Raw genomic sequence first — 49,400 nt, 5'->3', positions numbered from 1 at the left:
TCCAATGGGCGAAGGAACAGGATATTCCGGTGGGGCCGGGGCGCGGATCGGGCGCGGGCTCGGTGGTCGCCTGGGCGTTGACCATCACCGATCTCGATCCCATCAAGCTCGGCCTGCTGTTCGAGCGCTTCCTCAACCCCGAGCGCGTGTCGATGCCCGACTTCGACATCGATTTCTGCGAAACCCGGCGCGAAGAGGTGATCCGCTATGTCCAGCGCAAGTACGGCGCGGATCACGTCGCGCAGATCATCACCTTTGGGCGGCTGAAGGCGCGCGCGGTGCTGAAGGATACCGGCCGCGTCCTGCAGATGAGCTATGGCCAGGTCGATCGGCTGGCGAAGCTCGTCCCCAATCACCCGACCGATCCCTGGACGCTCGACCGGGCGCTCAACGGCGTCAGCGAACTGGCGGGCGAGTATAAGAGCGACGCCGGGGTGCGGCAGCTGCTCGATCTGGCGATGAAGCTGGAAGGGCTGCCGCGCCACTCGTCCACCCATGCCGCTGGCGTGGTGATTGGCGATCGCCCGCTCGCGCAGTTGATCCCGCTCTACCGCGATCCGCGCTCCGACATGCCGGTCACCCAGTTCGACATGAAATATGTCGAGGGCGCGGGGCTGGTGAAGTTCGACTTTCTCGGCCTGAAAACGCTGTCGGTGCTGAAGAAAGCGGTCGAGATGCTCGCCGCCCGTGGCATTGCGGTCGACCTCGACGCGCTCGCTTGGGATGACCCTGAAGTCTACAAGCTGCTCCAGCGCGGCGATACGGTCGGGGTGTTCCAGCTCGAATCCGAAGGAATGCGGCGCACGCTGTCGGCCGTGCGCCCCTCGAACTTCGGCGACATCATCGCACTCGTCTCGCTCTACCGGCCGGGGCCGATGGACAATATTCCCAGCTTCGGCCGGCGCAAGAACGGGCAGGAGGTGATCGAATATCCCCACCCCCTGCTCGAAGGCATTCTTGCCGAGACCTATGGCATCTTCGTCTACCAGGAACAGGTGATGCAGGCGGCGCAGATCCTCGCCGGCTATAGCCTGGGCGGCGCCGACATGCTGCGCCGCGCGATGGGCAAGAAGATCAAGGCGGAGATGGACGCGCAGCGCGCGATCTTCGTGAAGGGCTGCGCCGAGGTGAACGGCATTGCCGAGGCCAAGGCGAACGAGCTGTTCGATTTGATCGACAAGTTCGCCGGCTATGGCTTCAACAAGTCGCACGCCGCGGCCTATGCGCTGCTTGCTTATCAGACCGCGTGGCTGAAGGCGCACCACCCGCACGAATTCTTTGCCGCCTCGATGTGTTTCGATATCGCGCTGACCGACAAGCTCGCGGTGTTCATCGACGATATGCGCCGGCTGGGGGTGAAGGTGCTGCCGCCGTGCGTGAACCGATCGGGGGCGGAGTTTTCGGTGGAAAGCATAAGCCCCTCCCCCTTGGGAGTTTCGGGTCGGTCATGCCCCCGGCATGACCTAAGCAGTCCGGGGGACTGCTTACCCGAAACTGGGTTGGGGTGGGGGCTTCAGGGGCCGAACGCTGATCCCGGCTCGCCCCCACCCCCAGCCCCTCCCCCAAGGGGGAGGGGAGAACAGCTCGCCGTCCGCTACGCGCTCGCCGCGCTGAAATCGGTCGGCGAGGGGGCGATGGAACGGCTGGTCGCCGAGCGCGAGGAGCGCGGGGCCTTCAAGTCGCTCGACGATCTGGCGAACCGCGTCGATCCGCGGCTGCTCAACAAGCGGCAAGTGGAAACGCTTGCCGCCGCCGGGGCGTTCGAGGCGCTCGATCCCAACCGCGCCGGGGTGTTCGCCGCTGCCGAGACGATCCTGGCGGTCGCCGCGCGCCAGCACGAGGCGCGGACCAGCGGGCAGGGCGGGCTGTTCGGCGACGCCGAGGTCGGCGGCGAGGCGATTCAGCTGCCGCAATCCGCGCGCTGGAGCCTTGCCGAGCGGATGGAGCAGGAGAAGGAAGCGTTCGGCTTCTATTTCTCCGCCCACCCGGTCGATCGCTACCGCGTGCTGGCGCGCAGCGCGACCCCGTTCGCGCGACTCGGCGAAGTCGCGATCCCGCCGGGGGGGCGTGCGACCGCGCAAATGGCGGTGCTGGTCGAGGAGGCGCGCTGGCGCACCTCCGCCAAGGGCCGGCGCTATCTGATGGCGACGCTGTCCGACCCCTCAGGTCAGTTCGTCGCGACCTGCTTCGACGATGCCGCCGCGAATGATCTGGAGGAGGCCGCGCGCGCCGGCGGCTGTGGCCTGGCGAGCGTGGAGCTCGATCGCCGCGATGGCGACGAGACGCCGCGCGTCACGGTCAAGAAGCTGGTACCGTTCGAAAGTCTGGCGGTCGGGATGCCGATGGTGCTCGATCTGGTGGTAGCCGATGCGGGCGCGGTCGCGGCGCTCGCCGGGCTGCTCGGCGAAGCGCGGGGCGGGCGCGGGCAGGTGCGGGTACGCGCGCCGATCGAGGGGGGCGAAGCGACGCTGATCCTCGGCCGCGACTTCCTGCTCGACGCCGAGCTTGCGGCGCGGATTGAGACTCTGCAAGGTGTGCGCGACGTAGCGCTGGGACCGGCCGAGACGGGCCGGCTCGCGCTGGCGGGCTGAACCTGACGCCCGCCGGATCGAAAGGGAGCCGGATATGCTGGGCGAAATGCAGGATTATGAGCTGCGCGTGACGCGGCTGATCGATCACGCCGCGCGCGAACATGGCGGCCGCGAGATCGTGACGCGCTGGGCCGATGGCCGCGAGACGCGCACCGATTGGGCGGGGATCGCGCGCGACGCGAAGAAGCTCGCCCAGGCGCTCGAACGGCTCGGGGTGAAGCCCGGCGATCGGGTCGCGACGCTCGCGATGAACCACGCGCATCACCTGATCGCCTGGTACGCGGCGATCGGCATGGGCGGGGTGATCCACACCATCAACCCCCGCCTGTTCGACGATCAGCTGGAATACATCGCCAACCATGCCGAGGACCGGGTGCTGTTCTACGACAAGGCCTTCGCGCCGATCGTCGAGCGGATGCGCCCGCGCTGGACGACGATCGAGCATTATGTCTGCTTCGACGACGGGGCCTTCGACGCGCTGATCGCCTCCGAAAGCGGCGATTACACCTGGGTCGAGGGCGGCGAGCGCGAGCCGTGCATGCTGTGCTACACCAGCGGCACGACGGGCAATCCCAAGGGCGTACTCTATACCCATCGCTCGACCGTGATCCACGCGCTCGCCGAGATGCAGCCGGCGGTGTTCGCGCTCGATACGCGCGCGGTCGCGCTGCCGGTGGTGCCGATGTTCCACGCGGCCGCCTGGGGCCTGCCCTTCGCGGGCGCGGCGGCGGGGATCAAGTTCGTCTATTCGGCGGTCAACGAGCCGGCGGTGCTCTGCGAGCTGATGAACCGTGAGCGGGTGACGCATTCGGCCGGGGTGCCGACGGTGTGGCTCGGCATGTTCCAATATATGGACGCGACCGGGGTGCGACCCGAACACCTCCAGATCGTCACCATCGGCGGCTCGGCGGCACCGCGCGCGATGATCGAGCGAATCATGGGGATGGGCGTGCGGGTGAACCACGCCTGGGGGATGACCGAAACCTCCCCGATCGGCACGATGGGCGCGCCGAGCCATGATTGGGCCGACCTGGGCTTCGAGGAACAGGTCGAGCAGACGTGCAAGCAGGGCCGCGTTCCTTTCGGCGTCGAACTGCGCGTGGTGGACGAGGAAGGCCGCGAACAGCCGCGCGACGGGGTCAGCTCGGGCCGGCTCCAGATCAAGGGGCCGTGGATCATCAAGCGCTATTTCAAGGCGGACGCGCCCGCGCTGACCGAGGATGGCTGGTTCGATACCGGCGACGTGGCGGTGCTCCACCCCTGCGGCACGATGCAGATCACCGATCGCGCCAAGGACGTGATCAAATCGGGCGGCGAGTGGATCAGCTCGGTCGAGCTGGAAAATGCGGCGGTTGGCTGCGCCGGCGTGGCGGAAGCGGCGGCGATCGGCGTGCCGCACCCCAAATGGGACGAGCGCCCGCTGCTGCTGGTGGTGAAAAAGCCGGGCGCCGAGGTGAGCGCCGAGGATGTGCGCGCGCATCTCGCGGCGCAGGTCGCGAAATGGTGGCTGCCGGACGAGATTTTGTTCGTCGACGCGCTGCCGCACTCGGCGACGGGGAAATTGCTGAAGACCGCGCTTCGGGAGCAGTATCGGGAGTATCGGCTAGCGACGGCGGCTTGAGGGGGAATGAAGCCTGGCCTACGAGCGCCACTGCTTATCGGGCTTGCGCTGCTCGGTGGGTGCTGGCTGCCATCGATCAATGACGCCACGGCCGACGCGATGGTCCGCGAGGCGCGGCAGTTGCGCGCGACATATCCGCCGAGCGGCCGAGGCTCTTCGGCTGTTCCCATCGAACGATTGCCGCCAGCGATCGCCAGTATCGATCCGAAGGAAGTCATCGTTTTTGGCTGGGGCGTCGAGATCATCGTCCGGCATGATTTTGACGGCGGCTGGGGATATTCGCTTCCGAGCAAGGCCCGTGACCTGCCGATGCCCGCCAAATGCTATACCAAGCGACGGGAAGGGCTTTTCTCGCATGGTCCGTGCTGACGAGGGGGCAAAGCCTTGATGCTGGTACCCAGCCATCGCGCGTGCGCGATTTGCCAGCGACGGGCGCCATCGTCACACCCCGCCCATGACCGCCGCCCCGGTGCCCCAATTTTCGGCTGCGCGCTGTGATGATCTGTGTTGTCTATGCAATACAGCGGTGATATCCAGCAATGGTGCGGAACAGACGGGAAAAACGATTATGGGTTAGGGCACGGGTGGCCTTGGCGGGGGCGCTGTGCTCTTGCCTATCGCTCCCGGCGCCGGCTGTCGCGCAGGCTTACCAACCCAGCTTCCGACCCGAGCAGCTCAAGGGGCCACCGGTCGGCAAGCCGAATGAAGTGCTTGTGCTCGGCACACCGCACCTGTCGCAGCTCAAGCAGCGGCCAACACCGGCTATGCTCGCGCCGCTGCTCGACCGGCTGGCCGGGTGGCAGCCGACCGCGATCGCGACCGAAAATCTCTCCGGTCTGCAATGTGATAGCCTGCGCCGCTATCTGTTCCGCTATGCCGAGACCGTTAAGGAATACTGCCCCGATCCTACCGTCGCCGGTCGCGCGACCGGCTTGGATGTGCCCGCCGCCAATGCCGAGGTGGAACGGCTGCTAGCCGCATGGCCGATCCAACCGAGCCATGACCAGCGGCGGCACCTTGCGCTGCTCTTCCTTGCGGCTGGTGAACCGGGGTCGGCGCTGGTCCAATGGCTGCGGCTGCCGCCAAGCGAGCGTCGCGCCGCCGACGGCTTGACCGATGAGCTCGTCAAGACACTCGATCAAGCGGTTGACCGCGCGAACGAGACCAACAGCGTGGCCGCGGCGCTCGCGGCCAGGCTTGGGCTGGAGCGTTTGTGGAGCGTCGACGATCACTCGGCGGACACCCCCGATGCAGTCAGTCCCGCCGAGCGCGAAGCCGCGGGAAAGGCGATCAGCCAAGCGTGGGACAACCCAGCGACCAAGGCACGGATCGCCGAAAGCACCTGGTTGGAACAGAACCTCGCCGCGCCGGACGGGGTGCTCCAGATGTACCGCGCCTACAACGCGCCGGGCGCGCCGGCTGTGGCCTATCGATCGGACTTCGGCGCGGCGCTGGTTGAGCCATCGGCAAAGGGCTATGGGCGGCAATATGTCGGCTATTGGGAGACGCGCAACTTGCGGATGGTCAGCAACATCCGCGACGTGTTGGGGCGTCAACCGGGTACCCGCCTGCTCGCGATTGTGGGGGCCTCGCACAAGGGTTATTATGAAGCCTACCTCAATCAGATGCACGATGTGCGGCTGGTAAACCCGCTTGCTGTGCTGCGCTAGAAGCGCCAGGCGTCGCACGAGTGCTTGCCACTCGCCCCGCGCCACGCCATCACCCCGCCCATGACCGCGCTCCCCGGCCAGCTGATCGCGCTTTCCCCGCTCGTCGCGCGGGTGCTTGCGCCGAACCCGTCGCCCTTCACCAACACCGGCACGCAAACCCATCTCGTCGGCACCGGCGACCTTGCCGTGATCGATCCCGGCCCCGACTCCCCCGAGCATCTCGCCGCGCTGCTCGCCGCGATTGGCGGGCGCCCGGTGCGGGCGATCCTCGTCACCCACACCCACCGCGACCACAGCCCGCTGGCGCGTGCGCTCGCCGCCGAAACGGGCGCGCCGATCATCGGCTGTGCGCCGCTGGTGCTCGATATGGGCGGGCGCGCCGATGCGGCGTTCGATACCGATTACGCCCCCGATCACATTCTCGCCGAGGGGGATGAGGTGCAGGGCGCGGGCTGGACGCTCGCCGCCATCGCCACCCCCGGCCATACCAGCAACCACCTCGCCTTCGCGCTGCCCGAGGAAAAGGCGCTGTTTTCGGGCGACCATGTGATGGGCTGGTCGACCACCGTGGTCGCCCCGCCCGATGGCGACATGGGGGCGTATATGGCGAGCCTCGACAAGCTGCTCGGGCGCGACGACGCCATTTATTACCCCGCGCATGGCGACCCGGTCGCGAACCCGCAGCGTTATGTCCGCCATCTGCTCGGCCACCGCCAGCTGCGCGAGGGGCAGATCGCGCGGCGGCTCGATGAAGGGGCGCACGCGGTGCCGGCGCTGGTGGCGGCGATGTATGTCGGGCTCGATCCCCGGCTTGAGCGCGCGGCGCAAGGATCGGTGCTGGCGCATCTGCTTGATATGGAAAAGCGCGGACTGGTGGTGCGCGAGGGCGAGACGTGGCGCCGGGCGTGAAGCGCGCGCTCCCTTGGGTGGGCGGCATCGGGATCGGCCTCGCGGCGGGCCTCGGCGCCTTCGCGCTCGCCCCCGCGCCGCCGCCGCGCTTCGTCGAGCGCGCGCCCGATGCCGCCAAGATCGTCGAGCAGGTGCGCGAGGGGTTGCGCGCGCAGGGCGTGCTGCCGGTGCTCGCCGCGCGCGATGTCGCGGTGGTCGAAGCCAGGAGCGGCGAGTTCGTGTTCGAGACGCGGCGCACGCTCGTGATGCCGGGACAGGTGCGCTATCTGCTCGATCTGCGCGCGATCGGCCCGCGCGACGTGCGCTGGGACGCGGCGACGCGCACCCTGCACGTGGTGTTGCCGCCGATCGCGCTCGCGGGGCCGCAGGTCGATCTGGCGGCGGCGCGCGAGTTTGGCGAGGGCGGGCTGCTGTCGGGGCTGAGCGATGCGGGCGAGCAGCTCGACGCCGCCAACCGGCTCGCCGCGCAGAACCAGCTGATCCGCAGCGCTCACGCGCCCGGCGCCCAGGCAGCGGCGCGCGATGCGGCGCGGCGGCTGGTCGGCGCGCTGTTCGCTGCCCCCTTGCGCGCGGCGGGCGTCACGCCCCGGCTCGACATTCGTTTCGCCGACGAGCCGCGCTGAGCTTGCCCGCCGCTGGCGTGCCCGGCATAGCACCCGCCATGGACCGGCAGGATGTGGTGATCGTGGGGGCGGGGCATGGCGGCGCGCAGGCCGCGATCGCCCTGCGCCAGGGCGGCTTCGCGGGCACGATCACCCTGATCGGCGACGAGCCCGAGCTGCCATATGAGCGCCCGCCGCTCTCCAAGGACTATCTGGCGGGCGACAAGCCGTTCGAGCGGCTGCTGATCCGCCCGCCCACTTTTTGGGCCGATCGCGACATTGCTTTCCGCCTTGGGAGCCGCGTGGTGCGGCTCGATCCGGCGGCGCGCTGGGTCGAGACCTCTGACGGGGGCCGGCTGGGTTATGGCAGCCTGATCTGGGCGACTGGGGGCAGCCCGCGCCGGCTGGGCTGCGCGGGCGCCGAGGCGGTGCATTATATCCGCACCCGCGCCGATGTGGACCGGCTGAGCGCGGCGCTGCCGGGCGTGCGGCGGGTCGCGGTGGTCGGCGGCGGCTATATCGGGCTTGAGGCGGCGGCGGTGCTCGCCAAGCGCGGACTGGCGGTGACGGTGATCGAGGCGCAGCCCCGGCTGCTCGCCCGCGTCGCCGGCGCGGCCCTGAGCGATTTCTTCGCCGCGGAGCACCGCGCGCATGGCGTCGAGCTGCTACTCGGCGCGCAAGTGGATGCGGTGGAGACCGAGGCCGGGCGCGCTACCGGGGTCGTGCTCGCCGACGGGCGCCACGTGCCCGCCGATCTGGTGATCGCGGGCATCGGCATCGAACCGGCGGTCGCGCCGCTGCTTGAAGCGGGCGCGGCCGGTGGCAATGGCGTGCGTGTCGACGAATTCTGCCGCACCAGCCTACCGGACGTTTATGCGATCGGCGACGCGGCGGCGCACGCCAACGCCTTTGCCGGCGGGGCGGTGATCCGGCTCGAATCGGTGCAGAACGCCAACGACATGGCGACCACCGCCGCCAAGGCGATCCTCGGCCAGCCGACGCCGTATCGGGCGGTGCCCTGGTTCTGGTCCAACCAATATGATCTGAAGCTGCAGACGGTGGGCCTGAGCGCCGGGCACGACGCGGCGGTGACTCGGGGCGATCCGGCGGCGCGCGGGTTTTCGGTAATCTATCTGCGCGACGGCGCGGTGATCGCGCTCGACTGTGTGAACGCGGTGAAGGACTATGTCGCCGGCCGCGCGCTGGTGGCGGGCGCGGTGCGCGCCGACCCGACGGCGCTGGCCGACCCGGAAGTGCCGCTGAAGACACTGGCGGCGTAGCGCGACTTGACGAGGGCGCGCCGTCACTCTGGATCGGGTCCGGGGCGACGAAGCGATTGATTTGATCACCAACCGCTCTAACACCCCTGCCCATGACGAGCCCGCGCGCCTGGACAGCCGAACTGGTCGCGACCTGCCGGCTCGCCGGGCCGCTGGTGCTGACGAACCTCACCCAGCAGCTGATCACCTCAACCGACGTGCTGCTGCTCGGCTGGCGCGGATCGGCGAGCCTGGCGGCGGGCGCGTTGGGGGCGAACCTCTATGTCGCTTTCCTGATCTTCGGCGTGGGCGTCGTGACGGCGGTGTCGCCCATGCTCGCGCGTGAGCTCGGCGCGCGGCGGCATAGTGTGCGCGAGGTGCGGCGCACCGTGCGCCAGGGCTGCTGGGTCGCGTTCACCTTCTGCCTGCCCGCTTGGGTGATCCTGTGGCACGCCGACACGCTGCTGATGGCGCTTGGCCAGGCGCCCGATCTCGCGCGCGAGGCAACGGGCTTCGTCCGCGCGGTGATGTGGGGGCTGCTGCCGGCGTGCCTCTATCTTGTCCTGCGCGGCTTTCTGGCGGCGCTGGAGCGGCCCTTCTGGTCGCTGGCGGTGTCGGTGGTGGCGGTGATCGTCAATGCGCTGCTCAACTATGGGCTGATTTTTGGCAAGTTCGGGCTGCCCGCGCTGGGTGTGGTTGGCGCGGGGCTGGGGAGCAGTATCACCCAGAGCTTGCTGTTCCTGGGGTTGGCGCTGGTCGTCACCCTGCATCCGCGCTTCCGGCGCTATCATCTGTTCGGATGTTGGTGGCACGCCGATTGGCCACGCTATGCCGCGCTTTGGCGCCTCGGGGGGCCGATCGCGGTGACGCTGGGGCTGGAAGTGACGGTGTTCAACGCCGCGGTGTTCCTGATGGGGCTGTTCGGCACCGCAGCGCTCGCCGCCCATGCCATCGCCATCCAGGTAGCGAGCACCAGCTTCATGGTGCCCTTGGGCATCGCGCAGGCGGCGACGGTACGTGTCGGGCTCGCGCTCGGCCGGGCGGACCGGGCGGGGATCGGCCGTGCCGGGTGGACCGCGATCGCGCTCGGCATCGGCTTCATGGCACTATGCGGCGCGGCCTTGCTGGCCGTGCCCGAGCGGTTCGTCGGCGCGTTCCTGGCGCGCGACGCCGCCAATGCGGAGGTGTTCCGCCTCGCGGTGCTGTATCTGGGCGTGGCGGCGGTGTTCCAGATCGTCGATGGCGCGCAGGCGGTGGGCGCGGGGGCGTTACGCGGTCTTCAGGATACCACCGTGCCGATGCTGTTCGCGCTGGTCGGTTATTGGGTGATCGGCCTTGGGACGTCGCTGTGGCTCGGCTTTCACCTCGGCTGGCAGGGGCTTGGCATCTGGTGGGGGCTGGCGCTGGGCCTCGCCGTCGTGGCGGTGATGATGCTGACGCGGTGGAGCCGGCGCGACCGGCTCGACCTGAAGCTGGGCGCCGCGCCGGTCGTGGGGCACTGAGGGGCTACTTCCCTCCGGCTGGGACCGGCCCCTGCGGCGTCACGTCGATCAGCGTGTCGCCGCCCAGCGTTCGGTAGAGCGCGACCAGGTTGGTCGCCGCGATCAGCCGCGTGTTCACCAGCCCCTGCTGCGCCTGATAGAGCTGGCGCTGGGCATCGAGATTGCCGAGATAAGTGTCCACCCCGCCGCGATAGCGCGCGCCGGCCAGGCGGAAAGTCTCCTCGGCGGCGCGGGTCAGCTGTTCCTGCGCGCGGAGCTGCTCGGCGATCGTGCCGCGCCGGGCGAGCGCATCGGCCACCTCGCGGAACGCGGTCTGGATCGCCTGCTCATAGTTCGCGACCGCCGTGTCGAACTGGGCCCGCGCCACGCGCACATTCGCGCGTGCCGCGCCGCCGGCGAACAGGGGATAGCTGATCCCCGGCGTTGCCGTGTAGTTGAACGCGTTGGTGGTGAAGAGGTTGACGAGATTGTTCGAGGCGAGTCCCGCGAACCCGGTCAGCGTCAGGCGCGGAAACAGCGCCGCGCGCGCCGCGCCGATCTGGGCGTTGGCGGCGATCAGCTGATATTCTGCCTGCACCACGTCCGGCCGGCGCAGCAACACGCTTGAATCGAGCCCGGCCGGCAGTTCGGCGAGCTGGGGCAAGGTCTCCTCGATCGAGCCCGGCAAATCGGCCGCGTCGACCCCCGCGCCGACGAGCAACGTCAGCGCATTGACATCCTGCGCGACGAGCGTCGTCTGGTTGGCGACATTGGCGCGCGCGAGTTCCAGCGTTTGCTCGGCCTGGGTGAGATCGGTGCGCGGCGCGACCCCGCCTTCCACTCGGGCGCGGGTGAGGCGCACGCTCTCCTCGGCGATCCGCGCCGTCTCGCGCGAGAGTTTCAGCAACGACTGGTCGGCGCCATATTGCAGCCAGGCGTTGGCGACGTCGCCCACCAGTACCAGCCGGGTCGCGCGCGCGCCGGCCTCACTTGCGAAATACTGTGCCTTCGCGGCTTGGGTGAGCGCGGCGACACGGCCGAACAGATCGATCTCGAACTGGGTGACGCCCAGGTTGAGCGCGAAGTTGGTCCGCTGCCCGCCGACCACCGGCGCGCCGTTATTGTTCGAGCGGCCGGTACCGGGATCGACGAAGCTGACGGTGTTGTTCGAATTGACTGTCGGCAAGTTCTGCGCGCGCTGGATTCGCAGCTGCGCGCGCGCCGCCTCGATATTGGCGAAGGCGGCGCGCAGGTCGCGGCTGTTGGCGAGCGCGCGGTCGATCACCCGCTGCAGGCGCGGGTCGCGGAAGATGTCGCGGTAATCGACGCGGGCGAGTCCGGCGCTGTTGGCGCGATAGGCGTCGCCGCTCGGCCAGGCGATCGGCACCGGCGCTGCCGGGCGCTGATAGCGCGGCACGAATGAGCAGCCGGCGAGCAGCGTCGCCAGGATCAGCGTGGCGCGCTTCATGCCGGCTCGCCTTCTTGCGCCGCCGGTCCGGGCTGATGATGCAGCCGCTTCAGCGCATCGCGCGACGTCCGGCGCACCAGCACGAAGAACAGCGGGATGTAGAACACCGCGAGCAGCGTCGCCGTCAGCATCCCGCCGATCACCGCGGTGCCAATCGCGATGCGCGCATTGGCGCCGGCGCCGGTTGAAATGGCGAGCGGCAGCACGCCGAAGATCAGCGCCAGGCTGGTCATCAGGATGGGTCGCAAGCGGATGCGCGCGGCCTCGACCGCCGCGTCGATCACGCGCTTGCCCTGTTTCTCGGCGGCTTCGGCGAATTCGATCATCAGGATCGCGTTCTTGGCGGCGAGGCCCATCGTCGTCAGCAGCCCGATCTGGAGGTACACGTCATTCACCAGGCCACGCAGCGTCACCGCGAACACCGCGCCCACCAGGCCGAGCGGAATGATCAGCAGCACCGCGATCGGGATCGTCCAGCTCTCATAAAGCGCCGCCAGGCACAGGAACACGACGAGCAGCGCGAGCGCGTAGAGATAGGGCGCTTGGCCCGAGGAAATGCGCTCCTGATAGGACAGCTCCGCCCAGGCGATGGTGGTGCCGGCGAAGCGGCTGGCGAGCGCCTCGATCCGGTCCATCGCCTCGCCCGAACTGCGCCCCGGCGCCGCCTGGCCCTGGAATTCGTAGGAGGATACGCCGTTGAACCGTGAGAGCGAGGGCGGTGCGCTCGACCAGCTCGCCCGCGCGAAGGAACTGAACGGCGCCATCGCCCCGCCCGCCGAGCGCACGAACCATTGGTCGAGATTTTCGGGCGCCGAGCGATAGGGGGCATCACCCTGCACATAGACGCGCTTCACCCGCCCGCGATCGTTAAAATCATTGACATAGCGCCCACCCCAGGCGGTGGAGAGGGTGGCGTTCACGTCAGCCTGGGTGATGCCCATCACCTGCATTTTCTGCTGATCGAGATCGATCTTCAGCGTCGGCTGGTTCTCCAGCTCGGTGATGCGCACCTGCGCCAGCACCGGATCGGCGTTGGCGGCCGCGAACAGCCGGTCGCGCACCGATTCGAACTGGGCGCGCGGCAGGCCGCCGGAATTGAGCAGCTCCATGGTGAAGCCGTTCGATTGGCCCAGGCCCCGGATGGCTCCCGGCACCAGCACGTTGACGCGCGCGTCGCGGATATTGGCGAAGGCCTGCGTCGCGCGGAGCGCGATCGCGTCGGCCGAATTGGCGCGGCCAGGGCGCTGGCTCCAATCGGCGAGCGCGATGAATCCGCGCCCCTGGTTCTGCCCGCCCGCGCCGCCGCCCCCGCCCGCGCCGCTGATCGTCAGTAGCGCGCGCGTGTTGGCCTTCTCGTCGGTCAGGAAATAGCGCTCGACCGCTTCCTGCACGGCGGCGGTGCGGCTGACGGTGGCGCCTGGTGGCAGCGAAAACTGCACCCGCACGCCGCCCTGATCCTCGTTCGGCAGAAATCCGGTCGGCAGCCGCAGGAACATCAGCGCGAGCAGGGCGGCGACGGCGGCATAGATCAACAGGAAAAGCAATTTGCGATCGACGATCCGGGGGATCGCGCCGGCATAGGCGTTGCTCATCGCCTCGAAACGGCGGTTGAAGCCCCGCTGGAAGCGGGCGAAGACGCCCTTCTGCTCGCCATGCGCCGCCGGGCGCAGCAGCGTGGCGGTGAGCGCGGGGGAGAGCACGAGCGCCACCACCACCGACAGGATCATCGCGGCGACGATGGTGATCGAGAATTGACGGTAGATCACCCCGGTCGATCCGCCGAAGAACGCCATCGGCAGGAACACCGCCGACAGCACCAGCGCGATCGCGATGAGGGCGATGTTGATCTCCTCCATCGATTTGATCGTCGCGTCGCGCGGGCTCATGCCCGGGTTCTCCGCCATCAGCCGCTCGACATTCTCGACGACGACGATCGCGTCATCGACCAGCAGGCCGATCGCCAGCACCAGCCCGAACAAGGTGAGCGTGTTGATTGTGAACCCCGCCACCGCGAACACCGCGAAGGTGCCGAGCAGCACCACCGGCACCGCGATTGTCGGGATCAGCGTCGCGCGCCAGCTTTGCAGGAACACGAACATGACGACGATGACGAGGATGATCGCCTCGACCAGCGTCCAAACCACTTCCTCGATCGACAGCTTGATGAACTCGGTCGAATCGGAGGGGTAATCGACGGCGAAGCCCGCCGGCATCGACGCGGTCAGTTCGCGGACGCGCGCCTTCACCAGCTCGGCGGTGGTCAGCGCGTCGGCGCCGGGCGACAGCGACACCGCGAAGCCCGCGCCCGGATGGCCGTTGATCCGGCTGCGGATGGTGTAATTCTCCGCGCCGAGCTCGACCCGCGCGACGTCCTTCAGTTTCACGATCGCGCCGGCTTGGGTGGTCTTCAGGATGATATTGGCGAACTGATCCGGCGTTTGCAGCCGCGATTGCGCGGTGACGGTCGCGTTCAGCATCTGCTGCGGCGGCGCTGGCTGGCCGCCGATCTCGCCGGCGGCGATCTCGGTATTCTGCGCCTGCAGCGCGGTGATCACGTCGCTCGGGATCAGTTGATAGGCGGCGAGCCGATCGGGGCGCAGCCAGATGCGCATGGCATATTGCGCGCCGAACACGTTGGTGTCGCCCACCCCCTTCACCCGCCCGATCGGGTCTTGCAGGTTGCTCACCAGATAGTCGGACACGTCCTGGTTGGTGCGCTTGTCGGTGGTGTCATACACCGCGAAGATCAGCAGGAAGTCCGGGTTCGACTTGGTGACCGTGACGCCTTGTTGCTGCACCGGCTGGGGCAGGCGGGGCAGCGCCTGCTGCACCTTATTCTGTACCTGTACCTGGGCGATATCGGGGTTGGTGCCCTTCTCGAACGTCGCCGAGATCGACACCGATCCGCGCGAGCTGGACGAGGCGCTGAAATAGAGGAGCCCGTCGATCCCGGTCAGCTGCTGTTCGATGATCTGGGTGACGCTGTTCTCGAGCGTCTCCGCCGAGGCGCCGGGGTAGGACGCGCGGATATTCACCTGGGGCGGCGCGACATCGGGATATTGCTCGATCGGCAGCGTCGTCGCTGCGCCGATGCCGAGCAGCATGATCAGGATCGCGATCACCCAGGCGAAGATCGGCCGATCGATGAAGATGCGCGAGATCAAGCGCTCAGCCCCGCCCGCCGCCGCCGGGCGTGCCCTGGCCCTTGGCGGGCGCCTTGATCCGTTGCGGGCTGCCGGCGGGCACCGCCTTCACCGCCATGCCGGGCTTGGCGGCGAGCAGCCCTTCGGTGATTACCCGGTCGCCCGCCTTCAACCCTTGCGTCACGACCCAATCGGTGCCGTGGGTGCGCGGCGCGACCACCGTGCGCGCGACCGGCTTGTTGCCGGGGCCGAGCAGCAGCACGCTCGCATTGCCCTTGGCGTCGCGGCTCACGCCCTGTTGCGGCACCAGGAACGCGCCGGTCGTTAGCCCCTGCGCGAACTGCGCCCGCACGAACATGCCAGGCAGCAGGATGCCGCGCGGATTGTTGAACCGTGCGCGCAGCGTGACGGTGCCGGTCGCGGGATCGACGGTTACCTCGGTGAACTCGACCTCGCCGGTTTCGCCATAATCGGTGCCGTCCTCCAGCTTCAGCGTCACCCGCGCCTTGGCCGGCAGCACGCCCCCGCTCGACAGCGCACGGCGCAGCGCGAGCAGCTCGCCGCTCGATTGCTGGATGTCGACGAAGATCGGATCGAGCCGCTGGATCAAAGCGAGCGGATTGGCCTGGTTCGCGGTGACGAGCGCGCCCTGGGTGAACAGGGATCGCCCGATCCGCCCGCTGATCGGCGCCGGCACGCGGGTGAAGCGCAAGTTCACCTGCGCGGTCTGCAACGCCGCGCGCGCCTGCGCCACCTGCGCCGCGCTTTGGCGGGCGCTGGCGACCGCGTTGGTATAATCCTGCGCGCTCACCGCCTGGATTTCGGCGAGCGGCTTGAAGCGTTCGGCCTGCACCCGTGCCGCCTCGGCCTGGGCTTGGGCCGCCTGCACATTGGCACGCGCCTGGTTCACCGCGGCGACGAACAGGCTGGGGTCGATTTCGTAGAGCGTCTGCCCCTGGCGCACCAGGCTGCCCTCGGCGAACAGGCGGCGGCGGATCAGCCCCGAAACCTGTGGGCGGACTTCGCTCGTCTGATAAGCGGTGACGCGGCCGGTCAGTTCGGTCGTATCCGCGACATTGGTCGGTTTCACCACCACATAGCCGACCGTGGGCGTGCGTTTGGCCTTGCGCGCGTCGTTCGCTTGCCCCCCGCCGCAGCCGGCGAGGAGGATCAGGGGAACCATCAGGGCGATGCCCGGCACGGTCCGCCGGGCCGGGAGGATCGGACTCAGCACGGCGGGTTCCTTAACGGAAAAGGCGGGGGATGCGCCCCCTAATGTGCGGCTGCGACAATGTTGCGACAATTTTTCCGTTGCAGAACAAGGTACGGCAACGTTCACGGCCGGCACCCGGCGGACATAGTTTTGCGACAAGCCATGATTAACCGGCGGCGACTTTTGAAAGGTTGGGCATGAGCGTTTCGGCATGGTTGGCACTCGCGCTTGCCGCACAGGCGACCGCGCAACAAGCCCCGGCGCCCGCGCGCCCGCGCCAGCCGGCCCCCGCCGCGGACGCGGGGGATGACGAGGATGTCGTCGTCACCGCCGGGCGCAAGCCGCCGGGCTCGGCGATCGGCGACATTCCGCCCGATCAATCGCTGTCGCCCGCCGATATTCGTTCCTACGGCGTCAGCTCGGTCAATGATCTGCTGACCGAGCTGGGGCCGCAATTGCGCTCGGGCGTGTCGAGCGGGCCGCCGGTGGTGCTGCTCAACGGCCGGCGTATCTCGGGCTTCCAGGAGATACGCGATCTGCCGGCGGAGGCGATCCTGCGGGTGGACATTCTGCCCGAGGAAGTGGCGCTAAACTACGGATTTCGCCCCGATCAACGGGTGATCAACTTCGTCCTGCGCCCGCGTTTCCGCGCGGTGACGACCGAGCTCGACAGCCGCGTCGCGACCGATGGCGGCACCGCGACACCTTCGGGCGAGCTCGATCTGCTCAAGATCACGCGCACCGGCCGCTTCACCGTGCATCTGGAATATAGCGAAACCTCGGCCCTGACCGAGGCCGAGCGCGGCGTCGCCTTCACCCCCGGGCTTGCTTCGGCGGGTGGCAATATCAGCGCCGGCGGCGGGGTGATCGACGCGCGGCTGTCGGCGCTCGCCGGGCAACCGGTCACGGTGGCGGCGGTGCCGGGGTCGGCGGCGACCAGCGCGCCCCCGCTCGCCGATTTCGTCGCGGGCGCCAACCAGCCGAGCGTCACCGATCCGCGCCCGTTCCGCACCTTGGTGCCCGCCAGCCGCCAGCTTCAGATCAACAGCGTCTATGCGACGACGATTTTCGGCGACGTGGGCGCGACGATCAACACCCAGCTCCAGGCCAATGACAGTCGCGGCCTGTTCGGCCTGCCGACCGTCAATTTCAACCTGCCTGCGGGCGGGCCTTATTCACCGTTCGGCCAGCCGGTCACGCTCACCCGCTCCCCCGCGGGGTTCCTGCCGCTGCGGCAAGGGACTGATGGCATCACCGGCCATCTGGGCACCACGCTCAACGGCCGGGTCGGGCGCTGGCAATGGACCTTCACCGGCACCTTCGATCGCACCGATACCACGACGCTGACCGATGCCGGGCTGGACACCGCCGCGTTCCAGGCGCGGCTTACGGCGCTCGATCCGCGCGCCAATCCATACGGTCCGCTCACCGCCGCCGATGTCGCCGCGCTGCCGGTCAATCAGGCGTTTTCGAGCGTGACGACGGGCGGGGTGGACCTGCTGGCGAACGGCACGCTGTTCCGCCTGCCGGCGGGCAACGTCGCCGCCACCTTCCGCGCGGGCGGGCAGAGCCTCAATATCGACAGTGATTCGCGGCGCTTCGGCGCCACGCAGACGGCGGCGCTCGGGCGATCGATCGCCAACGGCAATTTCAGCTTCGAACTGCCGATCACCAGCCGCCGCCAGCACTTCCTCGACGCGGTCGGCAACCTCTCGGCCAATGTGAACCTCGGCTATGATGGCCTGTCCGACTTCGGCACCCTGCGCACGGTCGGCTATGGCTTCAATTGGTCGCCGATCGAACCGGTGCGGCTGATCGGCCAGGTGACCGAGCAGGATCAGGCGCCGAGCGTCCAGCAGCTCGGCAATCCGGTGATCACCACCCCCAATGTGCGCATCTTCGATTATGTGCGCGGCGAGAACGCGACCGTGACGCTCGTCACCGGCGGCAATCCGGGGCTGGTGGCGAGCAACCGCCGCACCCAGCGGCTGGGGCTGACGGTCGAACCGTGGAAGGGCAAGGATCTGACGATCTTCGCCAGCTACACCGACACGCGCGTGCGCGGCGCGACCGCCAATTTCCCGAGCGTCACCGCGGCGATCCAGGCGGCCTTCCCCGATCGCTTCACGCGTGACCCACAAGGCACGCTGCTGCGCGTCGACACGCGGCCGGTGAACTTCGCGGAGACCGAAAGCCGGCAGTTCCGCTATGGCTTCAACTTCTCGGTGCCGATCAAATCGAAGATCCAGAAGCAGATCGAGGCGTTTCGCGCCGGCAAGGGGCCGAACCCGTTCCAGGGACTGCGTCCGCCAGGGAGCATCTTCGGCGGTTCCGCCTTCGGTCCCGGTGGACCCGGCGCGGGCGGACCGGGCGGCGCGCCCCGGTTCGGCGGGGGCCAGGGGCAGCCGCCGGGGCAGGGCCAGCCCGGCGGTGGTCAGGGCCAGCCGCCCGCACCGGGGCAAGCCGGCGGCCCGCCACCGGGACAAGGCGGCTCTGGCGGCGGTGGCTTCCGGGGCGGTGGCTTTGGCGGCGGGGGCGGCTTTGGCGGGCGCGGCCAGGCCGGCGGGCGCCTGCAATTTGCGCTCTACCACACCATCCGCCTCGCCGAGACGGTGCAGGTGGCCGGGCAGGGGCCGCGCCTTGATCTCCTCAACGGCGACACGGTCTCCACCGGCGGCGGCCAGCCGCGCCACGAGGTCGAGGCGCAGGCGGGCTATAACAACAACGGGCTCGGCGCGCGGCTTTCGGCGAATTGGCAAAGCGCGACGCGGGTGAACGGCGGCGTCGGCGGCGGGCAATCGCTGCGGTTCGGCGCGCTCGCCACGGTTAATCTGCGGCTGTTCGCCGATCTCGGCCAGCGGCTGGAGCTGGTGAAGCGCCAGCCCTGGGTGCGCGGGATGCGGGTGAGCGTGGCGCTCGACAATGTGTTCAACAGCCGCCAGCTGGTGACCGACCCCAGCGGCGCGACCCCGATCGCTTTCCAGGGGGGCTATCTCGACCCCACCGGACGGACGGTGCGGCTGGTGGTGCGCAAGCTGTTCTTCTGAGGCTTCGCGCGGAGGCGCTGCGACGTCCTAGCCCTCTCCCGTTCACGGGAGAGGGTTGGGTGAGGGCCTTTCTGCTCAGAGCGCCGTATCGCCCCACAGCCCTCTTCCCCAACCCCCGCCTCTGAAGGTGGGCTCAGCCGTTCTCACGGCTTCTCGTCCCGAACGAAACCCTACCGTCCCGCCGGCCCGGCGAGCACCGGCACGCTCTCTGCTCCGCTTGCCGACAGCGACGAAACCGCGAAAAGATAATCGTCGATCGACACATTTTTCAGCACCGCGCCCGGCGCGGCCACGTCCTTGAAATCGCTCCAATCGAGCCGGTCGGTCCGCCGCCAGCGGATGCGATAGCCCGTCGCGCCGGGCACCGCTTGCCAGTTGACCTTGGTGTCGAAACTCAGCGCCCCATCGATGGTGACGCCTTCCGGCGACGCTGGGGCGGCGGCGATGCGGCGCGCGGCCGCCACGTTGATCGCGGTGACCTTCGCCAGGTACGCGAAGTCCATCCGGTCGATCGTGTCGCCATACACCCGCCCGCCCTCGGTGCGCGGGTCCTGGTGCTGCGCGTCCCAATTCTCGGCGCCGACCGAGAAACGCACCGCCGGATAGCCCAGTCGCAGGAACGGCTCGTGATCGCCGCCGCGCCCGAACCGATCGGGCCGGCGATCGACGAATACGTCGAGCCCACCCTTCAGTCGTGCCGCTTCGCCGTCGATCAGCTTGGCGAGCGCACGGCTGGGGCCGTCATCCTCGCCGCCATTGCCGCGCCGCGCGCGCTGCTGCGGCAAGTCTTCCGACACGCGAATGCCTTCCGAAAATACCCGCACCCGGTCGGCGACCGTCACCCCGCCCTGGCCGATCGTGTTGCCGACGATATCGTTGTTGAGCACCGCGCTCACCCGCCAGCCCCGCTCCTTGGCGGTTTCGGCGAGGAGTTGCCCGCCCCACAGCCCCTGCTCCTCGCCGGAAAAGACGGCATAGACGATCGTCGCGTCGAATTTCTCGCCAGCGAGAAGCCGCGCCGCCTCCAGCACCAGGGCGACGCCCGAGGCATTGTCGTTCGCGCCCGGCGCGTCGCCGGTCGCGTTCATCACGTCGCTCGCGCGGCTGTCGATATGCGCGCCGATGATCACGACGCGGTTCGGATCGCGCCCCGGCTGGATGCCGAGCACATTCTCGACGATCACCCCGTTCGGCGCGCGCGGTCCCTCGAACCGGCGGGCGATGCGTTCGACCCTGATGCAGCCACCGCACGCCTTGCCGATCGTCTCGAACCGCGCCTGCGCCCAGTTCCGCGCGGCGCCGATGCCGCGCTTGGGATCGCTGGTGGTGGAGAGCGTGTGCCGCGTGCCGAAGCCGACCATCGCGGTGACATCGGCCTTGAGGCGGGCGGGATCGGGCGCGGGTGCGGCGGCGATCAGGGCAGGGGCGGCGAGGGCGAGGATGAGGCGCATGGCGGCCAAGCTGCCGCGCGGAGGCGACGGGCGCAAGTCACGATTGGCGGTGCGGCCGCCCCCTCAACTCAACCGATCAATCTCCTCCGGCGTCAGTCCGCCCGGCACGATCATGATCGGCACGCTGAGCGTCCCCGCTTCGCTGCCCGCGAAATAGGCGATCAGCGGTCCCGGCGTCCCGCTCGCGGCGGCGGCGAGCACCAGGGCGGCGATGTTCGGATTGGCGGCGACCTGATCGCGGATCACCTTGCGCGCGTCGCCCCGGGCGACGGCGATGTGCGGCTTCAGCCCCGATTCGGCGATCAGCGTGCCGGCGGCGGCTTGCACCAGCCCCTCGGCATGAACGCGCGCTTCCTCCTCGATCGTCGCCTGTACGCCGCCCCACGGCATCAGATCGGCGGCGGGGAGCAGTGCCACGATCTCCGCGCCGCCCCCGGTTTTCACCGCGCGGTGGGCGGCGAAGCGGAGCGCGACGCTGGCTTCGGGCGTGTCGTCGATCACCACCAGATAAGTTCGCATTGCAGGCCCCTGTTTGCGGCCCGGGAAAGGTGGCCCGCGCCGCGCCCTGGCGCAAGGTGCCGGCTTGACGCGCTGGCGCGTTTGGCGAAGGGAAGGGCTCCCCAGGACCGAAGGACGCGTTCATGCCCATCGAACTGAAGATGCCCGCCCTCTCGCCGACGATGGAGGAAGGCACGCTCGCCAAGTGGTTGGTGAAGGAAGGCGATAGCGTGAAGTCCGGCGATCTGCTCGCCGAGATCGAGACCGACAAGGCGACGATGGAGTTCGAGGCGGTCGACGAGGGCGTGGTCGCGAAGATCCTGGTCGCGGAAGGGGCCGACAATGTGAAGGTCGGCACGGTGATCGCGCTGATCGAAGGCGAAGGCGCCCCCGCCGCGAAGGCGCCCGAGGAAACCCCGGCGCCCGCGCCGACCCCCAAGGCCGAAGTTGCTCCCACGCCGCCGTCTGCCCCGGCGCCCGCGCCCGCCCCGGTGGCGCCCGCGTCGCATGAGGGCGATCGGATCAAGGCGAGCCCGCTCGCGCGCCGGATCGCGGCGCAGAAGGGCGTCGATCTCGCCCAGCTCAGCGGCTCTGGCCCCAATGGCCGGATCGTGAAGGCCGATGTCGAGGGCGCGACCCCGGGCGCGTCCGCCGCGCAACCGACCGCCGTCGCCCCCGCCGCTCAGCCCACCGCAGTGGCGGCCGCGCCGGCGCCCACCGCCGCGCCCGCCCCTGCCAAGCCCGCCGTCATCCCCGACATCCCGCACGAGGCGACCAAGCTTTCCAACGTGCGCAAGACGATCGCGCGCCGCCTGACCGAATCGAAGCAGCAGGTGCCGCACATCTACCTGACGGTGGACATCCGCCTCGACGCGCTGCTGAAATTGCGCGCCGATCTCAACGCCGCGCTCGGCGCGACCGGCGTGAAGCTGTCGGTCAACGATCTGCTGATCAAGGCGCTCGCGGTGTCGCTGGTGCGCGTGCCCAAGTGCAACGTGATGTTCACGCCCGATCAGCTCATCACGTTCAAGCGCGCGGACATTTCGGTCGCGGTGTCGGCGCCCTCCGGGCTCATCACGCCGGTGATCACCAGCGCCGATACCAAGGCCGTCTCGGCGATCTCGACCGAGATGAAGGACTTGGCCGCCCGCGCGCGTGATCAAAAATTGAAGCCCGAGGAATATCAGGGCGGCACCGCCTCGCTCAGCAACATGGGCATGTTCGGCATCAAGCAGTTCGAAGCGGTCATCAACCCGCCCCAGGGCATGATCATGGCGATCGGCGCCGGCGAGAAGCGGCCCTATGTGATCGACGACGCGCTCGGCATCGCGACCGTCATGTCGGCGACCGGCAGCTTCGATCACCGCGCGATCGACGGGGCCGACGGCGCCGAGCTGATGCAGGCGTTCAAGGCGCTGGTCGAGGCACCGCTCGGCATGATCGCCTGACGGGGCCATCATGGGCCGCTTCGTCGCGATCGAGCTGTTCCACATCGCGCTCGGCATCGGCCTGGCCGTGCTGATGGCCTATGGCGCCGCCTGGGCGGTGCCGCTCGCCCGCGCCGACATCTGGACGATCGCGGCGCTGGCGGTGATCGCGATCATCATTCTGGGCGTGCGGCCGCTCGCCCGCGCGCATCGGCGTGATCGGGGCCATGGCTGAACCTGCCGGCGAACTGATGATCCGCGCGACGGTGATGCCCGCCGACGCCAATCCCTATGGCACCGCCTTTGTCGGCTGGCTGATGGGGCAGATGGCGCTCGCGGCCGGCGCGCTCGTTTCGCGCGAGGCGGGGGCGCGAGCGCCGGTGGTGGCGGCGGAGGGGTTCAGCTTCACGGCCCCGCTCGAGGTGGGCGATGAACTCAGTTGCTATGCGATGATCGCCGGGCAGGGGCGAACCTCTTATCAGGTGCAAGTCGAGGCCTGGGGGCGGGGCCGCCACGGCACGGCGGTGGCGCGCGCCGCCGCCGGGCGTTTCATTCTGGTCGCAATCGGCGCAAAGGGCGCCCCGGAAAGTACAGGAGCGTAAGCGATGGCCGAGCAATATGATCTGATCGTGCTGGGTTCGGGTCCGGGCGGCTATGTCGCGGCGATCCGGGCGAGCCAGCTGGGGCTGAAGACCGCGATCGTCGAGCGCGAGCGGCTGGGCGGCATCTGCCTCAACTGGGGCTGCATCCCCACCAAGGCGCTGCTGCGCACCAGCGAAATCTATCATTACATGACCCATGCCGACGCCTATGGCCTGACCGTCGAGCGGCCGGGGTTCGATCTGGCGAAGATCGTCGAGCGCAGCCGCAAGGTGGCCGGGCAGCTCAACGCCGGCGTCAAGACGCTGATGAAGAAGAACAAGGTCGCGGTGCACGAAGGCACCGGCGCGATCACCGCGCCCGGCAAGCTGAATGTGACGCAGGGCGACAAGGTGACCGAGCTGGAGGCGCCGCACATCATCGTCGCGACCGGCGCGCGGGCGCGCGACCTGCCCTTCGCCCCCGCCGACGGCAAGCGCATCTGGACCTATCGCCACGCGATGACCCCGCCCGAAATGCCGAGCAAGCTGCTGGTGATCGGATCGGGCGCGATCGGGGTGGAGTTCGCCAGCTTCTACCGCGACATGGGCGCCGAGGTGACGATCGTCGAGCTGTTGCCGCGGCTGCTGCCGGTGGAGGATGAGGAAGTGAGCGCCTTCATGGAAAAGGCGCTCACCAAACAGGGCATCCGCATCCTCACCCAGGCGGGGATCGAGGGGCTGAAGGCCGGCGCGAGCGGCGTCAGCGCGGCGATCAAGGCCAAGGACGGCACGGTCAGCGAGGAGCAATTCAGCCACGCGATCGTCGCGATCGGCATCGTTCCCAATACCGATGGCATCGGCGTCGAGGCGTTGGGGGTGGAATTGGCGCGGGGGCACATCGTCGTCGATGGCTATGGCCGCACCAACGTGCCCGGCATCTACGCGATCGGCGACATCACCGGCGCGCCCTGGCTGGCGCACAAGGCCAGCCACGAAGGCGTGGTGTGCGTCGAGGCGATCGCCGGCCTCAACCCGCATCCGTTCAAGACGTGGAACATCCCGGGCTGCACCTATTCGCGCCCGCAAGTGGCGAGCGTCGGCCTGACCGAGGCCAAGGCCAAGGAGGCCGGGCACAAGGTGAAGGTGGGCAAATTCCCCTTCATCGGCAACGGCAAGGCGATCGCGCTCGGCGAGGCCGAAGGTTTCGTGAAGACAGTGTTCGATGCCGAGACCGGGGCGCTGCTGGGCGCGCACATGGTCGGCGCGGAGGTGACCGAGCTGATCCAGGGCTATGTGATCGCCCGCCAGCTCGAGACGACCGAGGCCGAGCTGATGGAAACGGTGTTCGCTCATCCGACGCTTTCGGAAATGATGCACGAAAGCGTGCTGGGCGCTTACGGGCGCGCGCTGCACATCTGATGCTCGGCCGGGCGGTGTTGCCGGCGCGCGAGCTACATTGCTGCGCAACTCGCGATAGATTTTTGCGGAAAATTGGGGAACAGGTGCGCCGAGGATCGTTGAGGGAACGAAAATGAGTTTGCCGGTAATTGCCATTTTCGCCGTGCTACCGGCGCCGGCGCTCCCTCCCCAGGCCGCCCCCGCGGTCGAATCGACCGCGGCACCTGCCGGGTTGATCCCGCCGCCGGCGGTTCCCGCGCCGCCGGTGCCGGTAGTGATCGCCGGCACGCCGCAAGCCGCCGAGAGCGGCCAGCAGGACATCGTCGTCGAAGGCAGCGCCGCGCCGCCCAAGAGCGACCCGATGCAGCAGGTGAACCAGGTATCGTTCGCCGCCACCCAGGCGGTGGACAAGGCGTTTTTCGGCCCCGTCGCGCTCGGTTATCAAAAGGCGGTGCCCCGGCCGGTGCGGACTGGCATCCGTAATTTCCTGCGCAATGTCGGCGAGCCGGTGGTGTTCGTGAACTATCTGCTCCAGTTCAAGCCCGGCAAGGCGGCGGAGACGGTGGGGCGGTTCCTGATCAACTCGACCGCCGGCGTGGCCGGATTTCTCGATGTCGCGGTCGCCAAGCCGTTTCGCTTGCCCTATCGCCCCAATGGCTTCGCCAACACGCTCGCCATTTATGGGGTAGGGCCGGGGCCGTATCTGTTCCTGCCGCTGATCGGGCCGACGACGGTGCGCGATCTGTTCGGGCGCGGGGTGGATGCCGCGGTGCTACCACTGTCGATCGGTTTTCCGTTCGACGATCTGCGCTACAACATCCCCGCCAACGCGCTGCGCTCGATCGATTACCGCGCCGAGTTCGATGGCGATTACGTCGCGGTCCGCGCCGATCCCAACCCTTATAAGGCGCGGCGCGAGCTGTATCTCGCCTACCGCCAGGCGCAGATCGACCGAATTCGCGGCAAGGTGAAGATGCCCGACGATCAATTGCTGCGCTCGACCGCGCCGGTGCCCCCCGCCCAGCCCGCCCCGCGCTGACTTGCCCCCGGCCCAGCGCCGCGCCATGCTGCGCGCCGTTGTGGCAAAAGGGGGGATTATGAAGACCTTGGCACGCGCGCTCGCGCTGATGTTCACCGTGGCGTCGGCGCCACTCAGCGCCGAAACCGTGGTCGTCACCGCCGATCGGCTGGTCGACGTGGCGAGCGGCAAGCTGGTCGAGCGGCCGGCGGTGGTCATCACCGATGGCAGGATCACGGCGGTTGGCGCGCAAGGCCAGGTCGCGCTGCCCCGCGACGCGAAGCGGATCGACCTGCCGGGGCAGACCCTGCTCCCCGGCCTGATCGACATGCACGTCCATCTCGACGGCGACCCCCGGATCAGCGGCTATCGCCAGCTCGAATATACCGACAGCTTCTGGCAGGCGGTGGGCGTCGCCAATGCGCGCGCGATGATCGAGGCGGGGTTCACCACGGTGCGCAATGTCGGGTCCGACAATTATAACGATGTCGGGCTGAAGCAGGCGATCGAGGGCGGCTACGTCGCCGGCCCGCGCATCGTGCCCGCGACCTATGCGATCGGCGCGACCGGCGGGCATTGTGACGGCACCGGCTCCCTGCCGCCGCGCTTCGGCGAGCTGCCCAATCCCAGCGTCGCCGACAGCCCCGAGGCGTACCGCAAGCTGGTGCGCACCTTGCGCAAATATGGCGCCGAGGTGATCAAGATCTGCGCGACCGGCGGCGTCCTTTCCAAGACCGACGCGGCCGGCGCCCAGCAGATGACCTTTGACGAGATCAAGGCGGTGGTGGACGAGGCGCACATGCTCGGCCTGCGCGTCGCCGCGCACGCGCACGGCACGGAAGGGATCAACGACTGCCTGCGCGCGGGCGTCGACACGATCGAACATGCAAGCCTCGCCACGCCCGAAAGCTTCGCGCTGGCCAAGGCCAAGGGCGCGTGGTTCTCGATGGACATCTACGACGACGACTACATCCTGGCCGAAGGCGCGAAGAACGGCGTCTTCCCCGAAAGCCTGGAGAAGGAACGCCAGATCGGCCGCAAGCAGCGCGAAACCTTCCGCGACGCGCACCGCGCCGGGGTGAAGATGGTGTTCGGCACCGATAATGGCGGGGTGTTCCCGGCCGGCCAGAACGCGCTGCAATTCGCCAAGATGGTCGAATGGGGGATGACCCCGATCGAGGCGATCCGCGCGGCGACGCTCAACGCCGCCGAGGCCCTCGGGCGCGGCGACGTGGGGCAAGTGGCGGTGGGGCGCTATGGCGATCTGATCGCGGTGGCGGGCGATCCGCTGAAGGACGTGCGCCTGCTCGAACATCCCAGCGCGGTGATCAAGGGCGGGGTACGGGTGAAATAGGCCCGAAGCCGATGGCTTAGCGTGGCATGGCCGGTGGCGGAGACGGAGGGATTCGAACCCTCGGTACCCCTAATCGGAGTACGGCGGTTTAGCAAACCGCTGGTTTCAGCCACTCACCCACGTCTCCGGCTCAAGCGGCGAGGGGCGGCTATAGCCACAGCCCCGGGGCATTTCAACCTCCCGCCGCGTCACCCTGCCGCAAAAGGCGCGCTCGGGTCGGCGCGAAAGCGACTCGCCCTGTCGCCGTTTACTTGGCGTTAACCATCGTCAAGCGATAGTAACCATATGCATAGGGCAAAGGGGTAACCATCGTGGCACGCTCGACTTTCCGCCGCGTCGCGGCGTCACTGGCCGGCTTGGCGCTTGCAGGCGCGGCGCCGGCGCAGATGCGCACCGTCGATCCCAACTCGGCGATCGATCGCGATCTGGCACCCGCGCCCGCGCGGGCACCCCAGAGCCCGGCGCCCGCTTATGGCGATCCGGTCCCCGCCGAGCCGGTGGCGCCGGCGCCCATCAACAGCGCGCCGCCGGCCACGCCCGCCGCTCCGGCGCCCAATGGGATCGTCGCCGATCGGGCGACCGCCGCCGGCGATACCTATAAGCGCAAGGACCTGATCGCCGCCGGCGAGGATGTGTTCGGCCGCGGCGCGCAGGGCTTTGCCGGGCTGATCGAGAAAATCCTGAAGGAGCAGGGCGAGCCCAACGCCTATATCGCCGGGCGCGAAGCATCGGGCGCGTTCGTCGTCGGGCTGCGCTATGGCTCGGGCGTGATGTCGCACCGGGTGGAGGGCGACCGGCCGGTTTACTGGACGGGGCCGTCGATCGGCTTCGACGCGGGCGGCAATGCCTCGAAAGTGTTCGTGCTGGTCTATAACCTTTACGACAGCCAGGAAATCTATCGCCGCTACCCGGAGGGCGAGGGGCACCTCTATTTCGTCGGCGGCTTTTCGGCGACCTATTTGCGGCGCGGCAACATCGTCCTGATCCCGATCCGCCTGGGCGTCGGCGCGCGCGCGGGGGTGAATGTGGGCTATATGAAGTTCAGCGAAAAGGCGAAGTGGCTGCCGTTCTAGGATAAGGGCTGCAAGGCGGCCGCTTTGCGGGGGATGTCGGAGCGGGCGGGATTGGAGTGAAAGACTGCAGATTTCGGGTAACGATCCGATTTAATCGCATATAGCCGCGCCATTCTCTAAAAAGCTATTGCGCCTTGAACGCCTTCTGGGCTTTGGCAATGGCGTCCGCTTGCCGGGCAGGCCCGTTGTAAAGCTTCTCGAGCAGTAGGGACACGATTGTCATTCCCGCGATCATTTCATTTCTTGTCATTGCTATACCTTTGTGTGCGCCGGCGTTACCCTTTTTTCTGATCGTATGAAGAAGTTCTTTCTGAACATCATCGATATTGTTATTTATGCAAAGATTGTCGATCTTTTTTTCTAGAGTTCGGCCACCGCAATGCGCGTCATTCACGATAAATTCGATGATGAGCCGCAGGCCAATGGTAGCGAGATTTAGCTTGCCGCCTACCAAGCAGTACATCATCTCATCAATTAACTCACTAAGGCGCCGCGAAACATGGGAAGTGTCAAAAGAGAAGTCAGCCGAGGAGGGCGGAGGAAAGTGAGCGAACTCGTGGATTGCATACATTTGTCCGTACTCGTCGTGCGCGAAACACTGGCTGTCCCAGCTGTCCTTTTCAAAGCATACCGCATCACAGGCGCCGCAGCGAAACAGTGAAAAGATTGTTGCACCACTAATCATACCTTCCACGTTATGTTCAGTTTCCCAACTTCCATGGCATCGAGCCTCTAGCACGTGGATCGTCTCGCGACGGCAATCATTACACTGAAGCCGCTTGCGCTCATCGAGTATAGTAATACGCTCAAATTTATCGAACATCTGAGATCCTTATTGCTGTCAAGGGAAAACCCGATCGTTATTTTCTTATGTCAATCAATATATCGATAAATAGCAGAATCAGCGAACGAATTCTATCTTTATGTTTAAAGCGAGATGCTTAAATTGCCATCCCCTCGAATTGGCAGTTTGCGTGGTTATTTGTAAGGTATTTCATGTGTTTAAATTCCGTATCCAGTCTATGTCGGTAACTTAGTCATTTGCTTACTGGCTGCTCTTGTAAATCCACCGCCAAACCTGTCCTTAAAACCGCGCTTTCTCTCGCAAATCGGTTACGCCTTCAACGGATTTTTTTGAGTAGCAGATTCATCGGATGCCTTATTGCGCCAGCGGCGCTGAGAAAAAAAGTACCACCCTAAACGCTCGGCTCCCACGCTCCCCGCGATGCAGGCACCGCTTCATCCTCCCCCGGCCAGGCCGGCATGGTGACGCAGATGAATTTGAGATCGGCGTCGGGCGACACGTTGCGGAACTGAAAGGCGGTGCCGGGTTCCAGATCGATCGACGTGCCGGGCGTCAGCGCGGTGATCTTCTCTTGTGCGCCGTTGGAGCGCCAAATCTCGCCGGCACCTTCCAGCACGTACCAGATTTCATAGACAGTTCGGTGGGCGATTGGCCGGCTCGTGCGGCCGACGGGAACCGTGCTTTGGATCATCCCGCCCCTGGCGCCGCGCAGCAGCAGGCGCACCAGGGAGCCGGGCGCGGAGATCGTATCGGGTTCTTTCGGCAGTACGATTTCTTGCATGGCGGGTCGGCCCCTTGGTTCGCACGGCGTAGTCGCGATTCTGCGCCGCCCGCGCCATCGCCGCAACCGCCGTCGCAGGCTCCCGCGTGGGAACCGGCGATCGCCTCAGCGGACGAACCGCCAGGGCAAGGTCTCGCCGGCGTGGAAGGGGACGATGCTGGTGTCGGCCGCTGACAGCGCGGCGGGCACCTCGACGGGCGCGCGTTCGAGCGTCACCCGCGTCTCGTTGAGCGGCAGGCCGTAGAAGCGCGGGCCATATTCGCTCGCGAACCCCTCCAATTTGTCGAGCGCGCCCTCGGCCTCGAACAGGGTCGCATAGCTTTCCAGCGCGAAGGGGGCGTTGAAGATGCCGGCGCAGCCGCACGCGGCTTCCTTCGCCTCGCGGGCATGGGGGGCGCTGTCGGTGCCAAGGAAGAATTTGGGGTCGCCCGAGGTCGCCGCCGCCACGATCGCGCGGCGGTGCGTCTCGCGCTTGGCGACCGGCAGGCAATAGGCGTGCGGGCGCAGCCCTCCAGCGAACATCGCGTTGCGGTTGATGTGAAGGTGCTGCGGGGTGATCGTCGCCGCGACATGGGGGCCGGCGGCGCGCACGAAGGCGGCGGCATCGGCGGTGGTGATATGCTCGAACACGATCTTCAGTTCGGGGAAATCGCGCACCAGGCCGGTCAGGGTACGCTCGATGAACACCGCCTCGCGATCGAAGATGTCCACCTCATGGTCGGTCACCTCGCCGTGGATCAGCAGCGGCATCCCGATCGCCTGCATCGCCTCCAGCACCGGCCATAGCCGGCGAATGTCGGTGACGCCGTGGGCGGCATTGGTGGTGGCGTGGGCAGGGTAGAGCTTGCACGCGGTGAACACCCCCTCGGCATGGCCGCGCGCGATCTCGGCCGGGTCGGCGTCATCGGTCAGGTAACAGGTCATCAGCGGGGTGAAGTCGGCGCCTGCGGGCAGCGCCGCCAGGATGCGCGCGCGATAGGCTTCGGCGGCGGCGACGGTGGTGACGGGCGGCACCAGATTGGGCATCACGATCGCGCGGGCGAACTGGCGCGCGGTGTAGGGCAGCACGGCGGCGAGCATCGCGCCATCGCGCAGATGCAGGTGCCAATCATCGGGGCGGCGCAGCGTCAGCACTTCTTTTTCCATCGCGCCTCCCTTAGCTAAGCGGCATGAGCGAAACCAGTATGCTTGGGCCAACGATGCTCGCCGACCGCGCCGTGCTGCGGGTGAGCGGCGCCGAGGCGCGGGCCTTCCTGCAGGGGTTGGTGACGCAGGACGTGCGCAGCCTGTCGCCGCAAGCGCCGCGTTGGGGCGGGCTGCTGACCCCGCAGGGCAAGGCGCTGTTCGACTTCATCCTCTGGGCCGATCCCGACGATCCGCAAGCGGTGCTGATCGATTGCGAGGCGGCGCGCGCCGAGGCGCTCGCGCAGCGGTTGCGGCTCTATCGGCTGCGGCGCCCGGTCGAGATCACGCTGACCGAATTCAAGGTGCATTGGGCGCGCACGGGCGCGCACGGCGTTGCCGATCCGCGGCTTTTAGGGCTCGGGAGACGGTGGTTGGGCGGCGCGGGCGTGCCCGGGAGCGGCTGGCACGGGCACCGATTGAGCCTGGGCGTCACCGAGGGCGTGGCCGAACTGGGCGACGGTGAGACGCTCTGGCTCGAATGCAACGCCCGCGAACTGAACGGGGTGAGCTTCGCCAAGGGCTGCTATGTCGGGCAGGAAAACACCGCGCGGATGCACCACCGCGCCAAGGTCAACCGCCGGCTGATCGTGGCCCCGCTCGCCGAGGGCGGGGAACGGACGCGGGCGCGCTATCCCGAGCTGGGGCTGATGGTCGAGCGCCGCGCGGTCGACGCGCTGGGCGACGCGCTGGTGCCCGATTGGCTCGCCGCCGCCCTGGCCGAGCCCGCGCCGGCCTGACTTCCGCGCAACCCACGCGCCCTCCCGACGGTTATGCCTGCGACAATTGGGAGAAATCATAATGGCGCCGCCGCCGCTTGAACTCTGGGGCGGGCTCGAATGCACGCTCAACCGCGTCGGCGACCGCTTCGGCGATCAGCTGGCGCTGAGCGGCCACCGCGACCGCCCCGACGATATCGATCGCATCGCCAGCCTCGGGCTGAGCGCGGTGCGCTATCCGGTGCTGTGGGAGCAGGTGTCGCCGGACCATCCCGAGCAGGCCGATTGGGCGTTCCCCGACGCGCGCCTCGACGCCCTGCGCGCGCATGGTATCCGCGTGATCGCTGGCCTGGTCCACCATGGTAGCGGACCGGCCTATACCGATCTGCTCGACGATCAGGGCTTCGCGACCGGCCTTGCCCGCCATGCCGCGCGCGTCGCCGAGCGCTATCCGTGGATCGAGGATTGGACGCCGGTCAACGAACCACTAACCACCGCGCGGTTCGCCGCCCTCTACGGCCATTGGTATCCGCACCGCCGTGATGAGCGCGCTTTCTGGCGGGCGTTGCTCAATCAGATCGACGGCACAAGGCTGGCGATGGCGGCGATCCGGCGCGTGATCCCGCACGCGCGCCTGATCCAGACCGATGATCTGGGGCGCAGCTTCGCTACCCCCACGCTCGCCGACCAGGCGGCGTTCGACAATCTCCGCCGCTGGGCGAGCTGGGATCTGCTGTGCGGCATGGTCACGCGGTCGCACCCGCTTTGGGCGCGGCTCGCCAATTTCGGTTTCGCCGACCGGCTGAGCGCGATCGCGGACGCGCCGTGCCCGCCCGACATCATCGGCATCAACCATTACCTGACGAGCGACCGTTTCCTCGACGAGCGGCTGCACCGCTATCCGCGCGAAAGCCACGGCGGCAATGGGCGCCAGAGCTATGCCGATGTCGCCGCGATCCGCGTGCTCGATCCGCCACCGCCGGGGATCGCGGGTGCGGTGCGCGAGGCCTGGGCGCGCTACCGCCGGCCGATCGCGATCACCGAGGTGCATAATGGCTGCACCCGCGACGAGCAGTTGCGCTGGCTCGCGGAAGGCTGGGATACGGCACGGGCGCTGCGCGGCGAGGGGGTCGATCTGCGCGCCGTCACCGCCTGGTCGCTGTTCGGCAGCTGTGGCTGGAACACATTGCTCACCGCGCCCGGCCGCTATGAGTCCGGGGTGTTCGACGTGAGCAGCGGCGACGTGCGTGAGACCGCGGCGGCCGATCTGCTACGCGGCCTGCTCATCGACGCGCCGCGCCCGCCCGTCGCGCGCACGCCCGGCTGGTGGCGGCGGCCGATCCGGCTGGAGCATCGGGTCGTTCATCTCGGTCAACCGCGACCGCTCGCCGCGCCCGGCACGCCCGACGACGTGCCGCCGCTGCTGATCTGCGGCGCGACCGGCACGCTCGGCCAAGCCTTCGCGCGTGCCTGCGCCGCCCGCAACATTCCCTATGTGCTGACCGACCGCCGGCAACTTGATCTGCGCGACCCGGCGAGCATCGTCCGCGCGCTCGAGGGGCATCGCCCCTGGGCGGTGGTGAACGCCGCTGGCTATGTCCGTGTCGACGCCGCCGAGCAGGAGCGCGCCCGCTGTTTCGAGGCCAATAGCGACGGGCCGACCCGGCTCGCCCGCGCTGCCGCCGCGCGCGGAATCGCGACGCTCAACTTCTCGAGCGACCTGGTGTTCGATGGTGCGAAGGGCGATGCTTATGTCGAGAGCGACGCCCCCGCGCCGCTCAACGCCTATGGCGAGAGCAAGGCGCGGATGGAGGCGGAGCTCGCGGGGCTCGCCGGGCGGCACCTGATCGTGCGGACCGCGGCGTTCTTCTCGCCGTTCGATGCGCATAATTTCGCGGTTCATGCCGCCCATGCGCTGCGATCGGGCCAACGCTTCGCCGCCGCCGAGGATCAGGTGGTGACGCCGACCTTCGTGCCCCATCTGGTCGACGCCGCGCTCGATCTGCTCATCGATCCGGCTGAAGGAGTGTGGCACCTGACGAACGGCGCCGCCATGAGCTGGGCCGAGTTCGCCCGCGCGGTCGCGCGAGCGCTGGGGCTGGACACCGGCCTGATCGACGCGGTGCCGGCGGCGACGCTAGGCTTCGCCGCGCCGCGCCCACCCGCCGTGCCGCTGGCGAGCACGCGCGGCGCCTTGATGCCCAGCTTCGACGCGGCGCTCAGCGGGTTCGTCGCCGGCCTCGCGGTGCAGAGCGAGGCGCCGCGTGTGGCAGCATAACGATGCGGGTGAGAAGTGGCTCCCCGAGTTGGATTCGAACCAACGGCCGCTCGATTAACAGTCGAGTGCTCTACCGCTGAGCTATCGGGGAACGCGGAAGCCGGCTCTATAGCGGCGGCTTGCGGCTTTGCAAGACGCTAATTGCACGCCCCGCCGGCGCGGTTCAGGCGATGAATTGCTCCATCGTGATGCGATCGTCGAGCGCGTGTTCGGGGTCGAACAACAGCGTCAATTCGCGCGCGCGGTCGATCACCACTTCCACCACCGCCACGTCGCGCACCTCGCGCTGGTCGGCGACGGCGCTCACCGGGCGCTTCATCGGTTCGAGCACGCGCAGGCGGATACGCGCCTTGTCGGGCAGCACCGCGCCGCGCCAGCGGCGGGGGCGGAACGGACTGATCGGCGTGAGCGCGATCAGCGACGAACCAAGCGGCAGGATCGGGCCGTTGGCGGACAGATTATAAGCGGTCGATCCCGCCGGGGTGGCCGCCAAGATGCCGTCGCACACCAGCTCGGGAATCACGACGCGGTCGTTGAGCGTCACCTCGATCTTCGCCGTCTCGCGGGTTTCGCGCAGCAGCGACACCTCGTTGATCGCCGGCAATTCGTGGCGCGCGCCCGCCATCGTCTCGGCGTGCATCTTCAAGGGGAACACGTTGAACGCCTTGGTCTCCGCGAGCCGATCGTCGAGCCCGGTCGCGCGCCATTCGTTCATCAGGAAGCCGAAAGTGCCCAGGTTCATCCCGAACACCGGCACGGGATCGCCCGGGCGTTCGAGCAGCCCGTGGAGCGTCTGGAGCATGAAGCCATCGCCGCCGAGCGCGACGATCAGCTCGGCTTCCTTTTCGGGCACCCAATCGGCGATCTCGCGCAGCTGCGCCGCCGCCGCCTGAGCCTGCGCGGTGGGCGAGGCGACCAGCGCCCGGCGCGCGAAACGGCTCATCCGCCGGTGACGCTCATATGGCGGCGCGTCGCGGGCGCGGCACCTGGCGTGATGCGGAAGGCGTGCGCGGCGGGCTTGAGCGCGAGCGCTTCGTCAATCGCGGCATCGAGCGCGGCGATCCCGCCGTCGCGCAGGGCGGCCTTCAGATCGACCTGATCCTCATGCCCCAGGCACATGAACAGCCGCCCTTCGGTCGTCAGCCGGACGCGATTGCAGCCGTCGCAGAAATTGTTGGTGAGCGGCGAAATCAGCCCGAGCCTGGTGCCCCAGGGCGCGACCCGCCAGTAGCGCGCGGGGCCGCCAGTGCGGTGATCGCTGGCGGTAAGGGTGAAGCGGCGCTCGAGATCGGCGAACACTTGGGTGAGCGGCAGGAAGCGGTCCGCCCGGTCCTCGTCGATCGCGCCCAGAGGCATCGTCTCGATCAGCGACAGATCAAAGCCATTCGCGCCGCACCAGGCGAGCATCGGTGCGATCTCGTCCTCGTTCAGCCCTTTGAGCGCGACCATGTTGATCTTGATCGCGAGCCCCGCGTCACGCGCGGCGAAGATGCCGCGCAGCACCGATTCGACATCGCCGACCCGGGTGATGAAGCGGAAGCGTTCGGGGTCGCGGCTGTCCAGGCTCACATTGAGCCGCCGCAGCCCGGCGCAGTACAGCGCCTCGGCATGGTCCGCGAGGCGGGTGGCGTTCGTTGTCATCGTCAACTCGTCGAGCCCGGTGCCGACGTGCCGCCCCAGCCGATGCGCCAGTTCCACGACATCGCGCCGCACCAGCGGCTCGCCGCCCGACAGGCGAATCTTGCGCACACCGCGCGCGATGAAGCGTTCGGCGATGATCGCGATCTCCTCCAGGCTCAGCAGCGCCGAGCGTGGCAGGAAGCGCATCTCCTCCGCCATGCAATAGCGGCAGCGCAGGTCGCAGCGGTCCGTCACCGAAATCCGCAGATAGCGGATCGCGCGGCCATGCGCGTCGGTGAGCGGCGCGGCGGGGGGAGGGGTGGCGGCCATCGCGCCAGAGCTAAGCCCTGTTATCGGACGCTGCAAGTCGCGGCCATGCCGTTGGCGAAAGGATGAACTCCCGCTAGGTTGGCGTACGATGAGCCAGCCGGCGCCCGACACCAGCCAAACCGAGCCGCAACCCGCGCCGCTGTTCGTGCTGTCGTTCCGCCAGCGCGACGAGATCGCCGCGCTCGCCGCGCGGGGGGGCTGGCAGGTGATCGCCGCGCGCCGGGCGGAGGGCGCGGCGGATCGCTTCGCGGCGAGCGGCGCGCGGGTAGCCGTCGTGGACGCACGTGGCGCGCTGGGCGAGGGGCTGCGCGCGGCGGCGGCGCTCGGCGCGGCGGTGCAGCAGCGCGCGGCGGCGCTGCTCGTGCTGGTCTCGCGCGGCGATGTCGGCGCGATCACGACCTTTTTCGAGGCGGGCGCCACGCATTTCCTGTCGAGCCCGCACAGCGAGGCCGAATTCGTCCAGGCGCTGCGCTTCGCCGCGCGCCATGCCGAGCGCGTCGTCCATCCCGGGCGGGCCGCCGGCGAAGTGCTCGGGTGGCGATTGCAGGGCGGCGCGGTGCGGATGAGCACGGCCCTGGCCGGGTTGCTCGGCGTGCCTGCCGCGGTGTCGGCGCGCGCGCTACTCCGCCTGCTGGTGCCCGACGATCGCGCGGTCGCGCTCGCGGCGCTGCGCCGCCTGCGCGCCAAGGGGCGGCCGACCGCCTTCGCGCACGATCTGCCGGGGCTGGGGCGGGTGGTGCAGCATCTTCAGGCCGATCCCGCGAGCGGCGCGCCCGAGGCGCTGATCGAGCGGCTGTCCGGCGCCACCGATGCGGGCGCGCTGGTGCGCGACGCCTTGTCGGGCGCGCGCGACGCCGCCTCGGCCCGGCGCTGGCTCGATCGCGCGCTGGGGCAGGGCGCGCGGGTGCAGGTGGCGCTGATCGCGCTCAGCCGCTTCGATCTGGTCAACGCCGCATATGGCCGCGAGGCGGGCGACGCGGTGCTGCGCGCGGCGCAGCGCAGGATCGAGGAGGCCGCCGCCGAAGCAGTCGGGCGCGACGCGGTGGTCGCGCGGCTGAGCGGTTCGGACTTTCTGCTCGCCGCCGAAGACGGCATGGCGCGGATCGAGGCCGCCGCCGGGCGCGTGGCCGAGGCGTTGGCACGACCGTTCGTCGCGGGGAACGCCATGGTCGTGCTCGGCTGCCGTATCGGCCTTGCCGATAGCGAGGGCGGCGATGATGGCAGCACGTTGATCGCGCGGGCGGGCGAAGCGCTTGAGGTCGCGCGCGGCTCTAACAGCCTGACGGTGCATGTCGCGCAGCGGGGGGCGCCGGCGGCGCTCGATACGCTGGCGCTCGATCTGCGGCGCGCGCTGGAACGATGCGAGATCGAGATTCGCTTCCAGCCTCAGGTGGCGGTGGCGAGCGGGGCGATCACCGGGGTCGAGGCGCTCGCGCGCTGGGATCATCCCGTGCTTGGCGCGCTCGGGGCCGAGCCGTTGTTCGCGGCCGCGCAACGCGCCGAGCTCGGCATCGCGCTTTCCGATCATATCCAGCGCGCCGCACTTGCCGCCGCCGCTCGCTGGCAGGGGCGTTGCGCGCAGTTGCGCCTCGCCATCAACCTGACCGCCGCCGATATCGGCCGGCCGAACTTCGCCGACATCTTCCTCGACCGCGTCGACGAAAGCCGGTTTCCGCGCAGTCGCTTGACCGTGGAGATCACCGAAACCGGCTTGATCGAGGATCTGGGCGCCGCCGCCGCCTTGCTCGCCACGCTGCGACAAGCGGGCTGCCGCGTCGCGATCGACGATTTCGGCACGGGCTATTCGAGCCTTGCCTATCTGAAGGCGCTGCCGCTCGATTATCTCAAGATCGACAAGAAGCTGGCGCAAGACATCGCCGGCAGCCCGCGCGACCGGATCGTGGTGCGCGGGGTGATCGACATGGCGCGCTCGCTTGGCCTCGCGGTGATCGCCGAAGGCGTGGAGACGCCCGAGCAGCTCGATCTGCTCGCGCGTGAGGGCTGCCAATATTATCAGGGCTTTCTCTGCGCGGGGCCGCTTCAGGGCGGGGCGCTGAGCAGGCTGGTGGAGGCGCAGTGATGTGGATGGTGTTGGCAGCGGCCGTAGCGATGGCACCCGATCAGGTGGCGATCGAAGCGGCGATGGCGGACAGCGCCGCCGGCTGGAACGCGGGCGACGTTGATCGCTTCATGGCCGTCTATTCGGATGCGCCCGAGGCCAGTTTCGTCACCGCCGACGGCCTGGTGCGCGGCAAGCCGGCGATGATCGCGCGCTACCGCGCCAGATATGATTTCGCCGATGCCGCCAAGCGCGGCGTGCTGAGCTTCAAGACGCTCGATTACCGCCCGCTGGGGCCAGCCCATGCGCTGTTCATCGCGCGCTATACGCTGACCTATGCCGATGGCCGGACGGTAAGCGGCCCGACCAGCCTCGTCTTCCGCCGCGAGAAGCGCGGATGGAAGATCGTCGCCGACCATAGCGGGTAAGGGAAGGGCGCCCGCGTCGCGACCTTCCCCTGCCGCGCGCCCTATCCCTTGTACAGCGCGTCCAGCCGCGCGCCGTAAACCTGTTTCAGCACGTGCCGCCTGATCTTCAGCGACGGCGTCAACTGCTGATTCTCGATCGTGAACGGCTCATCGGCGATGATGAAGCGGCGGACGCGCTCGATCACCGACAAATCCTTGTTTACGCGCTCAACGGCGGCGGAAAGCGCGGCGCGATAGTCGGCGTTCTCCGTCAGCTTAGCGAAGTTGCAGTTGACGCCGGTCTTCGCGCAGAATTCCTGTGTCCATTCGGGATCGGGCACTAGCACCGCGACCATATAGGGCTTGCGGTCCCCGGCGATCATCGCCTGCAGGATTTCGCTCTGAAGGGTGAGCATCCCCTCCACCTTCTGCGGGGCGACATTGTCGCCCTTGTCGTTGATGATCAGATCCTTCTTGCGATCGGTGATCTTGATCCGCCCCTTCGCGTCGATCACGCCGATGTCGCCGGTGTGGAGCCAGCCATCCTTCAGGACGCGCGCGGTTTCTTCCTCATTGTTCCAATAGCCGTGCATCACCAGCTCGCCGCGCACCAGGATTTCGCCGTCCTCGGCGATGCGGACTTCGGTGTTGGCGAGCGGCGGGCCGACCGTGTCGTGCTTCAGCCCCACTTTCGGGCGGTTGCACGAGATGACGGGCGCCGCCTCGGTCTGGCCATAGCCCTGCAGGAAAGTGATGCCGAGCGCATCGAAGAAGATGCCGATTTCCGGGTTCAGCGGCGCGCCACCCGAGACCATCGCCTTGATCCGTCCGCCAAAGCGCTGGGCGATGCGCGGGCGCAGCGTCCGGCTGAGCAGCAGGTCGAGCGGCATGTCGAGGATGCCCCGCTTGTCCGCTGCCTTGCGCGTGCCCACCGCCATCGCCTGCCCCAGCAGCCAGTTGGGCAGCTTGCCCTGCTTTTCGATCTGCTTGACGATGCGCTGGCGCAGCACCTCGAACAGGCGCGGCACGACGACCATGATCGTCGGCCGCGTCTCCTCAATATTCGAGGCGAGCTTGTCGAGGCCTTCGGCGTAATAGATCTGCCCACCCAGCGCGATGGGGAAATGCTGTCCCGCGCTATGCTCATAGGCGTGGCTGAGCGGCAGGAAGGAGAGAAAGACTTCATCCTCCCAGCCGAAATCTTCCGAAATCACCTCGGTGCAGCCATAGCAATTGTGCAGGATCGCGCCGTGGTGCTGGCGCACCCCGCGCGGCGCGCCGCCGGTGCTGCTGGTGTAGATGATGCACGCCAGATCATCGCGCGTGAGCAGCTGCGCTTGGGCTTCGGCGGCCGCCGGATCGGTCGGGTGGTCGGTGATCAGCTTGCCGAAGCTGTGGAACGAGACATCGCCCGATTGGCCGATCCGCAGATCCTCGATCCCGATCACGGTGCGCAAAGCCGAGGAGCGCAGCACCGCCGGCAGCAGCGTCTTGGCGAGCTTCGCGTTCGACACGATAACCGCGCGCGCGCCCGAATTCTCGATGATGTGGCTGTGATCGCGTTCGGTATTGGTGGTGTAGGTGGGCACCGTCACCGCCCCCGCCGCCATGATCGCGAGATCGGCGATGCACCACTCGGGCCGGTTCTCGGCGACCAGCATCACTCGGTCGCCGGGTGCGATGCCGACATTCTTCAGCCCTTGCGCGAGGCTCGCCACCTGTCGCGCCACCTCTGCCCAGCTCTGCGACTGCCAGCGCCCCCCGGCCTTGTGCCACAGAAACGGCCGGTCCCCGCCTTCGCGTGCCCGGGTGAAGAACATGCTGACGAGATTGGGAAAATGTTCCAGCGTTCGCATCGTCTCTCCAAAAAAGAAACGTCGCCCCCCAGCGACTTTGCCTTGTTGTTTTGGACGCCGCGATCGTTGCCGCGGCGCCGGGATTATTCGCCGAGCGCCTCGCCCACGCTGCGCGGATCGGCGGCGCCGACCCAGCCGGTCGTGGTCAGCTCGGCGGCATTGGCCTTCAGTCCCAGCTCGGCCACGTTCACCCGGTGGCCGAGCGCTTCGAGCGCGGGCTTCATCGGCTCCAGCACCGTGCCGCGCTCCAGAATGATGCCGTTGTCGCCGAAATAGACGAGGCCGAGCGCGATCGAGTCCCGCGCGCTCATCCCCCAATCGAGATGCGCGATCAGTGCCTTGGCCACCTGCATGATGATCGTCTTGCCGCCCGCCGCGCCGACGGTGAACACGGGCTTACCGCCCGCGTCATAAACGATCGTCGGCGACATAGACGAGAGTGGCCGCTTGCCGCCTTCCACCCGGTTGGCGACGGGCGCGCCGTTCTTTTCGGGCGCGAAGGTGAAGTCGGTGAGTTCGTTGTTGAGCACATAGCCGCCCGTCACGAGCTGACTGCCGAACGGGCCTTCGACCGTCGAGGTCATCGTCGCGACATTGCCATCATGGTCGACCGCGACGAAATGGGTCGTACCTTTCACTTCGCTCGACACGCCCGGGCTGCGCGGTGCGGCGCCCGGCGGCGTCCCCGCTTCATAGCTGCCGCGCGCCCTGGCGGGGTCGATCAACGTCGAGCGCTGGGCAAGGTAGTTTTTGTCGATCAGGCCTTTCAGCGGCATCGACACGAAATCGGGATCGCCCAGATAAAGCTCGCGATCGGCGTAAGCGAGCTGCATCGCCTCGGCGATCAGGTGCCACGCCTTGGGATCGTTCGGCCCCATCGCCTTCAGATCGAAGCGTTCGAGCATCCCCAGGATTTGCAGCACGGTGATCGCGCCCGAAGAGGGCGGGCCCATGCCGCAAATCTTGTAGCCACGATACGCGCCGCAGATCGGCGCGCGCTCCTTGGCCTGATAGCCGGCGAGATCGGCGAGCGTCATGTCCGCCGGGTTGCGCTTGGCGCCGGTGACGGTCGCGACGATCGCCTGCGCGTTCTCGCCCTTGTAGAAGGCGTCGGGACCGATCGCGGCGATCCGGCGCAGGGTGAGCGCGAGCGCGGGGTTCTTCACCATTTCGCCAGCGGCGAGCGGCTTGCCGCTGGGCGCGTACAGCGCGCTGATCGCCGGGAATTCCTTCCAGACCTGGCTCACATACCCCATGCCGCGCGCCATCGGGGCGCTGACCGGATAGCCATTTTCCGCCAGTTTGATCGCCGGCTGGAACAGCGTGCGCCAGGGAAGCTTGCCGAAGCGCTTATGCGCCATCGCCATCAGCGCGATATTGCCCGGTACGCCAACCGACAGCCCGCCCGGGATCGCCTGGAAGCGACCGAGCGGCTTGCCGCTCGCATCGAGGAAGCGGCGCGGTGTCGCCGCCTTGGGCGCGGTTTCGCGCCCGTCGATCGAGACCAGCTTGCCCTTGGCCGGCTGATACAGGAAGAAGCCACCGCCGCCGATCCCGCTCGATTGCGGCTCGACCACGGTCAGCGCGAGCATCATCGCCAGCTCGGCGTCCGCCGCGCTGCCACCTTGCCGGAGGATTTCGCGACCGGCCTCGGCGGCGAGCGGGTGGGCGGCGGAAACGACGCCGCGCGACGGAGTCGGGGCCGGCCCCTGGGCACAGGCGGGCGCGCTGAGCAGCAACGCGGCCGCGGCAAGAAGTTGAGCCTTCATGGCCATGGACCCTAGCGGGCTTTGCCGCAAAGGAGCAAGCCGTAGCGGCACTCAGCCGCCCGGCGCGCCATCGCGCGCATAGAGCGCCGCCAAGGCCTGATTGATCCGCCGGGCAAGGCCCGGTCCGCGATAGACCAGCGCCGAATAGAGCTGCACGAGCCGCGCGCCATGGGAAAGGCGCCAATAGGCTTCCTCGGCGCTGTCGATACCGCCGACCGCGATGAGCGGCAGCTGCCCGCCGCTCGCCGCGCGCGCTTCGAGCAGCTTTTGCCGCGCCAGCGCCTTGAGTGGCGCGCCCGAAAGCCCGCCCGCCTCGTTCGCCGCCGGCGCGGCGAGCGACGGGCGGCTGAGCGTGGTGTTGCCGACGATCAGTGCGGCGACACCGTGCTCGATCGCCGCGCGTACCGCGTGGTCGATGCCAGGCGCGTCGAGATCGGGGGCGATCTTCAGGAATAGCGGCGTGCTCCCCCGCGCCTCGGCGCAGGCGGCGAGCAGTTCGGTGAGCGCGCTGCCCGATTGCAGATCGCGCAGGCCCGGCGTGTTGGGCGAGCTGATGTTGATCGTGATGTAATCGGCATAGGGCACCGCCGCCGCGACGCCGCGCGCATAATCGGCGGTGCGATCGGGGCTGTTCTTGTTCGCGCCGACATTGATACCAAGCACGCCGCGCCGTCGCCCCGGCACGCGCCGCAGCGCCGCCGGCAGGCCGCCATTGTTGAACCCCATCCGGTTGATCACGCCTTCGTCCTCCACCAGGCGGAACAGGCGCGGGCGGGGATTGCCCGCCTGGGGCAGGGGGGTGAGCGTTCCCACCTCGACACTGCCGAAGCCCAGCGCGAAGAAGCCCGCGATGGCCTCCGCATCCTTATCGACCCCGGCGGCGAGGCCGAGCGGAGAGGGAAAGCTGAGGCCGGCGAGCGTCACCGCCAGGCTTGGGTCGGGGGTTGGCGCCTTGCCCGGAGTGCCAAGCGTACCCCAGGCGGCGAGCGCTTTGATGGTCAGGCGGTGTGCCCGTTCGGGTTCAAGCGCGAACAGGGCCGGTCTCAAGGCGGCGAACATGGCGCGTGCTTTTGGCAAAGCCGCGCGGCGCGGTCAAAGGGGCACGCGACCGCGCCGCTGGAAGGCACTCGTCTGGCGCCGCAAGGCCCGCCCCTCCACGGGAGAGGGGGCCAGCGGGTTTATGGAATGCACGAACCGCGTGCGCGCGCCCAAATTCAAGTTGACGCCCGACGCCCGCGCCCCCATGTGCCAATCGGATCAAAACCGTCCGATTAGGATTCCATGCGTCTTTCCTCGCTTGCCGATTATGCCGTTGTGCTGCTCGCGGCCGCCGCCCGCCATTGCGGGGGTGGGGTGCGGCTCAACGCCACGCTGCTGGCCGAGGAGACCGGGCTGCCGCTGCCGACGGTCCAAAAGCTCGTCAGCCGCCTCTCCGCCGCGGGATTGATCGAAAGCGCGCGTGGCGCGGGCGGCGGTTTCCGGCTCGCGCGTCCGGCGGCCGCGATCAGCCTCGCCGATGTGATCGAGGCGATCGAGGGGCCAATCGCGCTCACCCAGTGCGTCGATGAGGCGCGGCACGATTGCATGGTCGAGCAATGCCGGGTGCGCGGTGCCTGGTCGCCGGTCAACGCGCTGGTCCGCGACGCGCTGGCGAGCGTCAATCTCACCCAATTGGCGCGGCCCAGAGCCGAAGCCGGAGTAGCGAACTGATGGCCACCAAGAATGCCGAGGCGATCGCCGCCGCCAACAAGAAGTACGAGTGGGGCTTCACCTCCGACATCGAACAGGAATTCGCGCCTAAGGGGCTGAGCGAAGACACGGTTCGCTATATCTCCGCCAAGAAGAACGAGCCTGAGTGGATGCTCGATTGGCGGCTGAAGGCGTTCCGCCTGTGGCAGACGATGGAAGCGCCCGATTGGGCCAAGCTCGACATCGATCCGATCGACTATCAGGACGCTTATTATTACGCCGCGCCCAAGGCCAAGCCGACGCTGGCGAGCCTGGACGAGGTCGATCCCGAAATCCGCCGTGTCTATGAAAAGCTCGGCATTCCGATCGAGGAGCAGAAGGTGCTCGCCGGCGTCGAGGGCGCGCGCAAGGTCGCGGTCGACGCCGTGTTCGACTCGGTATCGGTCGCGACCACCTTTCGCGAGGAGCTGAAGAAGGCGGGCGTCATCTTTCTGTCGATCAGCGAGGCGATCCGCGAATATCCCGAGCTGGTGAAGAAATGGCTCGGCAAGGTCGTGCCCATGCACGACAATTATTTCGCGACGCTCAACTGCGCGGTCTTTTCGGACGGGACGTTCGTTTACATTCCTGAGGGCGTGCGCTGCCCGATGGAGCTGAGCACTTATTTCCGCATCAATGCCGAAAATACCGGCCAGTTCGAGCGCACGCTGATCGTCGCCGACAAGGGCGCTTATGTCAGCTATCTCGAAGGCTGCACCGCGCCGATGCGGGACGAGAACCAGCTCCACGCCGCCGTGGTCGAACTGGTCGCGCTCGACGATGCCGAGATCAAATATTCGACCGTCCAGAACTGGTATCCCGGCGACGAGAACGGCAAGGGCGGCATCTATAATTTCGTCACCAAGCGTGCGCTCTGCCAGGGCAGGAACAGCAAGGTTTCGTGGACGCAGGTGGAGACCGGCTCGGCGATCACCTGGAAATATCCGAGTTGCGTGCTGGCCGGCGAGAATAGCGTCGGCGAGTTCTACTCGGTCGCGGTGACGAACAATCGGCAGCAGGCCGATACCGGCACCAAGATGATCCATCTCGGCAAGGGCAGCCGCTCGACGATCGTCTCCAAGGGCATTTCCGCCGGGCACAGCGACAACACCTATCGCGGGCTGGTGCGCGTGGCAGCCTCGGCGGAGGGTGTGCGCAACTTCACCCAGTGCGACAGTCTGCTGCTGGGCGACCAATGCGGCGCGCACACCGTGCCGTACATCGAGGTGAAGAACCCGAGCGCGCAGATCGAACATGAGGCGACCACCTCCAAGATCAGCGACGACCAGCTATTCTACGCGATGCAGCGCGGGCTGGACCAGGAAGCGGCGGTCGCGCTGATCGTCAACGGGTTCGCCCGCGAAGTGCTGCAGCAACTACCGATGGAGTTCGCAGTTGAGGCACAAAAGCTGCTGGGCATCAGCCTTGAGGGGAGCGTGGGGTGATTGCAGCCCTGATCGTCAGCATCTTCTTGGTCCAACCAAGTGAAAAACCGTGTGAGGAGCTCTGCATTTCTGCCGGCTACAACGGGAATAGCGATTGGAATCGCGTTGATCCTGTAGCATTTCGCGACCTGCTTTTGATCATCAAGCCTTATGCGCAATGCTATCTCGAAAACGTATCATTGCGTTCGGCGATCGTAGAATCTGGTGCCGAGATCGACGCTATCGGGTCCGCGTCACTTCTGGCCTGGAGCCTCTGTGAAGATCAGAGAAAGGCTGTGAATAGCTCTCTCAGCGCTCGCTTAGTTGCGGCGGGAAAATCGCAAGCAGATGCCGATAGGCTGGCCGTACAATTCCGCTCGTTCTGGGTGGCAGTTGGCATGGCTGATCATTTCAAAAAAATCGGAATGCAAAGGCATTTCAACAAGCTACGAAAAAGGCTGAAACTTGCTCAACATTGAAAACCTCCACGCCGAAATTGACGGCAAGCCGATCCTCAAAGGTCTCTCGCTCACCGTGAACGCGGGGGAGGTCCATGCGATCATGGGGCCGAATGGCGCGGGCAAGTCGACGCTTGGCTATGTGCTCGGCGGGCGGCCGGGTTATGAGGTGACGGGGGGGAGCATTCAATTGCGCAACTCATCCGTCACCCCGGGCTTGACCCGGGGTCCCGCTTCTTCTTCTGGTGCGGGCGACGGCAGCGGGACCCCGGCTCAAGGCCGGGGTGACGAACATGGGAGCGAATGGATCGACCTCCTCGCACTCGATCCGCATGAGCGCGCCGCCGCCGGCCTGTTCCTCGGCTTCCAATATCCGGTCGAAATCCCCGGCGTCTCCAACCTGCAGTTCCTGCGCGAGAGCCTCAACGCCCAGCGCCGCGCGCGGGGGGAAGAGCCGCTGTCGGGCGGCGATTTCATCAAGCTCGCGCGCGAACAGGCGGCGAAGCTCGCGCTCGATCCCGAGATGCTCAAGCGCCCGGTGAATGTCGGCTTTTCGGGCGGCGAGAAGAAGCGCAACGAGATGGTGCAGATGGGCATCCTAGCGCCCAAGCTCGCCATCCTCGACGAGACCGATAGCGGGCTCGATATCGACGCGCTGCGCGTGGTGGGCGAGGGGATCAACCGCATCATGCGCGCCCCCGATCGCGCGGTGGTGCTGATCACCCATTATCAGCGGCTGCTCGATTATGTGCGGCCCGATGTCGTCCATGTGCTGGCGGACGGGCGGATCGTGCGGACGGGCGGGCCGGAACTCGCGCTTGAACTGGAGCGCGAAGGTTATGCCGGGGTGGCCGCGTGAGCGACACGCTCCCCACCCGCCGCGACGAAGCCTGGCGCTATTCGGACCTTGCCGCGCTGGAGCGCGCCTGGCCGCTCGCCGCGCCCGAGGAAATCGTCGTGCCCGAGGGCGGCGCGGTCGCGCGGGTGATCGTGCAGGATGCGGCTGAAAGCGCGGTCGCGGTGCAGCGTTACGCGCTCACCATTGGCGCCGAGGGCCGCGCGGCGTTCCATCTGCTCAACACCGGCGGGGCGCTTGGGCGGATCGAGATCGACGTCACCCTCCACCGCGCCGCGCATTTCGAGCTGGGCGCGGCGATGCTGGGCGGGGATGAGCAGACGCTGGAGATCGTCACCCGCGTGCAGCATGCCGAGCCGGACGGCACCTCCAACCAGGTGATCCGATCGGTGCTCGGCGGCCGCGCGACCGGCTCCTATCTCGGCCGGGTCGGCGTCTCGCGCCACGCGCAGAAGACCGACGCGGCGCAGAGCGTGAAGGCGATGCTGCTCGCGCGCACCGCCACCGCCAACGCCAAGCCCGAGCTCGAAATCTACGCCGACGACGTGAAATGCGCGCACGGCGCGACCGTCGGCGAGTTGGACCGGATGGCGCTCTTCTATCTGCAAAGCCGCGGCCTGCCACCCGCCGAGGCCAAGGCGCTGCTACTCGAAGCGTTCGTCGCCGCCGCCTTCGAGAACGCCGAGGACAACGCGCGGGATCGCTTGCAGGAAGCGGCGCGCGCGGCGCTGAGGAGGTTGCTGTGAGCGAGACGGTCGTTGCCTTGAGCGCGGACGATCTGGGGCGGCGGCATCGCGCCGATTTCCCTGCCATTCCCGAAGGCTGGGCCTATCTCGATTCGGCGGTGACAGCGCAAAAGCCGCAGGTCGTGATCGACGCGATCGCGCGCGGCTATGACAGCAGCTACGCCTCGGTCCATCGCGGCGTCTATCAGCGCTCGGCGGACATGACGCTGGCCTATGAGGCCGCCCGCGCCCGCACCGCGCGCTTCATCAACGCCCGCGCCCCCGAGGAGATCGTCTTCCTGCGCGGCGCCACCGAGGCGATCAATCTCGTCGCGCAGAGCTGGGCGGCGACCACGCTCAAGCCCGGTGACCGCATCCTGCTCTCGGCGCTGGAGCATCATTCGAACATCGTGCCGTGGCAGCTGGTCGCCGAACGGGTGGGGGCGGCGATCGATGTCGTGCCGCTGACCGAGGATCTGCGCATCGATCTCGACGCGATGGCCGCGATGATCACCCCCGCGCACAAGCTGGTCGCGCTCGCCCATGTCTCCAACGTGCTCGGCTCGGTGCTTGATGCGCGCCGCGCGGCGGCGATCGCGCATTCGGTGGGCGCCAAGCTGCTGCTCGACGGCTGCCAGGCGGTGCCGCGCCTGCCGGTGGATGTGCAGGCGATCGGCTGCGATTTCTATGTCTTCTCAAGCCATAAGCTCTACGGCCCGACCGGAATCGGCGTGCTGTGGGCGCGCGGCGAGCTGCTCGCGGCGATGCCGCCATGGCAGGGTGGCGGGGCGATGATCGACCGGGTGAGCTTCGCCGGCACCACCTTCGCGCCGCCGCCCGCGCGGTTCGAGGCGGGGACGCCGCATATCGTCGGCGCGCTCGGTCTCGCGGCGGCGATCGATTATGTCGAGGGTATCGGCGTCGCCAATATCCATGCGCATGAAGCGGCGCTGGTCGCCGAGGCGCGCGCGGCGCTGGGGGCGCTCAACAGTGTCACGCTGTTCGGGCCGGAGGATTCAGCGGGCATTATTTCCTTTGCCGTTCAAGGGGTTCATCCCCATGATGTGGGCACGATCCTGGACGAGGCCGGGGTCGCGATCCGCGCCGGGCACCACTGCGCGCAGCCGCTGATGGAACTGCTCGGCGTGCCCGCCACCGCGCGGGCGAGCTTTGGCATTTATTCGACCAGCGCCGATGTTGCCGCGCTGGTGCGGGGGATCGAGCGGGTGACGAGGATTTTCGGATGAGCGATTACGACATCGAAGAGGTAGGCGGCGTGCCGACCCCGCCGCGCGCCCGGGTGGAGGATGTCCGCGCAGGGTTCGAGCGCAAGCGCGATTATCTCGAAGGCTTCCTCAATCAGCCGCCCGCCGCGGACAATGCGGAAGCGCCGGGCGGCGCGCTGTACGAAGCGGTGATCGGCGCGCTCAAGGAAATCTATGATCCGGAAATCCCGGTGAACATCTATGAGCTGGGCCTCGTCTATAATGTGGAGATCAGCGAGGGCCATGTGATCGTCACCATGACGCTGACGACGCCGCATTGCCCGGTCGCCGAATCGATGCCGGCCGAGGTGGAAATCCGCGTCGGCGCGGTGCCAGGGGTAGGCTCGGCCGAGGTGAATCTGGTGTGGGATCCGCCGTGGGATCCGGGCAAGATGAGCGACGAGGCCAAGCTCGAACTGGGGATGTTGTGATGAGCGAGGTGAAGACCCGCGCGCGCCCGCAGGCGCTGTTCCTCACGGCGTCCGCCGAGGCGCGGATCGCCGCGTTGATGGCGAAGGCGCCCGAAGGCGCGGTGGGGGTGAAGCTTTCCACCCCACGGCGCGGCTGTTCAGGGCTCGCTTATTCGGTCGACTTCGTCACCGAAGCCAAGCCGTTCGACGAGAAGATCGAGACGCCGGGCGGCACGCTTTATGTCGATGGCGGCTCGGTGCTGTACCTGATCGGCTCGACCATGGACTGGGTGGAAGACGATTTCGCGGCGGGGTTCGTGTTCAACAACCCCAATGCCAAGGGCAGCTGCGGCTGCGGGGAAAGCTTCACCGTTTAAGCGCGCCCGTCGCCAGCATCGGCACGAAGAAGGTGATCAGAAACAGCGTATTGGGTATCACGTTAAACCCAAAGCCGGTGGTCACCGAAAGCGTTGAGTCGGTCACGAACCAGGTGACGACGCCCGCCGCCGTCCAGCGCCACAGCCGCGCGCCCTGATCGCCCAGGTCGATCGCGACGCGGATCGCCCCCAGCGTCCCGACCCCCCAGCCGACCGAGACGCCGCCGAGCACGCCGTTGGCGAAATAGAGCGCCGGGGTGATCTCCAGCGGCGCGGCGCCGTTGAGTTGATCGAGCAGCATCATCACGGGGCCGGCGGTGGCGGGGATGCCGCCCGCCAGCAGCGTCGCGCCGAACAGGATCACCGCCACGCACCAGATCGTCAGCCAGTTCCGCCAGAAATCGCTCATCCTATGCCCTCCTATGGCGCTGGTTTAAGCGATCGCTACATAAATCGTTCCGCGATTTTTGTCGACGGCGCGCGGGAACGGGGGAGGGGCGTCGGCGACACCCGGCGCGCTTCAATCGGCGCGCGAAGCCGGGGCGTG

The 49,400-nt window shown here is 67.9% G+C and carries 42 protein-coding genes and 2 tRNA genes; 28 read left to right on the top strand and 16 right to left on the bottom strand.

Translation table 11 applies throughout. From position 1 onward, the window contains the following. The 8 genes from dnaE to K2X73_RS07070 all read left to right on the top strand — a co-directional run. Nucleotides 1-2,591 (top strand): DNA polymerase III subunit alpha (dnaE, locus tag K2X73_RS07105; RefSeq protein ID WP_294109472.1); only part of this gene is annotated, 2,591 nt, incomplete at its 5' end. A gap of 34 nt (nt 2,592-2,625) precedes the next feature. Next, nucleotides 2,626-4,212, top strand: a complete 1,587-nt coding sequence (locus K2X73_RS07100) for a long-chain fatty acid--CoA ligase (RefSeq protein WP_294109471.1) — start codon at nt 2,626-2,628, stop codon at nt 4,210-4,212. 6 nt (nt 4,213-4,218) lie between these two features. After that, nucleotides 4,219-4,581 carry a hypothetical protein gene (locus K2X73_RS07095; RefSeq protein WP_294109470.1) on the top strand — a complete coding sequence of 121 codons (363 nt, stop codon included), beginning with the start codon at nt 4,219-4,221 and terminating at the stop codon, nt 4,579-4,581. 344 nt (nt 4,582-4,925) lie between these two features. Then, a complete protein-coding gene (locus tag K2X73_RS07090; protein WP_294109469.1) occupies nt 4,926-5,882 on the top strand; it encodes a DUF5694 domain-containing protein in 957 nt (318 codons plus the stop codon). Between the two features lie 60 nt (nt 5,883-5,942). Then, nucleotides 5,943-6,791 carry an MBL fold metallo-hydrolase gene (locus K2X73_RS07085; RefSeq protein WP_294109468.1) on the top strand — a complete coding sequence of 283 codons (849 nt, stop codon included), beginning with the start codon at nt 5,943-5,945 and terminating at the stop codon, nt 6,789-6,791. Next, a complete protein-coding gene (locus K2X73_RS07080; protein WP_294109467.1) occupies nt 6,788-7,414 on the top strand; it encodes a DUF4230 domain-containing protein in 627 nt (208 codons plus the stop codon). The genes K2X73_RS07085 and K2X73_RS07080 overlap by 4 nt, the downstream gene beginning before the upstream one ends. Nucleotides 7,415-7,452: 38 nt before the next feature. Continuing rightward, on the top strand, nt 7,453-8,673 hold the full coding sequence (locus tag K2X73_RS07075) for an FAD-dependent oxidoreductase (RefSeq protein ID WP_294109466.1): 1,221 nt from the start codon (nt 7,453-7,455) through the stop codon (nt 8,671-8,673). Between the two features lie 92 nt (nt 8,674-8,765). Beyond that, nucleotides 8,766-10,154, top strand: a complete 1,389-nt coding sequence (locus K2X73_RS07070; RefSeq protein WP_294109465.1) for an MATE family efflux transporter — start codon at nt 8,766-8,768, stop codon at nt 10,152-10,154. Nucleotides 10,155-10,158: 4 nt separating this feature from the next. On the opposite strand, the gene K2X73_RS07065 is transcribed toward K2X73_RS07070, so the two are convergent. The 3 genes from K2X73_RS07065 to K2X73_RS07055 are packed head-to-tail and all read right to left on the bottom strand — an operon-like array spanning nt 10,159 to nt 15,927. Continuing rightward, nucleotides 10,159-11,601 (bottom strand): efflux transporter outer membrane subunit, encoded by a 1,443-nt coding sequence (locus tag K2X73_RS07065; RefSeq protein ID WP_294109464.1) that lies wholly within the window; start codon nt 11,599-11,601, stop codon nt 10,159-10,161. Continuing rightward, on the bottom strand, nt 11,598-14,765 hold the full coding sequence (locus tag K2X73_RS07060) for an efflux RND transporter permease subunit (protein ID WP_294109463.1): 3,168 nt from the start codon (nt 14,763-14,765) through the stop codon (nt 11,598-11,600). The genes K2X73_RS07065 and K2X73_RS07060 overlap by 4 nt, the downstream gene beginning before the upstream one ends. A 4-nt stretch (nt 14,766-14,769) precedes the next feature. Then, complete coding sequence (locus K2X73_RS07055; protein WP_294109479.1) at nt 14,770-15,927, bottom strand: efflux RND transporter periplasmic adaptor subunit; 1,158 nt, start codon at nt 15,925-15,927, stop codon at nt 14,770-14,772. Nucleotides 15,928-16,154: 227 nt separating this feature from the next. Here K2X73_RS07055 and K2X73_RS07050 point away from each other — a divergent pair, with 227 nt between their 5' ends. After that, nucleotides 16,155-19,004: a TonB-dependent receptor gene (locus tag K2X73_RS07050; protein ID WP_294109461.1), complete on the top strand. Its 2,850-nt coding sequence runs from the start codon at nt 16,155-16,157 to the stop codon at nt 19,002-19,004. A gap of 170 nt (nt 19,005-19,174) precedes the next feature. On the opposite strand, the gene K2X73_RS07045 is transcribed toward K2X73_RS07050, so the two are convergent. Together K2X73_RS07045 and K2X73_RS07040 are read right to left on the bottom strand one after the other, a co-directional pair. Then, nucleotides 19,175-20,455, bottom strand: coding sequence for a M20/M25/M40 family metallo-hydrolase (locus tag K2X73_RS07045; RefSeq protein ID WP_294109460.1), 1,281 nt, complete (start codon nt 20,453-20,455; stop codon nt 19,175-19,177). Between the two features lie 63 nt (nt 20,456-20,518). Further along, nucleotides 20,519-20,974 carry a universal stress protein gene (locus tag K2X73_RS07040; RefSeq protein WP_294109459.1) on the bottom strand — a complete coding sequence of 152 codons (456 nt, stop codon included), beginning with the start codon at nt 20,972-20,974 and terminating at the stop codon, nt 20,519-20,521. Between the two features lie 122 nt (nt 20,975-21,096). Here K2X73_RS07040 and K2X73_RS07035 point away from each other — a divergent pair, with 122 nt between their 5' ends. From K2X73_RS07035 to K2X73_RS07010, 6 genes are all read left to right on the top strand, one after another. Continuing rightward, nucleotides 21,097-22,401 carry a pyruvate dehydrogenase complex dihydrolipoamide acetyltransferase gene (locus tag K2X73_RS07035; RefSeq protein WP_294109458.1) on the top strand — a complete coding sequence of 435 codons (1,305 nt, stop codon included), beginning with the start codon at nt 21,097-21,099 and terminating at the stop codon, nt 22,399-22,401. Nucleotides 22,402-22,411: 10 nt separating this feature from the next. Further along, the gene (locus K2X73_RS07030; RefSeq protein WP_294109457.1) at nt 22,412-22,615 is read left to right on the top strand and encodes a hypothetical protein; all 204 of its coding nucleotides are present in this window, start codon (nt 22,412-22,414) and stop codon (nt 22,613-22,615) included. Beyond that, nucleotides 22,608-22,982 (top strand): hotdog domain-containing protein, encoded by a 375-nt coding sequence (locus K2X73_RS07025; RefSeq protein WP_294109456.1) that lies wholly within the window; start codon nt 22,608-22,610, stop codon nt 22,980-22,982. The genes K2X73_RS07030 and K2X73_RS07025 overlap by 8 nt, the downstream gene beginning before the upstream one ends. 3 nt (nt 22,983-22,985) lie before the next feature. Continuing rightward, nucleotides 22,986-24,380: a dihydrolipoyl dehydrogenase gene (gene lpdA, locus K2X73_RS07020; protein ID WP_294109455.1), complete on the top strand. Its 1,395-nt coding sequence runs from the start codon at nt 22,986-22,988 to the stop codon at nt 24,378-24,380. Nucleotides 24,381-24,492: 112 nt separating this feature from the next. Continuing rightward, on the top strand, nt 24,493-25,398 hold the full coding sequence (locus tag K2X73_RS07015) for a VacJ family lipoprotein (protein WP_294109454.1): 906 nt from the start codon (nt 24,493-24,495) through the stop codon (nt 25,396-25,398). Between the two features lie 58 nt (nt 25,399-25,456). After that, the gene (locus K2X73_RS07010; protein ID WP_294109452.1) at nt 25,457-26,731 is read left to right on the top strand and encodes an amidohydrolase family protein; all 1,275 of its coding nucleotides are present in this window, start codon (nt 25,457-25,459) and stop codon (nt 26,729-26,731) included. A gap of 34 nt (nt 26,732-26,765) precedes the next feature. On the opposite strand, the gene K2X73_RS07005 is transcribed toward K2X73_RS07010, so the two are convergent. Continuing rightward, nucleotides 26,766-26,858 (bottom strand) — tRNA-Ser (locus K2X73_RS07005). 184 nt (nt 26,859-27,042) lie between these two features. Here K2X73_RS07005 and K2X73_RS07000 point away from each other — a divergent pair. Next, nucleotides 27,043-27,804 carry a DUF1134 domain-containing protein gene (locus K2X73_RS07000; RefSeq protein WP_294109451.1) on the top strand — a complete coding sequence of 254 codons (762 nt, stop codon included), beginning with the start codon at nt 27,043-27,045 and terminating at the stop codon, nt 27,802-27,804. A gap of 124 nt (nt 27,805-27,928) precedes the next feature. On the opposite strand, the gene K2X73_RS06995 is transcribed toward K2X73_RS07000, so the two are convergent. The 3 genes from K2X73_RS06995 to pyrC form a co-directional block, all read right to left on the bottom strand. After that, nucleotides 27,929-28,627, bottom strand: coding sequence for a DUF4145 domain-containing protein (locus K2X73_RS06995; RefSeq protein ID WP_294109450.1), 699 nt, complete (start codon nt 28,625-28,627; stop codon nt 27,929-27,931). A 373-nt stretch (nt 28,628-29,000) separates the two neighbouring features. Continuing rightward, nucleotides 29,001-29,390, bottom strand: coding sequence for a cupin domain-containing protein (locus tag K2X73_RS06990; protein WP_294109449.1), 390 nt, complete (start codon nt 29,388-29,390; stop codon nt 29,001-29,003). A 105-nt stretch (nt 29,391-29,495) separates the two neighbouring features. After that, nucleotides 29,496-30,536, bottom strand: a complete 1,041-nt coding sequence (pyrC, locus tag K2X73_RS06985; RefSeq protein ID WP_294109448.1) for a dihydroorotase — start codon at nt 30,534-30,536, stop codon at nt 29,496-29,498. 23 nt (nt 30,537-30,559) lie between these two features. On the opposite strand from pyrC, the gene K2X73_RS06980 reads away from it, so the two are divergent. Then, nucleotides 30,560-31,312, top strand: coding sequence for a folate-binding protein (locus tag K2X73_RS06980; RefSeq protein ID WP_294109446.1), 753 nt, complete (start codon nt 30,560-30,562; stop codon nt 31,310-31,312). Between the two features lie 61 nt (nt 31,313-31,373). Continuing rightward, nucleotides 31,374-33,569 (top strand): family 1 glycosylhydrolase, encoded by a 2,196-nt coding sequence (locus K2X73_RS06975; RefSeq protein WP_294109445.1) that lies wholly within the window; start codon nt 31,374-31,376, stop codon nt 33,567-33,569. 16 nt (nt 33,570-33,585) lie between these two features. Here K2X73_RS06975 and K2X73_RS06970 read toward each other — a convergent pair. The 3 genes from K2X73_RS06970 to moaA form a co-directional block, all read right to left on the bottom strand. Next, nucleotides 33,586-33,660: transfer RNA gene (locus K2X73_RS06970), tRNA-Asn, on the bottom strand. 72 nt (nt 33,661-33,732) lie between these two features. Then, nucleotides 33,733-34,512 carry an NAD kinase gene (locus K2X73_RS06965; protein ID WP_294109444.1) on the bottom strand — a complete coding sequence of 260 codons (780 nt, stop codon included), beginning with the start codon at nt 34,510-34,512 and terminating at the stop codon, nt 33,733-33,735. Continuing rightward, the gene (gene moaA / locus K2X73_RS06960; protein ID WP_294109443.1) at nt 34,509-35,519 is read right to left on the bottom strand and encodes a GTP 3',8-cyclase MoaA; all 1,011 of its coding nucleotides are present in this window, start codon (nt 35,517-35,519) and stop codon (nt 34,509-34,511) included. The genes K2X73_RS06965 and moaA overlap by 4 nt, the downstream gene beginning before the upstream one ends. Nucleotides 35,520-35,607: 88 nt before the next feature. Here moaA and K2X73_RS06955 point away from each other — a divergent pair, with 88 nt between their 5' ends. Together K2X73_RS06955 and K2X73_RS06950 are read left to right on the top strand one after the other, a co-directional pair. Then, nucleotides 35,608-37,599 carry a GGDEF domain-containing phosphodiesterase gene (locus K2X73_RS06955; RefSeq protein ID WP_294109442.1) on the top strand — a complete coding sequence of 664 codons (1,992 nt, stop codon included), beginning with the start codon at nt 35,608-35,610 and terminating at the stop codon, nt 37,597-37,599. Then, nucleotides 37,599-38,006: an SgcJ/EcaC family oxidoreductase gene (locus K2X73_RS06950; RefSeq protein WP_294109441.1), complete on the top strand. Its 408-nt coding sequence runs from the start codon at nt 37,599-37,601 to the stop codon at nt 38,004-38,006. The genes K2X73_RS06955 and K2X73_RS06950 overlap by 1 nt, the downstream gene beginning before the upstream one ends. A 41-nt stretch (nt 38,007-38,047) precedes the next feature. Here the strand turns inward: K2X73_RS06950 and K2X73_RS06945 are convergent, their stop codons facing one another. The 3 genes from K2X73_RS06945 to K2X73_RS06935 all read right to left on the bottom strand — a co-directional run bounded on the left by K2X73_RS06945 (nt 38,048) and on the right by K2X73_RS06935 (nt 42,669). Next, on the bottom strand, nt 38,048-39,841 hold the full coding sequence (locus K2X73_RS06945) for an AMP-dependent synthetase/ligase (protein WP_294109440.1): 1,794 nt from the start codon (nt 39,839-39,841) through the stop codon (nt 38,048-38,050). An 83-nt stretch (nt 39,842-39,924) separates the two neighbouring features. Beyond that, nucleotides 39,925-41,610 carry a gamma-glutamyltransferase gene (ggt, locus tag K2X73_RS06940; protein ID WP_294109438.1) on the bottom strand — a complete coding sequence of 562 codons (1,686 nt, stop codon included), beginning with the start codon at nt 41,608-41,610 and terminating at the stop codon, nt 39,925-39,927. Nucleotides 41,611-41,661: 51 nt separating this feature from the next. Next, complete coding sequence (locus K2X73_RS06935) at nt 41,662-42,669, bottom strand: quinone-dependent dihydroorotate dehydrogenase (protein ID WP_294109437.1); 1,008 nt, start codon at nt 42,667-42,669, stop codon at nt 41,662-41,664. 222 nt (nt 42,670-42,891) lie between these two features. On the opposite strand from K2X73_RS06935, the gene K2X73_RS06930 reads away from it, so the two are divergent. The 8 genes from K2X73_RS06930 to K2X73_RS06895 are packed head-to-tail and all read left to right on the top strand — an operon-like array spanning nt 42,892 to nt 48,853. Further along, on the top strand, nt 42,892-43,320 hold the full coding sequence (locus K2X73_RS06930) for an SUF system Fe-S cluster assembly regulator (RefSeq protein WP_294109436.1): 429 nt from the start codon (nt 42,892-42,894) through the stop codon (nt 43,318-43,320). Next, nucleotides 43,320-44,783: a Fe-S cluster assembly protein SufB gene (sufB, locus tag K2X73_RS06925; RefSeq protein WP_294109435.1), complete on the top strand. Its 1,464-nt coding sequence runs from the start codon at nt 43,320-43,322 to the stop codon at nt 44,781-44,783. The genes K2X73_RS06930 and sufB overlap by 1 nt, the downstream gene beginning before the upstream one ends. Further along, on the top strand, nt 44,780-45,241 hold the full coding sequence (locus K2X73_RS06920) for a hypothetical protein (RefSeq protein WP_294109434.1): 462 nt from the start codon (nt 44,780-44,782) through the stop codon (nt 45,239-45,241). The genes sufB and K2X73_RS06920 overlap by 4 nt, the downstream gene beginning before the upstream one ends. Beyond that, entirely contained in the window at nt 45,228-46,079 is an 852-nt protein-coding gene (sufC, locus tag K2X73_RS06915) for a Fe-S cluster assembly ATPase SufC (RefSeq protein WP_294109433.1), read from the top strand. The genes K2X73_RS06920 and sufC overlap by 14 nt, the downstream gene beginning before the upstream one ends. Next, entirely contained in the window at nt 46,076-46,822 is a 747-nt protein-coding gene (locus tag K2X73_RS06910) for a SufD family Fe-S cluster assembly protein (protein ID WP_294109432.1), read from the top strand. The genes sufC and K2X73_RS06910 overlap by 4 nt, the downstream gene beginning before the upstream one ends. Then, a complete protein-coding gene (locus tag K2X73_RS06905) occupies nt 46,819-48,048 on the top strand; it encodes a cysteine desulfurase (RefSeq protein ID WP_294109431.1) in 1,230 nt (409 codons plus the stop codon). The genes K2X73_RS06910 and K2X73_RS06905 overlap by 4 nt, the downstream gene beginning before the upstream one ends. Then, the gene (locus K2X73_RS06900; protein WP_294109429.1) at nt 48,045-48,497 is read left to right on the top strand and encodes an SUF system Fe-S cluster assembly protein; all 453 of its coding nucleotides are present in this window, start codon (nt 48,045-48,047) and stop codon (nt 48,495-48,497) included. Before K2X73_RS06905 ends, K2X73_RS06900 begins: the two co-directional genes overlap by 4 nt. Beyond that, a complete protein-coding gene (locus tag K2X73_RS06895; protein ID WP_294109428.1) occupies nt 48,497-48,853 on the top strand; it encodes an iron-sulfur cluster assembly accessory protein in 357 nt (118 codons plus the stop codon). The genes K2X73_RS06900 and K2X73_RS06895 overlap by 1 nt, the downstream gene beginning before the upstream one ends. Here the strand turns inward: K2X73_RS06895 and K2X73_RS06890 are convergent. Further along, the gene (locus K2X73_RS06890) at nt 48,843-49,262 is read right to left on the bottom strand and encodes a hypothetical protein (RefSeq protein ID WP_294109427.1); all 420 of its coding nucleotides are present in this window, start codon (nt 49,260-49,262) and stop codon (nt 48,843-48,845) included. The two genes, K2X73_RS06895 and K2X73_RS06890, sit on opposite strands and share 11 nt — an antisense overlap. Nucleotides 49,263-49,400: the final 138 nt, after the last annotated feature.

Origin of the sequence: Sphingomonas sp., from assembly GCF_019746665.1 — a bacterium.
Lineage (GTDB): Bacteria > Pseudomonadota > Alphaproteobacteria > Sphingomonadales > Sphingomonadaceae > Sphingomonas.
This window is presented reverse-complemented; position numbering and strand designations above follow the sequence as displayed.

Excerpts from the sequence above, each read along its gene's own strand:
- K2X73_RS07065 (WP_294109464.1), bottom strand. The coding sequence starts at position 11,601 with ATGAAGCGCGCCACGCTGATCCTGGCGACGCTGCTCGCCGGCTGCTCA.
- K2X73_RS06890 (WP_294109427.1), bottom strand. The coding sequence starts at position 49,262 with ATGAGCGATTTCTGGCGGAACTGGCTGACGATCTGGTGCGTGGCGGTG.
- K2X73_RS06950 (WP_294109441.1), top strand. The coding sequence starts at position 37,599 with ATGTGGATGGTGTTGGCAGCGGCCGTAGCGATGGCACCCGATCAGGTG.
- pyrC (WP_294109448.1), bottom strand. The coding sequence starts at position 30,536 with ATGGAAAAAGAAGTGCTGACGCTGCGCCGCCCCGATGATTGGCACCTG.
- lpdA (WP_294109455.1), top strand. The coding sequence starts at position 22,986 with ATGGCCGAGCAATATGATCTGATCGTGCTGGGTTCGGGTCCGGGCGGC.
- K2X73_RS07030 (WP_294109457.1), top strand. The coding sequence starts at position 22,412 with ATGGGCCGCTTCGTCGCGATCGAGCTGTTCCACATCGCGCTCGGCATC.
- K2X73_RS06995 (WP_294109450.1), bottom strand. The coding sequence starts at position 28,627 with ATGTTCGATAAATTTGAGCGTATTACTATACTCGATGAGCGCAAGCGG.
- K2X73_RS07040 (WP_294109459.1), bottom strand. The coding sequence starts at position 20,974 with ATGCGAACTTATCTGGTGGTGATCGACGACACGCCCGAAGCCAGCGTC.
- K2X73_RS06895 (WP_294109428.1), top strand. The coding sequence starts at position 48,497 with ATGAGCGAGGTGAAGACCCGCGCGCGCCCGCAGGCGCTGTTCCTCACG.
- K2X73_RS06965 (WP_294109444.1), bottom strand. The coding sequence starts at position 34,512 with ATGAGCCGTTTCGCGCGCCGGGCGCTGGTCGCCTCGCCCACCGCGCAG.
- K2X73_RS07070 (WP_294109465.1), top strand. The coding sequence starts at position 8,766 with ATGACGAGCCCGCGCGCCTGGACAGCCGAACTGGTCGCGACCTGCCGG.
- K2X73_RS07035 (WP_294109458.1), top strand. The coding sequence starts at position 21,097 with ATGCCCATCGAACTGAAGATGCCCGCCCTCTCGCCGACGATGGAGGAA.
- K2X73_RS07100 (WP_294109471.1), top strand. The coding sequence starts at position 2,626 with ATGCTGGGCGAAATGCAGGATTATGAGCTGCGCGTGACGCGGCTGATC.
- K2X73_RS06975 (WP_294109445.1), top strand. The coding sequence starts at position 31,374 with ATGGCGCCGCCGCCGCTTGAACTCTGGGGCGGGCTCGAATGCACGCTC.
- K2X73_RS07085 (WP_294109468.1), top strand. The coding sequence starts at position 5,943 with ATGACCGCGCTCCCCGGCCAGCTGATCGCGCTTTCCCCGCTCGTCGCG.
- K2X73_RS07045 (WP_294109460.1), bottom strand. The coding sequence starts at position 20,455 with ATGCGCCTCATCCTCGCCCTCGCCGCCCCTGCCCTGATCGCCGCCGCA.
- K2X73_RS06955 (WP_294109442.1), top strand. The coding sequence starts at position 35,608 with ATGAGCCAGCCGGCGCCCGACACCAGCCAAACCGAGCCGCAACCCGCG.
- K2X73_RS07015 (WP_294109454.1), top strand. The coding sequence starts at position 24,493 with ATGAGTTTGCCGGTAATTGCCATTTTCGCCGTGCTACCGGCGCCGGCG.
- K2X73_RS06990 (WP_294109449.1), bottom strand. The coding sequence starts at position 29,390 with ATGCAAGAAATCGTACTGCCGAAAGAACCCGATACGATCTCCGCGCCC.
- moaA (WP_294109443.1), bottom strand. The coding sequence starts at position 35,519 with ATGGCCGCCACCCCTCCCCCCGCCGCGCCGCTCACCGACGCGCATGGC.
- K2X73_RS07095 (WP_294109470.1), top strand. The coding sequence starts at position 4,219 with ATGAAGCCTGGCCTACGAGCGCCACTGCTTATCGGGCTTGCGCTGCTC.
- ggt (WP_294109438.1), bottom strand. The coding sequence starts at position 41,610 with ATGAAGGCTCAACTTCTTGCCGCGGCCGCGTTGCTGCTCAGCGCGCCC.
- K2X73_RS07055 (WP_294109479.1), bottom strand. The coding sequence starts at position 15,927 with ATGGTTCCCCTGATCCTCCTCGCCGGCTGCGGCGGGGGGCAAGCGAAC.
- K2X73_RS07050 (WP_294109461.1), top strand. The coding sequence starts at position 16,155 with ATGAGCGTTTCGGCATGGTTGGCACTCGCGCTTGCCGCACAGGCGACC.
- sufB (WP_294109435.1), top strand. The coding sequence starts at position 43,320 with ATGGCCACCAAGAATGCCGAGGCGATCGCCGCCGCCAACAAGAAGTAC.
- K2X73_RS06945 (WP_294109440.1), bottom strand. The coding sequence starts at position 39,841 with ATGCGAACGCTGGAACATTTTCCCAATCTCGTCAGCATGTTCTTCACC.
- K2X73_RS06935 (WP_294109437.1), bottom strand. The coding sequence starts at position 42,669 with ATGTTCGCCGCCTTGAGACCGGCCCTGTTCGCGCTTGAACCCGAACGG.
- K2X73_RS06930 (WP_294109436.1), top strand. The coding sequence starts at position 42,892 with ATGCGTCTTTCCTCGCTTGCCGATTATGCCGTTGTGCTGCTCGCGGCC.
- K2X73_RS06980 (WP_294109446.1), top strand. The coding sequence starts at position 30,560 with ATGAGCGAAACCAGTATGCTTGGGCCAACGATGCTCGCCGACCGCGCC.
- K2X73_RS07025 (WP_294109456.1), top strand. The coding sequence starts at position 22,608 with ATGGCTGAACCTGCCGGCGAACTGATGATCCGCGCGACGGTGATGCCC.
- K2X73_RS07075 (WP_294109466.1), top strand. The coding sequence starts at position 7,453 with ATGGACCGGCAGGATGTGGTGATCGTGGGGGCGGGGCATGGCGGCGCG.
- K2X73_RS06900 (WP_294109429.1), top strand. The coding sequence starts at position 48,045 with ATGAGCGATTACGACATCGAAGAGGTAGGCGGCGTGCCGACCCCGCCG.
- K2X73_RS07010 (WP_294109452.1), top strand. The coding sequence starts at position 25,457 with ATGAAGACCTTGGCACGCGCGCTCGCGCTGATGTTCACCGTGGCGTCG.